Raw genomic sequence first — 57671 nt, 5'->3', positions numbered from 1 at the left:
GTGCAGCAGCAGCTCGTTTTTGTATGTCTTTAGTTAAAGGTATTCAAGGCGAAGACGTTGTAGATTATGCATACGTTGAAGGTAATGGCGAAGATGCACAATACTTTGCTCAACCTGTACGTTTAGGTCCTAACGGTGTTGTTGAATTATTACCTTACGGTGAGTTAAGTGCATTTGAGCAAAAAGCTAAAGAAGATATGCTTGATACACTTAAGAGTGACATTAAAGAAGGTATTGATTTTATTAACGGTTAATTTATCGACTAATAATCAGACCTAAAAAAAACCGCTCATTGAGCGGTTTTTTATTTTGTAGGGTAAATTTTTCGCTAATTATAATGATTAAGTGGTTCTATTCGCTGCTACATGAGCAAGTTCAATTAGTGCCTGCTTATACTGTGACTCAGGAATTAAGTTTAATGAATCTATCGCTTTATCTGCTTCTTCTTCAGCTTTTTCCTGTGTATATTTTAACGAGCCGGTTTCGTCCATCGCTTTAAGAATATCTTCTAGGTTATCCATTCCATTACCGTGCTCTATAGCGTCTTTAATTAGCTGCTTTTGGACTTCTGAACCATGTTGCATTGCATAGAGTAATGGTAGTGTAGGTTTGCCTTCCGATAAATCGTCACCTACATTTTTTCCCATTTCTTTCGCGTCAGCGGTATAGTCCATAATATCGTCAACAAGTTGAAAGGCTGTGCCTAAGTGCTTACCGTAATTAAGCATTGCAAGTTCAATTTCTTCAGGTTGCTCAGATACTACAGCAGCTAAACGAGTAGCGGCTTCAAATAATTTTGCAGTTTTACAATAAATAACTTCTAAGTAACTTTCTTCCGTTGTATCAGGATCGTTACAATTCATTAATTGTAACACTTCACCTTCAGCAACAATATTTGTAGCATCAGACAAAATATCCATAATTCTCATATTATTGAGTTTTGTCATCATTTGAAAAGAACGTGTATATAAAAAATCGCCTACAAGCACACTTGCGCTATTACCAAACAATGCATTGGCTGTTTCACGTCCTCTACGCATATTAGACTCATCTACTACATCATCATGCAATAGGGTAGCTGTATGTATAAACTCAATAATTGCAGCAATAGAAATATGCTCATTATTATTATAACCTAATGCTTTTGCAGCTAAAACGGTTAGCATTGGACGCATACGCTTACCGCCACCGTTGACAATATAAATACCTAATTGATTGATTAGCGCTACGTCTGATTGAAGCTGAGAGTAAATTAGGTCATTAACCAATGACATGTCGTCATGGGCAAGTTTTTGTATGTTTTTGAGATCCATAAAGCGTTGAGAGTAACCTATTTTTCGTGATAAAATTAATGCGAGATTATGGGTGAGTTTACACGATCTTACGATAGAATGAAGCGCACAATGTTGACTCTTTTACACCGAATAGAAAATAATTGAAAATGATCACTTTTATGCTTGCCCTTATAGGTTTCTTCGAGTAGAATTCGCGCCCTATATTTTAAAAATCAAGCGTCATACTAAATGATGGCGCAGTTCGGAGTAGCTATGTACGCGGTATTCCAAAGCGGTGGTAAGCAGCATCGTGTAACCGAAGGTCAAACCCTTCGTCTGGAAAAACTTGAACTTGAAGTTGGTTCTTCAGTTGAGTTTGAAAATGTTTTAATGATCGCCGATGGCGAAGCTATTAATGTAGGTGCGCCTTACATTGCTGGTGGTAAAGTTGTGGCTGAGATCGTATCTCAAGGTCGCGCTGATAAAGTTAAAATTGTTAAATTTAAACGTCGTAAACATTCACGTAAGCAAGCGGGCCATCGTCAATGGTTCACTGAAGTGAAAATTACTGGTATTAACGGCTAATAGGAGCACTATAAAATGGCACATAAAAAGGCTGCAGGTAGTACACGTAACGGTCGCGATTCAGAAGCTAAACGCTTAGGTGTTAAACGTTTCGGCGGTGAATCAATTTTGGCTGGTAACATTATTGTTCGTCAACGTGGTACTAAGTTTCACCCAGGCACTAACATGGGTATCGGTAAAGACCATACATTATTTGCTTTAACTGACGGTAAAGTTCAGTTTGAAGTTAAAGGTCCTAAGAGCCGTAAATTTGTAAGTATTGTTGCTGAGTAGTTTTATTTAATAACAATCAAAATTGTTCTAAAACCCGCAGCTAGCGGGTTTTTTTTTGTATAAAATATTGTAAGCAATGAAAATAGCTTATAATACTAAACGCATTAATGAATTGATCATTTAGACGAGTATAAATGATCAACTGGTTATTGCGATTGGTATAATGCACATTGAATGATTAGTCACTAAATAGTGAATTGATTATTTCAATGAGTATAATAGATATAACTAAGCATCACTTGGAGTGCCAAACTGAAATGAAATTCGTTGATGAAGTTGAAATTAGAGTTGAAGCTGGAGACGGCGGAAACGGCTGCGTTAGCTTTCGAAAAGAAAAATATATCGAATTTGGTGGCCCTAATGGCGGCGACGGCGGAGACGGCGGTGATGTTTATTTAGTAGCAGATGAAAATTTAAATACACTAATTGATTACCGCTTTGAACGTTTTCATAGAGCAAAACGTGGAGAAAATGGACGTAGTCGAGATTGTACCGGTAAGGGCTCACCAGCTTTAGAACTTAAGGTTCCCGTTGGAACTCGTACTATTGATATGGATACGGGCGAGCAAATTGGAGATTTAACCACTCATGGCCAAAAGTTATTAGTGGCTAAAGGTGGTTGGCATGGTTTAGGTAATACTCGATTTAAAAGTAGTACGAACAGAGCGCCTCGTCAGAAAACTGATGGAACGCCAGGTGAGATTCGAAATCTACAACTTGAGTTACTTTTATTAGCAGACGTTGGGTTATTAGGACTGCCTAATGCAGGTAAATCAACTTTAATTCGTAGTGTTTCAGCAGCAAAACCGAAAGTAGCTGATTACCCATTTACTACTTTAGTACCAAATTTAGGTGTTGTTCGATTAGATACTCAGCGCAGTTTTGTTATTGCAGATATTCCTGGATTAATTGAAGGTGCTGCAGAAGGTGCTGGTTTAGGAACGCAGTTCTTAAAACATTTAGAGCGTTGTCGTATATTACTCCATGTTATTGATGTACTACCTGCTGATGGTTCAGATCCTCTTGAGAATGCAAAAACTATTATTAGCGAGCTGGAACGTCATTCTCCAGAGTTAGCCAGTAAACCTAGATGGATAGTTTTTAATAAATTAGATTTATTATTAGAAGAAGAAGCTAAAGACGTTACTGATAGAATTCTTGAAGGTTTAGCATGGGAAGGTGATTTTCAGAGTATCTCAGCCTTTAACAAAACTGGAACTGAAAAGCTTTGTTATAATGTAATGGACTTTATTGATGCATTACCAAAAGAAGTTGAAGAAGAAGTTATTGATGGTAAATCGGTAGAGTTTAAATGGGACACATATCATGAAGATGCAATGTCTGATTTAGATGACGATTTAGATGACGAAGACTGGGATGAAGATGAATACGATGTTGAAGTCGAATACCGTAAGTAGTCGCTTTTAATTCATCACTTAAATAAGGTGCTAAAGTATTTATACTTGCACCTTTTTTACTTTTTACATAACTCATTTTAAAAGATTTAAAATATGACCATACTTTCTATGATAGTTGCAACAGCTAATAATCGTATTATTGGTAAAGATAATGATATGCCTTGGCACCTACCTGCTGACCTTGCTTATTTTAAAAAAACTACATTAGGAAAGCCTGTGATTATGGGACGTAAAACTTATGAATCAATAGGGCGTCCTTTACCAGGTAGACGTAATATCGTTATCTCTCGTGATATTAATTATAAAGCTGAAGGGGTAGATACAGTAACTACTGTTGATGCTGCATTAAGCTTAGTAGAGGAGGTTGATGAGGTAATGGTCATAGGTGGTGGTGCAATATACCAACATTGTTTACCTGCAGCCAATCGTTTGTATATCACTCATATAGATGCTGATATAGAAGGGGACACTCAGTTTCCATTTTATGATAAAGATATTTGGAAAAAAGTGAGTAGCGAAAAACGTGTAGCTGATGAAAAAAATCAATATGATTTAGATTTCTGTGTATATGAAAAAAGCTAATATCAATCTTTCATCATAAGATAATAAAAAACCGCTAAATTAGCGGCTTTTTATTATCTGAAGTTTTATAGTTTAAGCTTTTTAAATATTATAACTTAAACTCTTGTACTGATTGTTGTAATTCTTCAGCGAGCTTAGCAACTTCATTCGTTGAATCCGCTGTTTGTTTTGATCCTGCTGTTGTTTGCTCTGCAATGGCTACGATAGACTCTAAATTACTGCTTATTTCATGCGCTACCGTGCTTTGTTCTCCGGCAGCTGTCGCTATTTGAGATGAGCGGTCGTAAGCTTCATGTACTGCATGTGTAATAGTTTCTAACGCTTTTTCTGCTTCTTCACTTTGCTCTACACAATTAGACGCTTGCATTTTACCCGTATCCATAACTGATACTGCTTTTTCTGCCCCTGTTTGAAGAGCGGTGATCATAGTTTGAATTTCTTGAGTGGACTCTTGTGTTCTACTTGCAAGTGTACGAACTTCATCAGCAACAACAGCAAAGCCTCGACCATGCTCACCTGCGCGTGCGGCTTCAATGGCAGCATTTAATGCTAATAGGTTGGTTTGGTCTGCTATGCCTCTGATTACGTCAAGAATACCACCTATTGAAGCGCTATCTTGTTGTAATTGATTAATTACTTGAGAAGCATCTTCTACTTCACTTGCTAATGTTTCAATTGTATGTCGATTTCTCTCTGAAATAACTTTTACGCGTTCAGCTTCATCATCTGCCTGTTTTATTTCATTTAAAGCATCATTAGCGCTTGTTAATACACTTTGTGAAGTACTACTCATTTCTGTTGTTGCTGAGGCTGCCTGTTCAACTTGAGCTCTTTGTTCTTCAATCGCGGCACTACCTTGCGCTGTAACTGCTGAAGTTTGTTCAGCAGCAGTCGCTAATTGTGTTGAACGGCTTACTATACTTTGAATAAGGTTGCGTAAGCTATCTATAAGCAAGTTACAATTTTTAGCAAGTAAAGCAAACTCATCATGCCCAGATTCATCAAGTTTTTTAGATAAGTCACCTGAAGCAACAACATTAAGCATTTCGTTCACTCGGCTTAATGGTCTCGTTATACTCATTAAAGTTGCCCAAGCGATACCTAGTGCAGAAATAATAGAAATAATCATGATAACAGTGGTTTGGGTAGTACCATCTGAAACAGCTTGATCGACAGACTGACCCGCTTTATAAGTGGTTTCATCTGCAAGTTTTACCTGAGTTGTTAAAATACTATTAACCGTATCAATTTCGTTTTCTGCTGAAGCTAAGTTTTGTGTTGCATTAGTAAGAGATTGTATTTGTAGTTTTTTGTTATTAAAAATACTGTCACTACCAGAAAGAAGCGCATAAATATCAACAAGAGATGTTGATAATTCATCAGCGATATCGGTTAAACCAAGTTTATTAAGTTCGTTTTGAATTTCAGTAATAGAGGTGTTTATTTCTGTAAGGTTACTCAGTATTTCTTTTTCTATAATACCGATAGTTGTTAAATTAGTGGTGTCTCTATATTCGAAAGAAGAGCTCACAATACCATTGAAACGTGTTTCAATTAGCTCTCCTAAACTTACTGCTCGTGCCAATTTAGTATCGGCAAGATCATGATCCGCTAGGTCAAGTAACATGGTAACAGAGTCGTCTGCCTTTTCTTCTAAAGCATCTACTCTTTCAGTCAAAAGAGCTTTTTGTTCAATGGATATTTTCCGGTTAGCATATACACCATTTACGTCTTTGAGCAGTGCATCATAAAGCTCGTCCACTTTTTCTAAATTACTCAAAAGCTCTTGTTTCGAGCTTACTACATTTTTAAGATCTGTTAGTTCTTTAGTAAACTCTGTTTGAGTTGTATTAAGTTTTACTAACTCATCAGCTAATGGTGTTAAGTCGGTTAAATAATATCCTTTAAGTGTAAAGTTACCAATTTTAGATAATTTATTAGCAAGTTGATTACTGCCTTTTAATGTTGGAATAGCAACTTGATTCTGTTCGGTTGTGGATGTGTGAATGGTATCTAGGTTATTTAAAGAGATAAGACTTGTTGCTATTAAGAAAATAGAAATAATGGTAAAGCCACCAATTATTTTTATCGCGACGGTTAAATTCATATATATCACCTGATAAAGTTACATCTAAATATTATTATTATCGACTCGAACTAATAAACAATTAGTACTTTAGACTAATTTTTATTTTATAACCATTTACTCTACCGTATTCACGAGTGAATTCAACTAATATGTATAATACTAAAGGGAAAATTTAAACCGTATTATTTTTTAGGAAAGTTTTTTTTGTATAAAAGTTTTCTTATCGTGCCAGCGGAGTAGTGTTAAATGACTTCCCCAAACACAACCGGTATCTAATGCATAGGCATTAGGATTTGAACATTGCCCCATTAGCGCAGCCCAATGGCCAAAAATCCATTGCACATCATTATTCAATTCTTTCGATAAAGTAAACCAAGGTTTTAAATGTTCAGGTGCGCTATTAGGTGTATTTTTACAGTCAAAATCTAATGAGCCATCTTCATGACAAAAGCGCATACGGGTTAATGCGTTTATAGTGTAGCGAAATTTCTCTACATCTGTTTTGGCTTTCTTCCAGTTATTAGGAAGCTCACCATACATTTTGCTTAGCCATTCAACACGGTTTTTAGATTTGATAAGTTTATGTGCTTTTTTGGCTTGTTTTAAAGCAACTTCGGTTGACCATTGTGGCGAGAGGCCAGCATGAGACATATAAACGTTTTCATTCGGTAATTTTTGTATAAGTGGCTGATTAGCCAACCAGTCCATTATATTTTCAACATCGGGGGCGTGTAGAATATCTGTTAAATGATCTTTTTCTTTTACTTTTTTAAGTTTGTGAAAAGTTGCCAATAAATGTAGATCATGATTGCCTAATACAATTTTTGCAGAAGAGCCAAGCGATATCAGAAACCTGACTGTTTCGAGTGATTGTGTACCACGTGCAACCATGTCTCCAGCGACCCATAGTTCATCTTTTTTTTTATTAAATTTTGCTTGTTTAAGTAAAAGAGATAATTCAGTAAAGCATCCTTGAATATCTCCAACAAAATAAATAGCCATATTAATGAATGATATTAGGTAAAGCTAATTGAAATACAGGAATGTCGATAATGCTTGTTTTTTGTTGATCATCAATAATTTGATAATAGCCCTGCATTGTTCCTAATGGAGTTTTTAATAAACAACCGCTCGTATAGGTATAACTCGTACCAGGAATAATATGAGGCTTTTCACCAACTATACCTTCCCCTTCAACAGTTGTTGTTTCGCCATTTGCATCTGTAATTAACCAATAGCGGCTTAATACCTGAAAGGCTTTATCAGTATTGTTGGTAATTGTAATTGTATAACTAAATATAAAACGTAAGTCTTCTGGATCTGATTGGTCGGGTATAAATTGTGTTTGTACCGTTATCGTTTCAAGCGCATTTTTCATGTTAGTCATAGATTATTTTATTTCAACTGGATTATCATAAAGGTAGTTAGCTAATTTTATAAAATCATCAACAGCTAAGTTCTCAGGCCTTAAAGTGGGATCAATGTGCAATTCTTGCAAAATTTCTACAGGTATTAATTTTTTGAAACTGTTACGAACGGTTTTTCTACGTTGGTTAAAAGCTGTTAAACAAACGGTATTCAAAAGCTTAATGTCTTTTACTGGATTTTTAATGACTTTATGTGGCACTAATCTAACAATAGCTGAATCAACTTTTGGTGCGGGGGTAAAGTGCTCAGGGCCAATTTCCATTACAGGTATTACTTGACATTGATATTGTGTCATTATCGATAATCGTCCAAAAGACTTACTATTTTCGCCTGACGCCATACGTTCTACCACTTCTTTTTGAAGCATAAAATGCATGTCTTGAACGTTATCTTTAAATGTTAATAAATGAAAGATAAGTGGTGTAGAAATATTATAAGGTAAGTTACCAAATATTCTTAAAGGTTGACCTTCTTTTATTAAACTTGAAAAATCAAACTTAAGGGCATCTTCTTCATAAATGGTTAACTTAGGAGCTAAAAAAGGGTGATGTCTTAGACGATGAGCAAGATCTCTATCTAATTCAACAACAGATAAGTTTCCAGCACGCTCCACAACGGGTTCTGTTAAAGCGCCTAAACCGGGTCCTATTTCAACTAAATTCTGATTAGGTTCAGGATTAATAGCATCAACAATCTTTTCAATAACCATTTCATTATTAAGAAAATTTTGACCGAACCTTTTTTTTGCCTGGTGGCCTAAATGTGTACTTGAATTCATTATTGATTATTCGCTAATTCGATGGCTGTTTTTAATGCTTCTATCATACTTCCTGCATCGGCTAAATTTTTACCGGCTAAATCTGTTGCTGTTCCGTGATCGACAGAGGTGCGAATAAAAGGTAAGCCTAATGTTATATTTACAGATGAGCCAAAGCCTTTATATTTTAGTACGGGTAGGCCTTGGTCATGGTACATGGTTAATATAGCATCGGCTTCTTTCAAATATTTTTCTTGGAAAATAGTATCAGCAGGTAATGGACCAATTACATTGATACCTTCGTCTCTTAAGGTGTCTAATGTAGGGTTCATTACTTCAATTTCTTCTTTACCTAGATGGCCACCTTCGCCGGCATGAGGATTGATACCACACACGTATATGGTTGGGTTTTCAATGCCAAATTTGTTGACTAAGTCTTGATGTAAAATGGTAGTAACACGATGAAGCCTTTCACTTGTAATAGCTTTTGACACATACGCTAAAGGTATATGAGTAGTAACTAGTGCTACTCGTAAGCCTTCTGTGGCCAACATCATGACCACATCAGAACAATTTGCTTGGTGCGCAAAGTATTCAGTATGACCACTAAATGCAATTCCTGATTGATTGATTAGACCTTTATGTACAGGCCCAGTAACAACAGCATCAAATTCACCTTTCATGTTTTTTTCGCAGGCAACTCTTAATGTTTCAACAACATAAGCGCCATTGGCTTGGTTAAGCTCTCCTGCAATACATGGTTCAGCTAATTCAACAGGCAATATAGATAAAGTACCTGGCTTGGATGGTTGCGCCGGTTGCTCTGGATCATAGGCTGTTAGTGTTAAAGGTAAGTTTAATAGGGCCGCACGCTCTTGTAAAAGTTCTGGTGAGGCTACAACAACTAATTCAACTGGCCAAGATTTTTGAGCTATAACTATGGCTAAATCTGGGCCAACTCCCGCAGGTTCACCCGGGGTAATCGCGATGCGACGTACCATTATTGATTTCCTCTATCAAGAATTTCTATATAAGCTTCGTCACGTGTTTCTTTCATCCAACGAGCGCTTTCCATTCCAAATTTTCGATTATAAATAATATTATGGGCTTTACGTGTGTTCATCTCATCAGTGGCGTCTTGTGTTCTACGGCCTGTTAGTTGCGCAATATGCCAACCGAATGATGAGCGAAATGGTTTACTGTATTCATCTATTTTAAGTGCAGCTAAAGCGTCGCTAAAAGCAGGATCATAATTTTTAGGATCTGCCCAACCTAAGTCACCACCACGAACAGATGTAGGACCTTCTGAATACTCTTTAGCAAGTTCTGCGAAGTCTGCTTCACCAGCTGCAATTTTATCTAAAAGACCTTGTAGTGTAGCTTCTGCTTTGGCCTCACTCATGATCACTGAAGGTTTAATAAGTATATGTCTTGCTTTAACTTCTTCCACTTCAACTACTTCTCTACCGCGTATATCTAATATTTTTACGATACTAAAACCTAATCCGGTACGAATAGGCCCTAAAACAGTACCTTTTTCTTTACCATCAACGAGTTCTGAAAATAATGTTGGCATTTCGTTAATGCCTTTCCAGCCCATATCACCCCCGTCTAAAGCGGTTGAATCACCTGATGATGCAATCGCTATTTTGGTGAAGTCACTACCACTGTTAAGTAGTTCAATGACTTTTTCAGCACGTTTTTTTTCTGACGTAATTTGTGCTTGATCTGGTTCACCTTGAAAAGCAATCAATATATGACCTAGGTGATATTCTATATTGTTATTGGTTTGCTCCTTCATTAAGCCAATTAGGTTGTTAATTTCTTGTGGTGATACGTAAATTCTACGTCCAACACCTGCACGTTTTACTTCACCTGTAATGATCTCATTTCTGATGTTTTCACGATAAACTTCATAATCTAAACCACTGTCGATGATTGTTTTACGAAATTGTTCTAACGTTAACTTATTTTCTTTAGCCATATTCGTTAATGTTTGATCAAGCTCAGCATCACTAATTTGTAGGCCCATGCGTTCACCTACCTGTAAAATTAATTCAGTATTGATTAACTTATCAATGACTTGTGTGCGTAGGGCTTTATCTGAAGGTAAGCTTTGGTTGTTTTTAGCTGACTGAGATTTAATGTTTTCTATTAAACTTTTTACATCTGACTCTAAAACCACGCCTTTATTAACGACTGCAGCTACTCGATCAAGTTCTACTTCCTTGGCATTAGCATGAAATGTACTGCTTAATAAACAGGTAGTAATTAAGGTTAATGCTGATAATGTATTTTTCATATTCAGTTGAATTCTTTTAATTATTGAGAAAGTAAGGGCGTTTATAGCCAAATATACTTGAGTTAAACATGTCCGATATACCATCTGATGCTTGTTTATCGCCCACGCCATTATATACAAATTTAAACTTAAATCCGCTATCAAATGCATCACGGTTGTCGTTGTTGTTGACTAGGTTACTCTGTTCTTCATCAATAGTTGTGTTGATATTTCGATGAAAAGAGAATTGGATCCCCCAGCAGCAGCTTGTGTATTGCATGCCTAAATAGCTTTCTAAACTACGTTTGTCTTGAATATCTTGAGTTACACGGCCTACTAATTGCCAGTTAGAACCTAAATTTACATTACTTAATAATGATAATGTCTCAAGTCTATTACCTGAGACATTACGAGTATAGCGATGGTTCAATTGAATTGTTTGATTTTTACTAAATTGGTAATCTATTTTACTTTGGCTTTTATTGGTTGTGCTAGTTTCAGTGTTGTATTGGATATCGCTGGTAAATTGCCAAACATCATTAATTCTTAAATATATTTCTGTTGCTAACGCTGATTCAGGTACTGAAATGTTTTGAGATAAATTAAAATCGTCATTATCATTTTTGCTATTTAAATACATAATACGTCCAAGACTCACTCTTAAACGTTCTTGATTTCTGGGATCTAGAATTCGAGTTGTAACCCCTACCGAATATTGGTTTGCTTGTGCAATTCTATCTAAACCACTAAATCTTTTATCTCTAAATAATCCGTTGAAGTCATCTTGTAATGTGGTTGTATCATATAAACCAATACTGGTTTGATCTTTATTGGGTATATATAAATATTGTAATTGTGGCGTGAGTGTTTGCGTGTAGGTTTTATCTTTAAAAGTAATTAATTTATCAAAGTTCATTCCGCCGTGTATTCTCACTTTAGGTAAAGTGCGATTGACTTTTTCTTTGAGTAAGCTGCCTACAGGAATATTATCTTGTCGGTAAGTGGTCTGTAGTAATTTCAGTTCTGAATTAATAAACCAAGCAGGGCGCGATATAGGTAAAGTAAACCCTGCTTCAAAATGATAACGCTCAGCTGTAGGTAAATTTATTTCGTCAGTGGTGAATCGAGTCATTTCAGAATACATGTTAAACATTGCATTACCAAAAGGAAGTCGATGAGTTTTACTCAGTTCAATATGAGGCTCTGTTTGATAACTTGGTGTGTAATTACCTAAAATTTCAAAATCTTGTAGTTGAACTTTTGCGCTCCACGTATCACCAAAATAAGAAAGTTCACCTATTTGATATAGATAGGCATCATTCGAATTATACTGATCGCTATTTAAATCTACTAAATAGTTATCATCACTAATTGTAGTGTAGTCAACATATGCGCGAAAGCGGTCTGAAAATGTCCCCACATGTTGAATACGAGCTAAATAACGAGCATCATTATTTTGAGTTAAATCATGGTCTCTATTTAAATATTCGATATCAAGCTTGCCTGATTGCTGACCAAATAAATATCTGAATTCAGTATTTAATTGTGTTCCTCGCTCAGACATAAAGCGAGGTGTAAAGGTTGCATCCATATTTTCAGCTATGTTCAAGTAATAAGGGATCTCCATTTCAAATCCCGACTTACTTGATGATTTTATACTTGGAAATAAAACACCTGAATGGCGCTCAGTGCCAATAGGCATAGTAAAATAAGGGATATAAAATACAGGTACATCAAATACTTTAAATCGAGCGTGGTATGCTTCTAATTGTTTTTCTGCGGCATTAATTCTTAATTCACTTGCTTGAATATTCCAATCAGGTGTTTCTCCAAAACAGGTAGTAAAAGACGAGTCGATTAAAGAGAGTACTCCAAACTGGTTTACCGAAATCGATTTTGCAGAGCCATGCCCTGCATTAGATATTAATTGGTACGAGGTGTCACTTAAGGTTGTACTACCTAAAGCTTTGCTGGCATTAAGCTGAGAAGCAAATACATCAATACCGTTATTTTGAAAATGAATGTTACCCTGGGCATTTACTAATAGATCTTGTCTATTTAATTCTAATTCATCAGCAATAATAGTTTCAGAAGGTGTAAATAAAGTAACGCCACCAGTAAATTTAGCATATTGATTTTTTTCAATTTCAGCGTATTTAGACGTAATCGTTATTGAATTATCCGTACTGGTTATATCTTGTGTTGCGAGTTTTGCGTAACTAGGAATAGGGCATTCTTGATATGCAGTAAAGTTATCGTTTGCAGTAGCGTGTTTGGCACTGAATAAACTTAAAAAAAGCAATGTAATAGTTTTGGGAAAAGACATTTATATTCCGGAAATTAGCTTTAATTATAATTTGCTTTTAATTTTATAAGGAAGAAATTAAATTTTCGCGCATTTTAACGTTAAATATTACAATAATATAGGGCTTTTATGTATTTCCCTAATTTAAATCATAGTAAAATAAAATATTCTTTGTCAGTAAATTAAAGTGAGTAACAATATTGAACCCATCAAGATTAGTACAATTGAATACTTGGCTATGCAACAATTTTGATGTCAATTCAATAAAATTAGATTCGTTAACGGGCGACGCGGGTTTTCGAAAATATTATCGTTTTACGATGAATAACAAATCTTATATTGCTGTTGACGCTATTCCTGCAATGTCGAATAATCTTGCCTTTGTTGAAATTCAAAAGGTATTACAACAAGTTATTAATGTTCCCGAGATTATATTTTCAGATTTAGATCTAGGTTTTTTTTGTTTAAGTGATTTTGGTGATAAGCTCTTTAGTGATGTTTTAACGCTTGATAATATGGAATGCTCGTATCAAAAAGCTATCAATATTTTACCTCAAATAGCGCATGCACAATTACCACAAAATTATTCGTTACCTCAATACGATGCTAAGTTTGTTAATGTAGAGTGCCATATTTTTACTGAATGGTTATTAGGTGTTCATTTAAATATTACACTTAATGAGCAAGAAAAAGCGCAGCTGCAAAATTGTTTTAATATACTTGTAGATAATGCGCTAGAACAGCCACAAGTGATTATGCACAGAGATTACCATAGCCGTAACTTGATGCTAATAAACTCCGAACAAGAGCCTGCAGATACCACCGAAATTGAGATAGAGTTAGGTGTTATTGATTTTCAAGATGCGGTTATTGGCCCTATTACTTACGATATCGTGTCGCTACTTAGAGATTGTTATGTAAAATGGCCTAATGCAAAAGTAAAAGATCTCTTTTATTACTTCTATCAATTAATAGATGCTGATAATAAATACCCAGATGTTACACAAGAGCAATGGCTTCGTTGGTTCGACTTAATGGGAATGCAACGCCATGTAAAAGCTAGTGGTATTTTTGCTCGTTTGTATCATCGAGATCACAAAAATGGTTACTTAAAAGATATTCCGTTAACTTTATCTTATATTATTGATGTGAGTGCTCAGTATTCAGAGTTAAGTTTCTTACATGATTTGGTTTTACATAAAGTAATGCCACTGTTAGACAATAAAGTAAAACATAAGGACAATCATTAATGAAAGCGATGATATTAGCCGCAGGACGTGGTGAGCGAATGCGCCCGTTAACAGATGATTGCCCTAAACCCTTATTGAAAGTAGCAGGCATACCATTAATTGAGCATCATATTGTTAAGCTTGCGCAAGCGGGTATTACCGATATTGTTATTAATCATGCTTGGTTAGGTTATAAAATTGAAGAGTACTTGCAAGACGGTAGCCAATGGGGAGTTTCAATACGTTATAGCCGAGAAACACAAGGGGCTTTAGAAACCGCCGGCGGTATTATCAAAGCCTTACCGTTATTAGTCGAAAAAGATGAACCTAATGCTCCCTTTTTAGTCGTAAATGGAGATGTGTATACCGACTTTGATTTTACTCATATTCCTTTATTACCATCAGATTGTTTAGCCAATATTTGGCTAGTGGCTAATCCTGAGCATAATCTAAAAGGGGATTTTTTATTGGCGGAAGAGGCTTCTACACTAAACAAAAGTAATAAAGTATATAATCTTACAAGCAAAGAAAATCAGCCCCTACAGCATCAAGCTTACACTTTTAGTGGTATCGCTTTATATAAGCCTGAATTTTTTACTGCACATAGTCATGACGCTGCGATCTTACCGCTTGGGCCATTACTTAGAGAAACCGCGGAAAATCTTGAACTTTCTGGTACTATATTAAAAGGTCAATGGACTGATGTTGGTACACCAGAACGATTAAACGAACTTAACAAAATAATACCTTGTTAAGCATAAACACATAATTAGAGTAGTAAAAGTAACATGAAAGTTTGGGGAAAAATTTTAGGCGGTTTATTTGGCTTTATGCTGAGTAAAAATATTTTTGGTGCTTTGCTAGGCGTTTGGATCGGTCATAGTTTTGATAAAGGGCGTGGGTTTAATTTTAATAACTTGGCAGGTCAAAGTTTTACAGATGCAGAGCGGCAACAAGCTTTTTTCTCTACAACTTTTTCTGTTATGGGATATGTTGCTAAAGCTAATGGTAGAGTTACTCCTCAAGAAATTGCTTTTGCTAGTGCCTACATGGATAAACTGGGCTTAACAGGGGATATTAGGCAACAAGCTCAAGACGCCTTTAGAGACGGAAAAGTTGCCGGTTTTCCCTTAAAAGAACGATTGAATGACTTTACCCATAAATGCGGTAAACGTCATGATTTGCTGTTAATGTTTTTAGAAATTCAAATTCAAGTGGCTTTTGCTGATGGCACGTTAGATCAGGAAGAGCGTGAAGCTCTGCATCAAATAGCTAAAATTTTAGGATTTTCTACCCGAGATTTAGATCGCCTGCTGGAAATGATTATTGCGGGTGACCAATTTAATCAACAAGGAAATAGCTCTCCACAATCATCAAAGGTACAACTGAGTAATGCTTATAAAGTACTTGGATGTACGCCTGAAATGAGCGAACAAGAAATTAAAAAAGCTTACCGTAAACTCATGTCTCAACATCATCCTGATAAGTTAATGGCAAAAGGTTTACCGCCTGAAATGATGGAAATGGCGAAGCAAAAAACACAAGATATTCAATCAGCATATGAAGCGGTGACTAAGGCAAGAGGGTAGAGTGAAATATTTTTATTCTGAATGAATTACCAACCGATTGTTTTTAACCAGCCATTAATTTCAGTTAATAATGTTTGTTCTGGGTAATAGCCTGGAACCATATTGTGTAGCGACTTTTGGCGATAATCCGCTTTTAATTCTTTGTTAACATACTTTTTTCTTAACATCGCATTTTCAATTACTGTGTTACGGTCTTTTTTTAGTATCAAATCTAAAACGGGTAATTCAGACATTGCTATATTTTTAGCTAAACTATCGTTTTCTACCTCAGAGTACATACCCGCGCTTAACGTAATCAGTGCAGCAGGTAATAAACTTTGATTGCTTGTATAAAGATCTATAAGCATTGCCGCCTGGCTTCCTTCGGTAATAACCAAAAAAATCCCCGGATAATTGTTAGCTTTTTCCATGACTGCGGTCACTAAGCTTTTTAATTCATTTTGATAGGGCATAAGCGCCGTTTTATTTTGTTCTATTCTCTCTTCTTTTGTAGATGCTGCTGAAGGGTAGTTCATCGGTTTATTCGGTGACTGCACACTAATAGTAGACCAGCCAGCATCGGGAAGATTTTTTCGTAAAAAATTGATAGCTTTTGGATTTGCTACGCCTTGTTGCCAATCAGGTATTAAAATCGCTACACCTTTATTGTTTTGTGTTGAACTAGTTTCTTCAATAATAATATATTCGTTATCACCTGCTTTAATTGATTGAGTTTTACTACCGGATAAATAATGGGTGAGATCTTGTTTTTGTTGTTCGAATGAACTGACGGGGTTTACTATTTTTATATCACTACGTTGAATGCTTTTTGAGGGCTGCTTTTTATCTTCATCAACCTTTTCTGTTTCAGCGGCTTCCTCTTCCTCGGCAAAATAGAAATATGCTTGTGCGTGGTTATACCCAAGTATATTAGGTATTAAATAGAAAAGGGCAGTAATAAATAAAATACGTAACAACATGAATTCCTAAAGTGAAGGCGCTTGCTTGTGCCACTTTTATTAATGAATTGAACAGCTATAAGGATAGTATCGACCTACTTAGATGATTGTTTAATAAAAAATAATATTTGTATGAATATAAAACTCTAGCTTAGAGAATAAAAAGAGGGCTACTTAAACGGGCAATCAGCTAAAAAAGTCATTTCTTCATGCGTTACAGGATGAGAAATACTTAGCATTTGAGCGTGTAAATTTAGTCGGTTAGCCATCGCGAGTGCTTCAGCGTGAGCATAAAGTCGGTCTCCCAAAATAGGGTGACCTATTGAAAGCATATGCACTCTTAATTGATGCGAACGACCCGTAATAGGTGTTAGTTCAACTAAAGTTGAATTGTCGCCATAGCTAAGTACTTTGTAATGAGTTAAAGAAGGTTTGCCTCTTTCGTGATCAATCATTTGTTTAGGACGGTTAGGCCAATCGCAAATAAGCGGCTGGTCGACAGAGCCTTGGGCTTCTTTTACGTGACCAAATACTCTAGCGATATATTTTTTCTTGGTTTTACGTTTTTCAAATTGTTGGCTAATAGCGACATGGGTAGGTTTGTTTAGCGCCATGATAATGATGCCTGACGTTGCCATGTCTAACCTATGCACAACAGTAGCGCTAGGTAATACCCGCGCTACTCTGTTTTCTAAACAGTCTTTGTGTTCAGGTAATCGCCCTGGAACCGTTAACAACCCGCTACCTTTGTTTAAAACAATAAGGTCGTTATCCCTATAAACTATATGTAAATAGGGATCGAGTGGCGGTTGATAGACAAAGTCAGGGTTAGCACTCATTAATGAGTTACAACAATCAGTCTTATCGCTTCAAACTTCAACTGTGCTTTGTTGATATAGCTTTCAAGCTCAGATTTTTGTAGCTGAATAAAATCTACTTCTTCTTGTCGAACACTCGGATTGATTTTCGCTAACGCAGCTAATCGAGCATGTTCTTTATCTAGTTTGTTTCGCATGGTATCAAGCGCATTTTGTTGAATATCAGCAATGCTGGTTTCGGCATGTGCTTCCGCTTTAGTCACCAGTGGTGAAATTTGCTGTTTTAACGCTTTAACTAACTGAAGAGCTACTTGTTTTTTGGTTGGGCTAAGTTGTTGATCAAGCACTTCTTCACCCACTTTATCAGCAAGATTGTTACCATTTTTATCCACTAATACACGTATTGGTGTGGTGGGTAAGTAACGGCCTAACTGTAAGTTGCTTGGCGCTGTTGCTTCAACGGTAAATAAACACTCAACAAAGAAAGTCCCTACAGGTAAGGCTGGATTTTTTAATAAACCAATACACGAATTACCAATTTCGTCAGAAAGCACTAAGTCCATAGCACCACGTACCATAGGATGATCCCAAGTCAGTAGTTGATAATTTTCAGAAACTAATGCCGTGTCGCGGTTAAAGGTAATCGTTGTTCCATCTTCAGGTAAACAAGGGAAGTTGCTGTTTAACATATGTTCAGACGGTTGCAATGCGATAGAGTTATCGGCTTTATCGTCTTGCTGAATACCAAACACATCAAGTACTTGAAACATAAATTGAGGTAATTCAATTTGTTCATCTAGCTTTTCTATTTTCTTCACTAATTCAAGGGCTTTACCTTGGCCTGAAGAATGAAGTTCAAGTAGTTTATCTCTACCGCTTTCTAATTCTTTTTTAATGATGAAATGTTTTTGTTGGCTTGCTTCAATAAGCTGAGCAGACTCGTCTGATTGCCATTGAGCAGATAAAGCTAAGTTTTGTAATTTAGCACCAAACTCTTTAAATATTGCATGGCCAGTAACACAAGTATGTTCAAAAGCATTAAGACCTTGGTGATACCAATTAAATAATAAACTTTGTGGCGAATCTTCAAAGTAAGGTACGTGAATGCGTATTGTTTGGTTTTGACCTATACGATCTAAACGTCCGATACGTTGTTCAAGTAAATCAGGGTTATTCGGTAAATCGAATAACACCATGTGATGAGCAAATTGGAAGTTACGACCTTCACTACCAATTTCAGAACATAATAATAATTGTGCGCTGTCTTCGTCTTGTGCAAAGTAAGCTGCGGCTTTATCACGTTCAAATATACTTAAACCTTCATGGAATACTGCGGCACGTATACCTTCTTTAACACGAAGTGCGGTTTCTAAATCGATAGCCGTTTGCGCATGCGCACAAATAACAAGTAGTTTTTCTTTACCTAAGCTGTCTAATAAATTGATTAAGTAATCAACTCTTGGATCAACGTCATACCAATTATCATGTTGCTCTAAACCAAACAGTATTTCTGGGGTGAATACGAATTTACTTTGTGAAAGCTCACGTAAATTGTCAACACTATCGCTTAATAACAAATCATTAATAATGGTTTGGTATTGCTCTGGCATTGCTAAAGGTGTTGGTAATAACTGTCGTTCAGGGAAACCTTTAATGGTATTACGCGAGTTTCTAAATAAAATACGGCCTGTGCCGTGGCGGTCTAATAATTGCGCGAGCACTTGCTGACGGGCTTCGTCGGCTTCGCTGTCGTCTTCATTAATAATCGCTAATTGCGAGCTAATGTCTGACTCTTTTAATAAGTCAGTCAGTGTGTCTAATTGAGCTTGAGTTAGTCGCTCACCTGCTACAAGTGTATTCGCAGCATCTGCTACTTGAGTGTAGTTTTCTTCTTCAGCAATAAATTTTTGATAATCAAAGAAACGATCAGGATCGAGTAAGCGTAAACGAGCAAAGTGACTTTCATGGCCTAATTGATCTGGTGTTGCTGTAAGTAATAATACACCGGGTATTACTTGTGCTAATTGTTCAATACATTGGTATTCAATACTTGGAGCGTCTTGTGTCCAATTTAAATGATGAGCTTCATCAACTACCATTAAATCCCAGTCTTCGGCAATAAGTGCTTCATACCATTTGGGATTTTCAGTAATAAAGTTTAAGTTTACTAATACTAATTGTTCAGAGCTAAATGGGTTTGCGCCATCTTCTGAGTTTGAGCTTTCTACACAGCGTTCATTATCAAAAATACTAAACGGTAAATTAAAGCGACGTAGCATTTCAACCAACCATTGATGCATGAGTGATTCAGGCACAATAATAAGAATGCGTTGTGCGCGACCACTCACCAGTTGTTGATGAATAATTAAACCCGCTTCAATGGTTTTACCTAAACCAACTTCATCAGCCAATAAAACACGTGGGGCAAATCGACTCCCCACTTCTTCAGCTATATATAACTGATGAGGAATTAAACTCACGCGGCCACCACTTAGGCCCATAAGTTCAGATTGTTGCTGAGTATGCTGATGTTTTAGGCTGTCTTTACGAAGTTGGAACCAATCTAAACGATCTACTTGACCATTTAATAAACGGTCATGAGGTTTATTGAATTTTAAAAAGTGATCGATCATCACTTCTTTGATCGAGGCTTTTTCACCCGTATCTTGTCGAGTGCCGTGATACGTAATTAAATGATTAATATCTTCAAGCGATTCAACAACCAGCGTCCAACCCTCATGGCTAGGAATAGTGTCGCCTTCATTAAATATAACGCGTGTAAGCGGAGCGTTCGCTATTGCGTATTGTCTTGACTCTCCAGTGGCGGTAAAAACAATACTTACAAATCTGTGTTCAACTGTAGTAACGGTACCAAGTCCTTGATTTGACTCACCATCACTTATCCAACGTTGACCAGGGTGAAACGACATAACAACTCCAACTTTTAAAATTTAGCTTTATAAGGTAATAGGTCTTGAAAAACGGGCGCTATAGTAACGTTTTTCGTAAAATGGGTCATTAAAAAAGTGCTAAAAATGTAAATAATTTAGTTTGTCTTGTATTTGTTATATAAATGTTTATACAAGGTGATAGATATGTATATAAAATTTATTGTATAAAATATATTTAAATAGCCTCTTGTTATTGGTGTTTAAAGTATAGGTAGTTTTTGATTTTTAAGGAAAAAAATAATTGTATCTCTATTTGAAAGATTGTATATGTAGACTATATTTACATTATTGAAAACTTAAAAAGAGACATTGAATGAAATCTATCTTTACTTTATTAGTATCTACAGGATTACTTTTAGCAAGTAATCAAGCGTTTTCCGCTGATGCACATCACTTACCAGGTGTTTTTCTAGGTTACACTCATGCAGAGCATGAAACAGAGCTTACTTATGGTATTGAATATGAATACAAATTTAATTCAGACTGGGGGGTTGGTGCAGTATATGAAAAAACTGACAGTGCTCATCATGACGATGGTGTTACCGTTAAATTAGCTCAAGTATATTATCATACACCGCAACATATTCGTTTAGGTGTTGGTTTTGGTGAAGAAAAAATAGGTGGCGATCACCCTCATACTGAAGACTTATATCGCGTAAGTGCAAGTTATGAATATCATTTAGGTGATTTTGCTATTGAGCCGACCATAGCGATTGACTTTATTGACAGTGAAAAAGCTTACGTATTTGGCGTAGCATTTGTACGACCTTTTTAAAAAACACTATATATTTCCTTCTATTTTAAAAACGTAAACTAAGGTTTAGTTTACGTTTTTTACCTAGCTTGAATAATGCAAATAACAACATATGTAAAACGCTAAATGAACTCATTTGTGTGAGTTATTCTAGTAGATGTTTTAATTGTGATTTTTTAGTAAAAATGCTTGTACAACATTGTAAGAACAAAAAAATAGTATTAACCACATAACGGTATAGGAACGTTTATTCAAGTTTTAGAAGGTGAGGCCGATATTGATGGAATTCGTCATGATAAACGACATTCACACGTTAATATTTTAAATGAGACAGAAATTTCAACTCTAAATTTTGCACAATGTGTCATGAAATTTAAAAACTTAGAAAACAGCCCTGCAAAAAATTTAAAAGGATATTCAGATTTTCTTGACCGAATAGAGGGAGCAACATATTTAGCTGAAAATCCTAGCTTTGAAGTCGAGTTATTAGCGTACTCCATAGCTAACAATCAATTGAACCTAGTACAAAGGTAGTTATATGCTTAAAAATATTAAAATAGCTCACAAAATTTATATCCTTGGCTTTACACAGTTATTTCTTATGCTAATCATGGGGGGGATCGCCTTAACTCAAATGTCTAAAATTGGAGTAGAGTTAGTCGATATCGCAGAGAAAGATATTCCATTAACTAATTCTATAAGTAAACTTACGGAGCATCAGTTAGAGCAAAGCGTATTAGTAGAACGCGCGCTGTTTAATATCGCTTTAACAAAGCCTAGTTTATCTCAAAGTAACGATCACTTTACGGAGTTGAAATCTCATATTAATGAATTATCTATAACTATTGAAAATGAAATTAATAGCATTGAAACATTCACTAGGAACTCAATTACATCATTACACAGCATAGAAGCGAAAGAAGAATATAACAATGCGTTAGAACAAATAGCACAAATAAAGCAACACGCATCTGATTTTGCTAAAGAGGTAGAAGAATTATTAGCCTTTGTTGAAGTAGCGCCTATCTCTGAAATTACTGAAAAAGCTTACCATATGGAAGAAAAGGGAGATGAATTACAGCACGAGGTTATAGCTTTATTAACAGAAATTCAAAACTTTACACTCAAAGCTACCTTACAAGCAGAACATGATGAAAAAGCAGGTATAACATGGATTATGGTGGCTTTTGCTGTGGCGTTTGTTACTGGTTTGATACTCCCATTTATTATTGGCCGTGCTATTACAAAACCCATTAATGAATTAGTAGTACGCTTAGAGCAAGTCGCGCAAGGTGATGGTGATTTAACGATAACATTAAGTGAAAAAGCAAAAGATGAAACGGGTGATGTTGCTCGCGCATTTAATGCTTTTCTATCTATGTTAAGAGCGCTTATTGGAAAAACTAATGTTCAAGCTGATGATTTAGATGACGCCTCAGAAATTGCAATGAAAGCGATGAGTGAAACAGTTATTAACGTTGACAAGCAACGCTCTGAAACTGAAATGGTGGCGACAGCGGTAAATGAAATGAGTGCAACAAGTTATGATGTGGCTCAAAATGCAGCAAGTGCTGCTGAGGTAACTGAAACGGTTAAGGATAAAGTAATTAGTGGGCAGCATGATGCACTTGAAACTCAAACAATTATTAAACAATTATCTCAAGAAGTAGCAGATGCATCTTCAGTTATTCAAAGTCTAGTTCAAGAAACGAACAATATTGGCAATGTTCTTGAGTCCATTCAAGGAATTGCTTCACAAACTAACTTACTTGCGTTAAATGCTGCAATTGAAGCTGCTAGAGCGGGAGAAACAGGTCGAGGTTTTGCTGTTGTTGCTGACGAAGTACGTACTTTAGCTCAACGGACACAAACGTCAACGGTCGATATACAAGAGTTATTATTACGCCTTAAATCTGAAGCAAATAATGCTGTGATTAGTATGGATAAAGGGACTGAAAGTGCCAACCTATGTTTAACCAAAAGTGCGCAAACTAGCCGAATGTTTGAAGAAGCTGCAGAAGCCGTAATAACTATTTCTGATTTAAATATACAAATTGCAACAGCAGCTGAGCAGCAGTCAGTGGTCGCAGAAGAAGTGAACAAAAATTTAGTTAATATAAGTAATTTGGCTGATATAACGGCTGAAGGGGCAAGAGTTACCTCTGAAGCTAATACAGTTATAGCTAAACGAGTAGTTGATTTACATGCTAACCTTAATGCATTTGTTGTTTAGTTGTATGGCTGTTTAATCAGCTAGTTTTTAAAAGTGAGTTATGAAAGTAACTCACTTTTTATGTTACATAACCTGTCTATTTTATCTTATTTTAAATTTGTAATAGTTTGTCACCAATTCCTGCTGAATTTTTTGGTTGAATAAAATATATACGCACAAATTTAAATAAATAACTATTTATAAAACAAAATCCTAAGATCTTAATTTATCAACGATAAAGCTCGCATTATGGTCTATATTGATATTATAAGAGTTAAAAAAATATGAAGCGGTATACTCAAGATTACTTCATATAACCGTAATAAAGCTTAGATACTCTTATGATTCGATGTAGTATTCATTAACGTAGAGGATTATTTTATTAAAAAATATCGATACATAGCTTGGCAAAGCATTTGAGTGAAATCGTATTTATGTTTTCCTCCTCAATTAAATACCTACCTAGTGCCTAAACTAAGGATGCCTATATGAATGAACATAAAATTATTTATATCTTAGATACCAATATATTACTCCACGAACCTCTCGCTTTTTTATCTTTCAAAGAACACGACGTTATTGTCCCTATGACGGTATTAGAAGAACTTGATTCAATAAAAGATCGAAAGAGAGATGTGAGCAGAGATGCACGAGTTGCCATAAGAGCGCTAGAAGATTCCTTAGTTGATGCATCGCCTGAAGAAGTGCTTTCAGGTGTGAAATTACCTGAAAATGATCCTGAACATCCTAGTGGTCATTTATCTATTTTTAATGATTACACCTTAAAACAAACCGCAGGTACGTTGTCGTTTAATGAAAATGATAATCGTATTATTAATGCGGCTTTACATATTCAGAAAGAAAATCCAAAGAAAAAAGTTGTACTGGTAACAAAAGACATCAACATGCGGCTTAAAGCTAAAGGAGCCGGATTAGCGCACGTTGAAGATTATAGAACCGATCAGCTTATTGATGATATTCAATTTTTATCAAAAGGTTATCACAAGTTTGAAGGGGATTTTTGGCAACATATTGATGAATGCGATAGCGAAACTGAGGGGCGAAATACCACTCATTACGTCAACAGAGATGTTTTACCTAATAGCTACATGAACGAATATATCTTAGATGATAGCCAACACTTTGCAGGTAAAATAACAGGCTGGGATGAAGAAAGACTCGCTATTGCTGATTTGTCGTACGAACGTTTAATGGCAAAACAAGCGTGGGGAATTAATCCTAAAAATATCTATCAAGGTATGGCAATGGACGCTTTGTTAGATCCCACCATCGATTTAGTTATTTTAACAGGCGCAGCAGGGAGTGGTAAGACACTGTTAGCCTTAGCTTCGGCATTAGAACAAGTGGTTGAAAGAGGTTTATACGATAAAATTATTGTTACCCGAAGTACGCCAGAGATAGCTGAATCTATCGGCTTTTTACCCGGTACAGAAGAAGAAAAAATGGCTCCGTGGTTATCAGCTATTACAGACTCCTTAGAGGTACTGCATAAGAGTGATGAGAACATGAATGGCAGCTTAAATTACATTATGGAAAAAGCCAATATTCAATTTAAATCAGTTAACTTTATGCGCGGTCGCAGTATTCAAAATGCCATAGTATTACTTGATGAATGTCAGAACTTAACAGCCTCTCAGCTAAAAACCATTATTACCCGTTGTGGTGAGGGAACTAAGTTAGTGTGCTCGGGTAATTTAGCGCAAATAGACAGTAATTATTTAACCGCAGTAACATCAGGTTTAACTTACATTGTTGAACGTTTTAAAAACTTTCCGGGTAGTACAACGGTGCATTTAAATGGGGTTGTTCGTAGTCGCTTAGCATCGTTTGCTGAAGAAAACTTATAACATTTGTAAACGTGTAAGCTTTTCATCTTTTATAAATTTAAGTAACTAAGCAGTGTTTAATATCATTATGCGCTGCTTTAATTTATGTCATAACAACAAGCATTGTTACTTTATTTATATCTATATTATTACGAACTTATAGTGTTGTTATTTAACTTAACTGGCTGTTTTAAATGTTTATTTTATGAATTCGTTATGCGCTTAAAACACATTCTACTTTTTCAATTACCTTTACTTTCTTACCTATAATAGGTATTTTAAAAGAGTATATTAACTTGAGAATGTTCTATTGAAATCATTTGCAAACATATTAGTTATTACGACTATGTTGCTGACCTTTATTGGTCAAGCGCTGGCGTATACGGCTATGCCATGCAATATGATGGATTGTGATCATAATAAATCAATGATGATGGATCACTCTTCAATGGACGATATGAGTAATATGGACCATAGCATGATGGGTGAACAATCGAGTGATACTAGCGATTGTTGTGATATTGATTGTGATTGCCCAACTCAAGCATGTTCATCGGTTTCAGTTTTTCATTCAGAATATTCTTTATTTAAAATTGAAGAATCTTCAGAAGCGATTAACTTTTTCAATTCTGTAACCCCCATTTCTTATAGTAAATCCCTTTACCGCCCTCCAATTATTACCTAATACAGGATCAGTGCATCTAAAATTTGACTGCACATATACCGCTAATAATCATATTGATTAACTAAGCGTATAACTCAATTCTTTATTAATCGTTTTAGTGTTGTTCACACGTACTAAAGCTTATTCCAGATATTCTGGAGGGTAAAATGTTTGTAAATAAATCTCGCTTCTCTTTTAAATTAGTAGCTGTAAATTCGTTTGGTTATACATCAAAAATAACCACGGTTTTACTTGGTGTGTTATTAAACTTATCAGTATCAAGCGTAAATGCTGAACAAGTGATTTCATTGAATGATGCTATTGAAAAGGCTCAAAATAACGATCCTTGGTTCCATGGAAACAAGTTAAAACAATCGGCTATTCAACTTAAAAGTATTGCCGCGGGAACACTCCCTGATCCTCAAGTGTCATTAAGTTTGTTGAATACTCCAACAGATACTTGGGATCTTGATCAAGAAGCTATGACTCAGCTGAAAGTGGGCGTTAGTCAAATGTTTCCACGAGGAGATTCTTTAGCGATCAAGCAATCAAAATTGAAGGTTGAGTCGCATAAATTTCCGTTGTTACGAGAAGACAGAAAAGCTAAGTTGAAAGCCCAAGTTTCGCAACTATGGCTAGATGCTTACCTTGCTCAAAAAACCATTGAATTAATTAATAACGACAAAGGGCTATTTGAACAAATGGCTGATGTGGTTAAAGCCAGTTATTCAACAGGGGTTGGCAAAACAAGACAGCAAGATGTTATTCGCGCACAACTTGAGTTAATACAACTTGAAGATCGTTTAAGCGTGCAATATCAAAAGTTTGAATCGTCAATCTCCCAGCTAAACGAATGGTTATATAGTTACGATGAGAGCGATTCAAATTATGCCATTAATTTTGACGAACAAACCGCAACATTTAAAGTTTCAAATACATTACCTGTTATTCGTTTAAATAACGCTGCTTTACTTAAAGAACTGCCATTTTCCCGAAATAATTTAGCTCAAGCGTTAGTTAATCACCCTTCTTTGTTGGTTATTAACCTATCACAGCAAGCGGCTAAAAAAGACGTTGATTTAGCTAACCAACAATACAAACCTCAATGGGGAGTTAATGCGAGTTACGCCTACCGAGACGATATGCCGTCAGGTATTAATCGAGCTGATTTATTCTCTGTTGGAGTAACTTTTGACGTGCCATTGTTTACTGAAAACCGTCAAGATAAAGAAGTTGCAGCGTCTATTGCTCAATCTGAAGCCATTAAAACAGACAAACTACTGCTCACTAAAATGATGATCAGCAATATCGAAAAAGAAGTGAGACAACTAAAACGTTTGTCAGAACGTCAAGCTCTTTATTCAACTCAACTAATAACCCAAACACACGAACAAGCTGAAGCCGCGCTTAGTGCCTATACCAACGATGATGGCGATTTTTCAGAAGTGGTTCGCGCAAGAATCACCGAGCTTAATACAAAAATTTCCGCACTTAATATTGATATTGACGCGTTAAAAACGGTTACGCGCATTAATTACTTTTTTACTCAATCAGACATTGCTTCTGAAACAGTTAACAACTCAACGTCTGGAGAATAACCATGTCGTCACATACTAAAACCTTTATAACCTTAATCGTTGGTGTTGCTTTAGGAGCTGGTGCACTTAGTTTTTTTCAACCATCAATGTCTCCTGAAAATAACAGTGAAGCCATGCAGTCAGCAGAAAAAGAACCTCTTTATTGGGTTGCTCCTATGGACGCTAATTACCGCAGAGACAAGCCGGGAAAATCAGCTATGGGAATGGATCTTGTTCCTGTCTATGCAGAAGATGAGTCTTCAGACGATTTTGGCCCCGGTGCGGTAAAAGTAGCTCCGCACGTAATTAACAACCTTGGAGTAAGAACCGCTCCCGTTGAAGTTAAGCGAATGCATACCGAAATATCAACAGTCGGTTATGTTAAATACAATGAAGATAGCTTGGTGCATATAAACCCACGTGTTGATGGTTGGGTTGAAAAACTTTTTGTTAAAGCTGTAGGGAGCACCGTAGAAAAAGGGCAGCCCTTGTATACCTTGTATTCGCCACAATTGGTAAACGCCCAAGAAGAATTTTTGATTGCCTTAAAGCGAAATAACACAGCCTTAATCAAAGCGGCAAAAGCGAGATTAGAAACATTACAGATTTCACCTAACCTTATTAATTCATTAGAGAAAAAGCGAACGGTAACAAAAAATATTACTTTTTATGCTCCACAATCAGGTGTACTTCAAGCATTAAACATAAGAGAAGGTGCTTATGTTAATCCCGCAAAAACCTTAATGAGTATTGCTCAGCTTAATCAAGTGTGGGTTGAAGCTGAAGTGTTTGAAAGAGATACGGCTTTAATCAAAGCAGGTTTAACGGTTTCGATGACCTTAGATTATTTACCCGGTAAAGAATGGATGGGAGAAATTGATTACGTTTATCCCACATTAAATGCGAAAAGTCGTACGCTGCGAGTTCGTTTAAGGTTTGATAATAAAAACCTTGAGCTAAAACCTAATATGTTTGCTCAAGTGGTTATACATGCCAATGGTGTTGAAAATACACTTTTAGTTCCTAAAGAAGCGGTTATACGTACAGGTAAACAAAACCGTGTGGTACTTGCATTAGGCGACGGTCAGTTTAAATCTATTGAAGTGATGATTGGGCGAGTTGATCAAGAAAGCATTGAAATACTCAACGGGCTTAATGACGATGATGTGGTAGTAACATCAGCACAATTTTTAATTGATTCAGAGTCGAGTAAAAATTCAGATTTTAAACGTATGACTCATGAAGAAATGCCAACTTCGGTTTGGATACAGGGTGAAGTCAATAGTGTGATGAAAGACGCACGTATGATTAATATAACTCACAGACCTGTAGAAGCTTGGAACTGGCCCGAAATGACAATGAACTTTGATCTTGCGGATAGCATAAACGTAGATACGCTACAGGCAGGACAATCATTACATTTTGAGGTGAGAAAAACAGATGAAGGTGGCAATGAAATAACCGTTATTCATATTATGGATCAAGCTGAAAGTGAGTCTGAACCAGACCATTCAAGTCATTAAGATAGGGATAAATTAACATGATTGAAGCTATTATTAGATGGTCTATCGGCAATCGTTTTCTTGTTATTTTAGCAACGCTGATATTAATTGGTGGAGGCTTATATTCACTTAAAAACACGCCAGTTGATGCTTTACCTGATTTGTCTGACGTGCAAGTTATTATAAAAACAAGCTATGCAGGGCAGTCACCACAGGTGGTTCAAGACCAAGTCACGTATCCATTAACTACGGCTATGTTATCAGTACCCGGAGCAGTAACTGTGCGTGGTTTTTCCTTTTTTGGTGATTCCTTTGTTTACGTTATTTTCGATGAAGCTACAGACTTATATTGGGCGCGAAGCCGAGTATTGGAATATTTAAGCCAAGTGGCTCCGTCTTTACCTGAAAGTGCTCGTCCGCAATTAGGACCAGATGCTACCGGTGTGGGTTGGGTGTATCTTTATTCACTTATCGATAAAACCGGTAATTTAGATATTAGCGAATTGCGTAGCCTGCAAGATTGGTTTTTAAAGTATGAATTACAAACAGTCGCTGGTGTGTCTGAAGTGGCCGCTATTGGTGGCATGGTAAAGCAATACCAAGTTCAGGTAGATCCTAATAAATTAAGAGCCTATAACATTCCGTTAAGCCACGTTCAAATGGCGTTAAAAAGGGGGAACCAAGAAACAGGCGCATCAGTTGTCGAAATGGCAGAAGCCGAATACATGGTAACCACAACAGGCTACATTAAAAGTATTGAAGATATTGAAGCTATACCGCTAGGGCTTACCGAGCAAGGTACACCGTTAAGTATAAAAGACGTTGCTCAAGTAGGAACAGGGCCACAAATGCGCCGAGGCATTGCAGAACTTAATGGTGAAGGTGAAGTGGTGGGCGGTATTGTTGTTATGCGATACGGCGAAAATGCTCAAAAAACCATTGATGGTGTTAAAGCTAAGCTTACATTATTGCAAAAAGGTTTACCTGACGGCGTTGAAATAGTGACGGTTTACGATCGCTCTAAACTCATAGGTGAAGCTGTAAGTAATCTTTGGCATAAATTGTTAGAAGAATTTATTGTTGTCGCGCTAGTTTGTATCGTATTTCTGTTTCATGTTCGTTCATCGTTAGTGGCTATTATTAGTTTACCTGTAGGCATACTTACCGCATTTATTGTTATGCATATACAAGGGATTAACGCCAATATCATGTCCCTTGGTGGTATTGCTATTGCCATAGGCGCCATGATCGATGGCGCAATAGTCATGATTGAAAACATGCACAAACACATGGAAAAAACACCGCTTACTAAAGAAAACCGATGGCATGTTGTAGCTGAGTCAGCCAGCGAAGTGGGGCCCGCATTGTTTTTCTCACTCTTAATTATTACCGTATCTTTTGTGCCAGTATTTACGTTAGAAGCGCAAGAAGGGCGCATGTTTTCTCCTTTAGCTTTTACTAAAACTTATGCCATGGCGGCTTCAGCGGCTTTAGCAATTACTTTAGTGCCTGTACTTATGGGGTATTTCATTCGAGGTAAGGTATTAGCTGAGCATAAAAATCCGGTGAATAAATTATTAACAACGATATATTTACCCGCGTTAAATTTAGTACTCAAATTCCCTAAATTTACAATTGTTATTGCGCTTTTAGTGACTCTTGTTGGTTTTTGGCCTGTAAACAAAATAGGCAGTGAGTTTATTCCGCCACTTGATGAAGGCGACTTAATGTACATGCCAACCACTTATCCCGGTATTTCTATTGGTAAAGCCAGAGAGTTACTACAACAAACCGATAGGCTGATTAAAACAGTGCCTGAGGTTGATACGGTATTTGGCAAAATAGGCCGAGCAGAAACAGCAACAGATCCAGCGCCATTAACCATGATTGAAACCATTATTCAATTTAAGCCTAAATCTGAATGGCGCGCAGGTGTAACAACGCAAAGTTTAAGAAAAGAGCTTGATGGTTTAGTGAAGCTTCCAGGTGTAACTAATGCTTGGGTAATGCCGATTAAAACCCGAATTGATATGCTAGCAACCGGCATTAAAACCCCTGTAGGTATAAAAGTAGCAGGTGCTGATCTTGAGGTAATTCAAGATATAGGAAAACAACTTGAAAAAATATTAATGAATGTAAGTGGCACCGCTTCTGTTTATTCTGAGCGTGTTGCTGGCGGTCGATATATAAAAGTAGATATTCAACGAGAAAAAGCTGCGAGGTATGGGCTAAATATTGCTGACGTACAACAAATTGTTTCATCAGCTATTGGTGGCATGAACGTAACACAAACGGTTGAAGGGCAAGAACGTTATCCGGTGAATTTACGTTATCCACAAGACTACCGTAATTCACCTGAAGCGTTGTCGCGCTTACCTATTGTTGCGCCAAATGGCATGAATATTTTATTAGCAGACGTTGCCAATATTATTATTGAAGATGGACCTCCCGGTATTAAAAGTGAAAATGCGCGTATTAATGGCTGGGTACTTGTAGATATTGAAGGTGTTGATGTAGGCTCTTATGTGGTTGACGCGCAAAAAATTGTGGCCGACCAACTTGTTCTGCCAGTAGGATATTCTATTGCTTGGGCGGGTCAGTATGAGTACATGTTACGCGCCAAAGAAAAACTCACTTACGTTGTGCCATTAACGCTTGCCATTATTATTGTGCTGCTTTACTTAAATTTTAGAAACTTTACTGAAGTTGCCATTATTATGGGAACCTTACCTTTAGCCATGGTTGGCAGTATTTGGTTAATGTACCTACAAGGTTTTAATTTCTCTGTCGCGGTAGGTGTTGGCTTTATAGCACTAGCCGGTGTTGCCGTTGAAATAGGTGTGATCATGTTGGTTTATTTAAATCAATCACTTAAAGCAATGAAAGAACACTGTATAGCTGAAGGTAGAGAACCTAACGAGTCGGATTTAGCCAAAGCGGTATTAGACGGTGCAGGTATGCGTGTTCGACCCGTAATTATGACGGCAGTAGCAATCATTGTTGGCTTATTACCTATCTTATATGGCACAGGTACAGGTTCAGAAGTTATGAGCCGAATTGCCGCGCCTATGGTAGGTGGTATGGCAAGCGCCGTAGTACTTACTTTACTTGTACTACCTGCTGTTTATTATTTAACCAAGGTTTCAGCTTTTAGAGCAAACGCCAATAGCTAGAGAAGTGCTAATAGCGTTAATCATATTTTTAATGAAGGGGTGGGGAATGGCTATAGGCAGACCCACCCAATGACTTCTAGCATCAGCAGTTAATTGTATTAGTGATGTCGTAAAAATATTTGTAGGATAGTTGAGGTTGCCGATAAAACGAGGGGGAGAACATTTCCCGTTTTAGCGTGTTGTTGTGATGCTTTAATTAGGCATACCCCAAGCTCCTTCAATAACTTGAAAAAGATCGAAAGGCTGCTTTAAAAAACAAATCTTATTTAAATCTGATTTAATATTAGAAGGTAATTTGTCAAATTCAATTTGAGGAGAAATACTAGTTTTAGAAAAGACTAGCTTTCTAATAAGAAAAATTTGCTCTTCAATCTCTTTAGATTTATCTACCAAATTTTGCTCTTGTAGTAATAGTAATGAACTAGCCAAATTAAATATTTCAGGTTGTGCGCATTGAGTAAGTGCATCATCAAGCAATTTAGCTAATCCAGCTCCAGCTTCTTTAGGCAGAGCTTGTACTTTTATTTTATCACTATCAGATAGAACAAAACTCTTCATTTTATTGTGGCAAGCCTCACTCTTAGACTGATATTTTGCTAGGTTAACTTGAACTTGAAATGAAGCATATTTGGCATTTTCTGAAACTTCAGCGATAGCGTTCAGTGAAACCATAAAAGTAAGTGAAACAAATATTTTATTTAGCATTAATTTTACATCCAAAATAAATAGACTTCCAAAACTTATATTCTTTAGGTGACGATTGATGTGAGCTAGCTTCTCTAAACGCAATTTTTTCAATTGATTCTAGGGCTATTTTATCGAAAGCATTAAAAGACTCGTGGAACTCTACAGACTCAATGCATAATTAAAAGGCTAAAACCGATCGAGGCGAGTGAGCCCACAGTATTAGTCCTTGCTCAATTGTTTGTTCGCACCACTGTTTTTTTCAGTTTCAAGTTGTAATATTTTAGTTTTAAGACAATCTAGCTTCTTTGATAAAATATAAAAACCTACTTGAGAGCAGATAATTGCCAAATAGAATAAGTTATCTTTATGTTGTTCAGGGGCGTCATTCCAAAGATAAATCGCAAAAATAGAAACGGCTACATAATATAGAATGTTAATCATTATTTATATAACTCTGATGTTAATACTACACTTCTATTTTTTAGCTCTTTATTAACTTTATTTAGCTCCGACTTATTAAAAGCTACAGCGCCAAATATCACAAGTAAAACTAAGCCAGCACGGCCCAACTTCTTATTTTTTCTAAATGCTTCATATATATCCTTAACCCCCATAAAAGAAGCACTTATTCCTATATAGCTTGCTAAGTTATCTAAAAGCTGATGGAATTCTTGATCTGACTCGAGCTCTTTATTTGTTAGAGACCAAATCCCCCATTGTGGATTTACAAATGTTGTTAATAATACATTTTCTATTAACTTTCCCTGTAACGGTCTGTTATTCACTGAGCGAATAAGTTGCATAGCATAGTTTCTTTGGGCTTGCGGAAGGTGCCTGTAGAGAATAGTAGCGCAAATTGCATCTATTTCTTTTTGCCCTGCGTTAATCAGTAATTCTTTTCGAATTCCAATGATATTTGCTAAAAATACTAGCTGAGAAATTTTATTGCTTTGAATATTATATGGTAATTTTTCAATAGATATATTTGATGACATAACGATCCTTATTATTTATGTAGATATTAATTTGATAAACTACGCAGCCTGCGCTAGTGCTAACAATTTAGTCTTTATGCTACACACCGTTTGTGTTGCATAATCACTTATTGGATTGAGGCGCTACCTGCTAGCTTTGGTGCTATGGAAAATTGTTTTTTGTAACGTAAGTTACATCAAGTCAATTTAGTGGGAGTGTCTATCATTTTTAAACTATCCCTGCATCACTCAGCGTTTATTATTCTTTATTACACCTAATTTTCACGTAATAAGCAATCATCTTTTTTAAACACACAACGACTATTAGTCAAGGCGATTAACCAGGTTAACTCTTTGATTTTAAATAGTTGTAACTCGTTTTTGCTGTTTTGTTTATATCAATCTCTGGATTTATCTCACATATAAACCGCAGTATGCTAACTTTACATAACTGACAAGGGCAATGTGGTATGAGTGGCTTTTTTTTTAACCATCTGTATATCAAGGGGCAGCTAACTTGATTTTAGGTGGATGATGTTCAAGTTGCAGAGCTATTACTTATACATCTCAATAATAATCCGCTGATGAGATTGAGACTGCTTTTTATCTTACCTAACCCAAATTCAGATTACCTACACTTTTGCATTTACTGTGTGCTTAATGGTGAAATGATAAATAGCCGCGAGAAGTAAACAAATAACAGCGGGAAATAACAGCGCAGAAAACTCAAAATAAGCGAATAAATAAGTCCCTAAGGTTCCACCTAAAACAAACCCTAAAATAATAAAAATAAATAGTTTTGCTTTACCTTTGTCGAATGGTTTTCCTTTCAGGGCTGAACCTAACATAAGTCCTAAATCTGTAAAAATACCGGTTAAATGCGTTGAGCGTATAATGGCTCCGCTGTAACTTGTGGCAAGGGCGTTTTGAACGCCACATGCTGCTGTGGCGGCAAATAGTCCGTAAAATGAATGATTGGTTAATAAGAAGTATGCGATAAATATCAATATAGATTCTGCAACTAAGCAAACATCATAATTGCGTCCTATTTTAAGGGTGCTTGAATGCACAATAAAACCAGACAAACTCGCACCTAAAAGAAACGATATTAATATACCTAATAATTGTAGTGAGGCGTGTGTTGAGCCATTAACCCAAGTGGTTCCTACCAGTGTAACGGTACCTGAAACATGAGATACCGATTGGTGTTCAAAACCTAATAAACCTATCGCATTTATGCACCCTGCAACGAGGGCTAAAATAAATGCGCTGTGTTTTATCCACTGGGGTAACTTATTTATCAATGCTTTACCTGAGATTAATTAAAAAAGTAATTAGCCAATAGTATCGTTAATACATAACCTAAAGTATAGGCGGCAAGTAATGCTGGAATGTAGCGCATGTAAGACATAAACGTAATTTCTTTCATTTTGCTCATGGCAATAATACCCGCGGCAGATCCTATAACCAGTAACGAACCACCTACACCCACAGCATAAGTTAATGCTAACCATTGTGGAGTATTAAGTACAGGTGTTGCTTTTAATAAGGCTGCTGTTAAAGGTACGTTGTCTAATAATGCTGAACCAATACCTGCAAAATAGCTTGATATATTAGGATCGAAGTTGGCATATATTTGAGCAACAAGGGTTAATATTCCAATTTCTTTTAACATACCAACAAGTAATAAAATTCCTAAGAAAAACAATAAAGTGTCGTATTCTATTTTACGTATGTATTCTAATATTTGGGTTTCTTCGGCATCGTTTCTATAAATTCTGCCGATTAAAAACATCAGCGATAAGCCTGTTAAAAAGGTAAGTACAGGTGGAATGCCATACAGAACATTCATTAGCATGGTCATTACTATGGTACCAAAAAATATAACAGCGATATAAATATCAACGCGTTCGTAGTTATTAGGAATAGATTCAGTAACTACTTTTCCTCTGGCTCCTTTTGATAGTAAAGCGGCTAAAAACATGACACTGGCTAAAGAAGGTAAAAGTAAGAGAAATAATTGTGACATTTTTACATGGCCATCTAAAAATATCATCAGTGTAGTAACGTCACCTGTTATAAGTGCTACACCGCCTGAGTTAACCGCGAACACAATTAAAATGGCCATTCTAAGCTTAGTTTTTTTAGGTAAGTTAAAAGATTCTAATAATGTTAATGAGACTAAGGTCGCGGTTACGTTGTCGCAAATTGCAGAAAGAACTAAAGAAAATATAGCCACAAGAAACATTAAGGCTTTAGCGGAAATTTCAGCGGGAAATAAACGCTGAACAGCCATTTGTATAATACCTTTGGCATTTAAATAGGCGACAAAGGTCATGGTAGACATAAGAAACAGCCATAGTACGGCTATTTCTAAAAGGTTTTCGTTGAGCTGGTGAGTGATAAGTTTATCGTGACCCGGTGCGGCATTCATAAATAAAATAAGCCATGAAATACAGCCTAAAAAAAGTGTGGTAGTTGCTTTGTTGATATGAGTAACTTCTTCAAAAACAATACTTAACAGTGCAAGTAATGCAATGAAAATTAGAATGTATTCTAGCATCGGGGTTCCAGTAGTTTTTACAATAGTTTTGGTTAATCAAAATAGTGCGGTATATAACAAAAGAGGTGCTAATATTATTGGCACCTCTTCTTGGTTGTTAACGGATATACGTTAAAAATAAAGTGTATTAAATAGCCGCTTGAACCTTTTCAAAGATACGACTAAAAGAAGTTGCGGTATTAATTTCAATAGGTAGTTGTAGCTTGCGTGCTATATCACTTGATGAGATTACACCTCTAATATGATGATTTTCTTTATCTATTACTAAACAATGACGTAACCCGTAATTTTTTAGCGTATTGATTACATTATTAATATTCGATTTTTTAATGTCGCTATAAGAAAATGCATGTAAATCATCACGAGGTATCATCATATCTTCAACGGTGATTTCTTCTCTTATTGCTCCGTTGAATACTTTTTGCATTATGTGGCGCTCTGTTAACTCTTTAGTACTTATTACGCCTAAAAATTTTGAATTTTCAGATACCACAATTTCCATTTGTACATGAGATTTTTGCATTAACTTTAATGCGTCAGTGGCTAAAGTATTTGCTTCAATCACTAATGCTTTATGTTTTTTAAAGTCAGTAAAAAAATCAGTCGCGGGTGAAAGTAATGTCATTTCGATAAATTGATCGGGAGATATAATTTCGTCAACTAACTCTAGGGTATGTAATGTTAATTTTTTCATGAGTTTTCCTTAATAATCTTTTAAAAGTCAGCAATCGATAAACAGATACGCTGTATCGAAATCGCTTTTTTATTTATTTAAACAACAGCTTATTAGCTAAATATTTGTAATTTTTTAGGTGAAATTATAAAAATTATTGTTGAGATGATTAACATCACTTAATTACATTATTTGTGGTTAAAACAAATAATTTTTAAACGTATTAATAAGTCTAATTTTTATAAAACAAAGATTTAGGAATATAGAGGAGGAGCGCGTTGTTGTTTAAAAGATAAAATATAATTAAGGGGGAGGGAGTTACTCTGTGTAGAAACTGATTTTTCGTTAGTTTTAGGTAATGTTTGTAAACCTAAATAGAATAAAGGCGGTTTAGCTTTTATATCTAATTCATGTTCGTCTTCTGGAGGCGTGTCTAAATTAAACGGAACATTAATATTGCTTGCATTATTTAGGTCAACATCAATTCGCTCATTAGATAACGAGAGACTTGAGATGATTAATAGTGATAGCGAATATAAAAGTTTTAACATTTTATGCTTTTATTGTTGAATTACTCTTTATTATATAGGGGGTGTTCGGTGCCTTTCCAATAAAATTTATTATTTATTTTCAGTTGTTGGTAAGTATTTGTGTATTTTCAAATTTATACCATTGGTTTTTATATGCTAAACACCCCCATAATACATGGGCTAAAGCTATTTCGGCGAGTTCAGCGTTGTCTTTTGTGCTAGTGAGTTTTTTACTCGCAGCATCGTATAAAAAACTCATGGGGCTTTTTTGTGGTTGTAAAATAGTAACGTTATTACCTTCCATATAGGCAAAATTATCGGCGTATTGCATCATAGCTCTTCCTGATGCTTCTTTTTGGTTAAGATCATGGCCTAACATAGGCGATGTATTTTTAATGCCGATTAACGAAAGTAGCGTTGGCGCTAAATCTATTTGGCTTACCACTCTTTCGTCCATTCTTGCGTCTTTACCTGAGTTGAGTATAACGCCAGGGATATGAAAGTTTTTAATGGGCACTAAATCATTACCTAATGCTCTCGCGTCATGATCTGCCACAATTAAAAAAACCGTGTCTTTCCAATAAGCTTGTGTTTTGGCTTTGGCTATAAATTTTCCTAAGGCATAGTCAGCATATTGAATCGCTTTATGGCGAGATAATTCTTTTGAGTCGTAATGTGCTTTTTGATCTTCAGCATATTTTATCGGGGTAACAATATTGTCTGGTATTTCAAAAGGGTCGTGATTACTTGATGAAAAGATAAAACTAAAAAAGGGCTTATTTGATTGATGTAATTTATTCAATTCAATGTCGGCTTGGTTAAATAAGTCTTCATCACTTGCTCCCCACGAACCAACAAATTTAGGTTTTTCTATATCATTAAAATCAACTATATCGGTAAAACCATTACCTAAGAAGAAGCTTTTCATATTATCAAAATGGCTTTCACCCCCATAAATAAATTGTGTAGTGTAATTGTTAGCTTTCAATAAATTGGCAATGGTAAAAAAGTTATGTTGAGAATTATCTAATTTTACAACGGCTCTAGCAGGGGTTGGAGTAAATCCGGTAATAACCGCTTCAATGCCTCTAACCGAGCGAGTACCTGTGGCATACAAGTTTTTAAAGGCCCAAGCATTATTGCTTAATTTATCTAACTCTGGCGTAAGTGGCAGCCCACCTAAAGAAGAGACAAATTGTGCGCCTAAGCTTTCTTCAAGAATAATAACAAGGTTTTTGGGTTTGCCTTGATAAACCGGCAAACGGGTATTTAATGAGGGTTGGTCGGAAGATTTAAAGGTATTAGTTGCTAGCCCGGTTTCATGTCTAATTATTTCTATAGCTTTAGATTGCTCCATTTTTCCATACATTTTAGCTGCATTTTTCTCGTCTCCAAGCTGTTTAAAAGCATGAGCTACGCTATATATTGAATTAAGTGTTAAGGAGTTAATTAAAGGATCTGTTGAGAAATAAACAAAAGAAGGGTTTATAGGTCTATGACCAAAAGTGCCACGAGCAAATGAAAATAATACTAATAATAAAACAACAAACGAAATAGCTGATGAGGTGATGTTATTTTGCGTAGGATTATTTTTTTGAGCAAGAATATTGGTAAATACTTTTAAACAAATTTTGCAAGGCAGTATAAGTAATACCACAACAACAATCAGCGTTACTAAATGCCCATTAACGAGCATTTTTATTACTTCGTTAGGGTATGCTAAGTACTCTATAAACAAGCGATTAGGGCGAAAACCGTACTCAATAATAAAGGCTGGTGTAGCCAATTCAAAAAATAAAATACTAATGAATATTGCAAAAAATATCACATTCAGTGTTGCTAACCAGACCTTGTTTTTTTTGAAAAAAAGCATAACCCAAGGGTGAATGATGGCTGGAATAATTAATAAATACCCTATAGTACTTAAATCGATTCTGATACCACTTAATAAAAGCGTGATAAAAGATTGAATGGTGTCAAAACGATCAAACTGCCAGAGTCCTAATCCCAGTCTAGAAACAAACAAGGTAAAAACCAGTAACAAGGTAAACAGTATAAAAGGACGTATTAAGTAAAAAGCAGTAGTAAGCATTGTATTGAATATCTTTAAATAAAACACAATGCTTACTTTAAATAACGAAACTTAAGGTTAACTTAACTTAAACTGATATTTAGCTTGGAAAAAAGAGCAGAAACCTCAAGATTAAGAACTTATAGCAATATCACCGCCCAAGTGCTTGCCGCGATTATCATACTAATAAAAACTGCCGCAGATCCTAAGTCTTTCGCTAATCCTGATAGGTGATGTATTTCTAATCCAATTCGGTCTACAACTGCTTCAATCGCTGTATTTATGATCTCAGTAAAAATAATAAAGAGGATAGATAAAATCAAAATAACTTGTTCTTTATAGCTAATATTAAACAAAAAGGTGGCGGGTATAGCCGCAATCAGCAGGAGAATTTCTTGCTTAAAAGCTGATTCGTTTTGATACAACCATTTAAATGCTCTAAAAGAATTTAACGAGGCAAGGTATATACGTTTTAGGCCTGTTGGCTTGTTTTTATTATCAAACACTAGTTTATTCTCTCTTGATTTAACTCGTTAGTGACAGTAGTTCGTGCAATAGCTACTTGCGACTTACAATGTATAAAAGGATCGTTGTTAGGGCGATAGGTTTTAGTTCGAACAGACATCATGCTCAATACTGTATCGAAAATATTATCGTGATTAAGCGCCTGTTGAGATATTCCATCTAGGCAATTTAGATTGAAGTCTGTTTGTTTGTCATCATTCCAGTAAATCATAGGAACATGGGTTTGTTCATCAGGTGCAAATGCGTAGGGTAGACCATGTAAATAAGCGCCTTTTTCTCCTAACGATTCACCATGGTCAGAAACGTATAACATAGAGGTTTCAACATTATGGGTTACTGCTAAGTTATCTATTTCAGCTATCACCTGTGAAAGCACATAGTCGGTATAAGCAATCGTATTATCGTAAGAATTGATGAGTTGTTCATGTGTACAATTTTGAATGTCGCTTCGCTGGCAGTCTGGAGTGAATATACGCTTACTCTCGGGGTATCTTTTGAAATAAGTAGGGCCATGAGAGCCAATCATGTGTAGTACAATTAAGGTGTTTTCATTGGTTAGGTTATTCAGCTTTTCTTTTAAAGGTTTAAGTAAAACCTCGTCGTAACAATATTCGCCATCACATAAAGGGTTGCTCTTGTCAGTCACTATTTTTTTAGATGGCACTCGAGTACAAACCCCTTTGCAGCTGCCATTATTGTTGCTTATCCATAGTACGTCAGCTCCGGCTAATCGTACAATATCAACCACATTTTGTTGCGATATAGCTCTGCGTTTATCGTAGTTGTTTTTATTGAGTCTTGAAAACATACAAGGTACTGAAACAGCAGTAGCTGTACCGCAAGATGTCACGTTAGAAAACGACACAACCCCCAGTTTGTTCGTGTATTTATTGGTTTCTTTTTCATAACCGTTTAATGAAAAGCTTGTTGAACGAGCGGTTTCTCCTAACACTAAAACGGTGACATGTTTTTTATGATTGGTTCGTTCAATGGATGGTTTTGTATCTAACACCTGAAATTTTAAAGGAGGGTAAAAATACCTATCTCTAACGAACTTGAATGAGGCATCGAACATTTTATAAGGTGTTATGTAGCTAATAAGATCTTTGTTATTGCGACCTACAGAGGCATAGTTAGAAGAGAATATAGAACCAATAATTACAACAACCATTAGGCTTACACTGAGTAGCTTTATACGAGTGAGTAACTCTTTTACAAAGGGTTTATACGTTAATTTAACGGTGTAAATTAACCAAGCTGGGATAACGGCGAATATAAGAAAAAAAACAATGGCGTAAATATTTATATAAGAAAGTGCCTCGGCTGTATCTGTTTCAACCGTGTTTTGCACCATGCCATAATCAAAAACAATACCATAGGTAACCGTTGCATAAAAAATTAAAGCAGCACATATAACCGTTAATATTAATACAAATTTAGTTATCCACCGAAAGGCCAATAACCCTTGTATTACGAGTGATAAACACAGTAAAAAAATAGGTAGTGATAATAAAAACCAAATATTGTAATTACTTAATGAGGTGATAGCCGTTGATATTTTAAGTAAAAATGGCAGGTTTAATATCAATGCAATATAGCTACAGGTTAGTAGTAACAATTGATTAGTGGTTAATTGGATCTGTTTAAAATAACGAATAATGTTTGTCATTGTATAAGTCTTAAAATGAATGTTTAGTGGTAATACGAAATTCAACGCTGTTTACATTGCTGTCTGACGTTACAGGTTTAATTAAATCAAGGTGAATAACGCGAGCTTCACTTGAATGGGTAGAATAAAAACGAGCACCCAAGCCAACAGAAGTCAGCCATGAAGACTCTTGGTTCTGAGAAAACTCTGATTGACCAAATACTTTGCCAGTATCTATAAACGCCGCGCCGCCGAGCTCGATAAGTTTGTAAATGTTGATGTGCGGATAATAGCGAGCTTCAAAAGTGAACTTTGAGCTACTATCACCATGTTTATATTGTAGAGGGAAGCCTCTAACACCGGTTTCCCCTCCTAATACTATGGGAGAATCTAAGAATTGATTTTTACTGACTTGGTTAGTGTTTTGAAAAAAAGCTCGCCAATTGTTATTAATTTTATAAAGATATTGCGTATCAAACTTGAGGTTAAAACGATTTTTTTGAGTTGAGTCGTTGTAGTACTCACCTTCAAATTCAGCATTAAAAAACAAAAGAGAGTTGTCAGAAATATCAATACCTTTTGATAAGTTTGACTGCCAAATAGCTGTTGGCGAACCTTCATTGTTGGAAAAGTCGCTGCCGATAAAACCTGTTAAATTCCAACCTAAGTTAAAATCTTCTATGTGATTAATTAAGTTAATGTTTTGCAGTTTTCTATAATCTTTTTGAACATAATTAATGGACACGAAGGGATAATTAAATTCACGATCTTTAGGTAAAGCAGAGGTTTGTGTATCGGTAATATCAAACGCATTTAAAAAAGTATGTTTTTCAGCCGTAAAGCCAATACCAAAGCGTAGTGTATTTTCAGCTGAATTATTATGGAGCCATTGCCAACTGGCAGAGGTTGAATGTTTTTGATGTTGATAACGGTTAGATTCGATACCGTTTTCGAATTGAGTATCGCTTTGAACAAAATTATCAAAACCTACCTTGTAAGCATTTTCAGTATCAAAACTCACAAATTTTTTCTGAAAAAATACAGCTTCAGAACTACCGTCATCATTATTTGTTAGTCGAATGCTGGCGTTGGTATTGTTGCCTAAATAAAGCGGGAATTGGGTATCAAATTTATAACCGCTTCGTTGGTCATTTTTAAAGTACTCAACTTCAGCATCTATGCCTAAACCAAATAAATTACGGTCTAATATGCCAATGGATATTTTGTTTTTTCCGCCTTTTCTTCCTGCTTCTAAAGTGGGTAATAACGACCAGTTATCCCACGTTTCAATATTCACTTTATTATCTGAATCGTAAGTAACCGAAGCATCTCTAATGTATTTTTTACTGCGGAGGTGTCTTTCTACTTCGTTAAGATCTTCTTCAGTAACTTGGCATTTATTTAAGAAAAATGCTGACTCATCTTTTAATGTAATAGGCTTGGTTTTTATATGAAGAAAGTTAGCCCAACGATGTAGAAATATAGTGTTTTCATCAGCTAAATTAAACGTATCGTTAATAATAAAATTTACATTTTCTTCTTGATCACATAATTGAGATTGATCTTCTGCTAAACAAGAGAAGACCATTGAGGCACACAATAGGTTGGTAGAAATAACATATAGTTTCAATTTCATAAAAACACCTTTTACTAAGTGTTTTTATCTTATTGAAGCAAACTTAAGATAGACTTAACCTAAACTGATAATTAGCCTAGATTGAGTTTATAGAGTGGTAGAAATGTGAGATATTAATAAAAATTAAATTTGTAGGACTATATTTCCGTTCAGTCCTAATAATAAGTGTTAAGTATCAGGAAGTCATTTGCAAAAGTCAGATCAAGTATCATTATATTTTTTGGATGCTCTAGAGAAAATTCGTTTTTTTGTGAACATATCAGATCGCCATATGAAAGAGGAATTTACTAAATACACTGAAACAGATATTGAAACAGATGAAACTACTTATTGGGATAGATACCAGTACCGCAATGATCTTAGCATGCATTTTAAAAAGACTTTTCCACAATATCAAAAGCAATCACACTTACTAATGTTGGTTTCTTTTTTCGAAGATTACCTTAATCAATTATGCCATAGTATCCATTTCGAACAGGACTTGAATATAACCGTTAAAGATCTAAGTGGTTCTGGAATTGAACGGGCAAAGAATTACTTGAAAAAAGTTGTCAATATTCAAATTCCCACTAATACAAACTGCTGGAAGAAGATTATTGAAGCTCGTGATATTAGGAATATAGTTGCCCATAATGCAGGTTATCTAGATAAAAAATCACATCAAAAACATTTTCAAATAGTTAAGCGTAATTCTCACTTAGATTCAGAAGAGTTTGCTAGAGTGCACCTTAATATCAAGCAAGAGTTTTTATTAGAAGTTATATCCGCAATGGAAAACGTTGTGAATGCTATTTGGAAAAATACAAAATAAAAGGTCAAAGTACTTGGTTGTATAGTCTCTGCTATTTTTAGTTACTATTATACACTCACCGTAAATTGTATTTTATTTTCAAGTTCTAATTTCACGTTAAGCGACGCATCGAGTTTTTCGCAATAAGATTTCACTATCGCTAGGCCTAAACCATATCGTTGTGACGAGGTTCTTGATGCATCTTTTTGCCAAAGTGGCTCGCAAAAATGTTCAAGGTCAGACTCTGAATAGACAAAGGCGCTGGTATTTAAAATGCTAATTTCAATCTTTTTCTTACCTGTATGTTGGGCGACTGTTATTGAAATATCGGTATGGGCAGGGCTGTAAAATAGGGCGTTGCTGATGAGGTTGGTTAGTATGGTGTCGATTGCAAATTCGTTAGTAAATAGTGTTTCTCCATTGTTAATCGTTAAGGTTATTTTTCGGTCTTCTTTATTTTCACGTAATAAAATAGCAGTAATAATTTCATTTATGTTTAAGGTTTGTTTGGGTAATTCTGTGGCGCTTGAGCTTTTTTGAAGCAAAAGAATGCCATTAACAATACTTTTTAAACGTTGTGAAATGCTTAGCACTTCGGTGGTGTAATTATCGACTATGTGTTTTTCATGAGGAAATTTAAGTGCTACATCACTCAAGTTTAATAGTTCTGCAATAGGTGTTTTTAGTTCGTGAGCAATGTCGGACGCTATTCTTTTTTCTCTGGAATATAAGGCTTTATTTTCACTAAGAAAATGATTAATACCATTAGCTATGGGGATTAATTCTTCAGGTAAGTTATTTGTTGATATTGAGTGTAAATCAGAGTTTAGGTTAATTTCTTTAATTTTACTGTTGAGTTCGTCTAGCGGCATTAGGCCTTTATCTACCACTTTTGAAACAATTATTCTCACTACCATTACGGCTGAAATAGAAGAGATAATAAATATAATATCAACAAACCACAGTATTTGATTTAATTCTTCATTACTTACGGCGTAGGCGAGCTCCATAGGTTGTTGTGTTTTAGAAAATTCTTTTATAGAAATACCAAATTCTTCCCTTATGTCGCTGTCTACTTGTGGTATAAATTTAGTGACGATCATTCTGCCTGAACGGCCATCAGGGAGTATAATGTTTACTATTTTAGAGGTGTGTAGTGGAACATTTATAATAGGTAATTCATTTACTTTAAATAAATCGAGTGTTTTAGAACGTTCAAATGTTTTACCTTTATGCCATAGTTGAAAGTACTCTGGGTCTTTTTTTCCAGAAAATTCAGGCATAAATTCGTCAGCAAAATCGAAATCGATTTCCTCAGCGTCTTCGCTAATTAACGTGGTTAATAAACTGGCTTTGTTGATCATTGCTCGGTCAAACTCTTTGCTGATCCATGTATCAACACTGAAATCTGTTGCGAGTAATATAGCAATTAAGAATATGGATACAGACAGTGAAAGGTAGCGGCTGAGGTTTTTTTTAATAGAGGTCATTATTTACTTTCAACGAAATAACCGAAGCCTCGTTTAGTTTTAATAGGCAAGTCGCAACCAAGCCCTCTAATTTTTTTACGCGCGGTCGATAAGTGCGCTTCAATAGAGTTTTTAGCAATAGCGTCGTATTGGCCTGCTAAGTATTCGCTGAGTTTTTCGGGTGAAACAACTTTACCTTGATTAGAGAATAAACATTCAACGAGCTTGTATTCATTTGGCGTTAAATTAGCGTCTATCCCATTACAATATAATTGTTTTAAATGAAGATCTAATGAAAATGGACCCACATTAATTTTACTATCGTTAATGTTTAGACTTCCGCGTCGCATTAAGCAAAGTAAGCGTACGTGGAGCTCGTCGAAAGAAAAGGGTTTGGTTAGGTAGTCGTCGGCACCATTGAGTAAGCCGTCAATTTTATCTTCTGTTAAGTCTCTGGCAGATAAAATAAGTACTCGTAGATCTTTATTGGCTTTTCTTATTGCTTTTAAAATAGAGGTGCCGTCTACCGAAGGAAGCATTAGGTCTAAAATAAGTAACGAGTAATCGCCAGACAACGCCATAGTTAATCCTTCAGAGCCATCGCCGGTGTCGTCAACGGTAAAACCAAGGTTAGACAAGCCAATTTTTAGGCTTCTTCTTAGAGATATAGAGTCTTCTATAATTAATATTTTCAACCGAATACTTACTGTGTCACGTTATTATGAGATAAAAGTAACAAATGAAACTTAAGATTAACTGAGGCTTTGCTTAATTATTTTTTAAATAGTGCTTTAAAAGGAGAGAAATAAACTTTAATAAGAGAGGAGTGATCGGGGTTGTGTTTACCTACACCATAAGACAAAACTTGTTCACCTTTCGCTGTAATATGAGAGCCAAATATTCTGTCCCATATGGCTAAAGCCGTACCAAAATTTTTATCAAAATGTTTAGGGTTAGTACTGTGATGAATTTGATGTTGAGCTGGGCTTATTATCCAATTTTCAATAGGGTTGCCAAAGCTAAGCCAAATGTGTGAATGACGTAAATTTGAACCTAAAAAGTTAAACAGAAAGATAAAAACATTAGCTCCTAAAATGTCTGCCATTTTTAATGTAGGACCAAAATAATAATAACAAATACCTACAACAACACCTTGAGTTAACGCCATTCTACATGCGTACAGATAGTTTTCTATGGGATGGGAGCGATAAATAGTAAAAGGCGTTAGTACTGTGGCTGAGTGATGCACTTTATGAAATTCCCATAAAAAGGGGATTTTGTGTAGCAAGTAATGAAGAAAGAAACGCGTAAAGTCGTCAACTAAAAAAAGTAATAGGGTAAAAATAGCAACGATCGTGGTGGAGGACCAAGGTAAAAAATTTCGAGTACCTAAAATACTTTCTAGTGTTGATGATAGTGATAACGCGATAGGCGCCATGGTAAAAATAATGAGCGGAAATAGCGCGGCTTTAACAAATTTATTAACAATAAGTAATTGATAGTCGATACGCGACGATTGAGCTAAATAGACTTTTTTAGGGAATAAAAAGGTAAAAAAATTGCTAGGTTTAGTATCTATTTCACTGGTGTTTTCAATAGAGATTTTGTCGTTATCGTTAGCACTATTGAGGACTTTTTGTTTTTTCGTTTGTAAATAATAAACAGGTATCGCGAGTACAATAGCAGACGCTAAATAAACCCAATAAAGGCGTTTATTTGCGTCATTAATGTATGAAGCAAGTTCTGCTAAGTTACTCGTAAAAAAATCAATAATAGTCATTTTCTAACACAGCTTAAAAACTGTATTGATAACCTATTTGTAATTGTTGAGGTTTGCTAGGGCGAGCTCCATAAGGGCGTCTGCTCACAATTTCTTGTTTATCAAATAAGTTGTCTAGTTTGAGATAAAGTTTACCGTATTGCTCAAGGCTGTAACTTGCTGATAAATCTGCAATGGTATAGCTTGAGGTTGTAACGCCAGATAATAAAACACCTTCGCCTGAAGCTTCTTTCATTTCATCTATATAACGAATAATCGCGTTAACTTCCCATTTATTGGCAATTAACCCAATGTTTGCGGTTAATTGGTTTTCAGGTAAATAGGGTAGCCCATCACCAGCGGTAATTTCGCCCCACATAGGAAAGTCTGAAGTAAAACTTGTTTTAAATTCTGACGAGGTATACGTGTAAATCAATGAAAGCGGTACTTCCCAACCATTATTTAATGACAGGTTATGACTTGTTGATAATTCAACACCGTATACTTCAACTTTACCGCCATTAAACTCAGCATCTAAGCTATCGCTACAACTTGAAGCGGTTGAGAAGGTGCAACCTTCTTTTAAGTTTTTAATGTCGTTATAAAAAGCGACTAATTCAAATTTAGTATTGCCATTGTTATATCTACCGCCTAATTCGTAATTAACACTATTTTCTATTTCTATCGCTGGGCTTTCTTGCGGGCTTGTAGGTACAAATCCTTCATGAATACCAAATAGAAATCCTAAGTTGTCGTTAATCGTATAAAAACCGCTGATACTTGGTAACCAAATATGTGAGCTTTTTTCTAACCAATCTTTTTCTTGATTAGGGGCTTTGTTTTGATATAAAGAATCAAAGTATTCACCACGCAAACCAAAGGTTAAATCAAGTTGATTCAAACTAATAGTATCTTGCATAAATACAGCTAGTGCGTCGGTTTCTTCAATATTTGTTGTTGTTTTTAGCGTATCGGAACCATCGCTAACAAGCTGTTGAGAACGCATGAAAAATGCATCTTCAGTATGATTTCGTTCAATTTGATCTTGATGAAATCTAACACCAGCAGTGAACTTATGTTTTAAATTAAATAACATGAAAGAAGTATTAAGTTCAGATTGAATACCTTGAGAATAATATTTACGGGCATTATCGCCTAAAATTATTTTTTCTGATTCACGCTGTGTGTCACGTACGCCTGTTAGTACTTGATATAATGTGTCGTAGTTTCCAGGTTCGGCTAAAACTGTTTGTAAATCTTGGCTTGTTGCTCCTGTTTTAAACCCGTTAATTTTATTCCATGAACGTTCAAAATCATTACGATATAAGCGAGTAGTTACATCAAAATTATCATTAGAAAATAAATGCGTCAGTTGTATTTGCTGATGATCCCAGTCCATTAAATCATTTTGGCTGGCGACATAACGTCTATTCGGATTTTTAGCAAAATCTGCATCGGTTAAACCTAAATACGTTTCGTTCGATTTTTCGTTAGCTGTTGCTAGCTTTAATTGAATCAGCTGTAAGTTATTATCTGAACTTAAATCGTATTGAAGCTTTAACATGGCGTCGTTTTTCTTAAAGCCCGTATCTTTACTTTTGCCATCAGCACTATCAAGTTCTTTAAAACCGTCTGCTTGTAAGTGGTTTAGCTCAAGTAAGTAACCAAAGTTACCGTTGGTGTTGCCATAATAACCAGACGCTTTTTTAAAACCGTCGCTACCCGCAGCAATATTAATACTCCCTTCGCTAGCTTCAGGAACAGCGCGGGTTGTCATGTTTAAAGCACCAGCAACCGTGTTAGGGCCGTATTTGATTGCCGCAGGACCTTTAAAGACTTCTAATGAGGTCATTTTACTCATCATAGGGAAATAATAAGCAGCGGGGGCAGAGTAGGGGGCTGGGCCGATTAAAACACCATCTTCCATGACCGTGATTTTTTTACTACGTTCAGGTGTTGCGCCTCTAAAACCAATGTTAGGGCGTAAGCCATAACCATCTTCTTCTCTAATATTTACGCCTGGTACGCTATACAAAATGCGGTTGATATCGGTAAATTTGAACTTTTCTAATTCTACTTCGCCAATTAAAGTTGCTGAACCGGCTTCCTTACGTAATTTATCGCTGTGGCCGATAATTTGTAGTTTTTCGATTAATTCGGTAGCGGCATTTTTTGCTGCTATTTGCGTATTAGTTTCTTCTGCAAAGGCTGCCGAGGTAACTGAAAGTGATAGCGCAATTGATAAGGCTACTTTAGTAAATGAGTTCGTATTTGACGTTTTATTTGAAATCATGTTTATAGACTTATCTTGATATTGATTAAGAGAAAATGTCATTAGTCGTTATCTCCCGCTGATGTTGCAGGGAGCTCTAAGGCTAAGCTGGTGATGAAATCTGTTTTTAACTGATCGGTAATATCTTTCACATCAGTATGAATTTGTTCAACTTGCTCTGGGCTATTATCTAAAGTGTTTGATAGCGTTGTTGTTAATTGCTCTATGGCGGTTAATGCTTTGGTAATGTTAGCTTGCATTTCTGTTGCGGTAGTTGTGCTGCCTACATCAATTAAGTAGTCGTTAAAACCTATACCTTGGTTACCAGTAAAGAGTTTTTCAAACGCTAATATATTATTTTTAATGTTGGTAAGTGAATGCATGCTGTATGGTGATTCTACGTCATTAGAACAGGCTGATGAACCACAACTATTTGCTAATAGCCCTACAGGAATTGCAATTTTTTCGTCTTTAGTGAATGAATCTAAATAAAACAATGCATCGCTTAGTCGATTTACCGCGTCATGATCTGTCGCAAAAACACTGCCACTTGTTCCCGCTTGCTTTAATTTGTTTGCGTAACCGTTTTCGTTGTTCCATTGCGACAATAAGCTGTCGGCATTGGTTACAATATCTTGTGCTACTTCTACTGCATATTCACAACGAGATGTTTTACGTTGTGTGTCTGTGAGGTTATCCCAGCCAGTTGGTGCAGCAGTAATTGTGCAGCTGTGATTTAAGTTTTCATTAAAAAGTAAATATTCTAGTGCATCTAAACCTTTGCGTGACGCGGTACGTAAAGTGATGTTGTATGGCTGACCGTTTACAGTACCTTCCTTAAAGAACATAACATCGTAATCAACTCCGCAGGTATTTACATTTGGCCAAGAGTAGATTTTATTTCTGAGTATATTGTCATCTGTTAATAGTGGACCTAACTGCATAAGCTCTGCTTGTTGCCATATATCCATAGTAGCTCGCCATTGTAATTGAGCTGCTATTTTAGTTTCATTTAATGTCGTTTGGTCCGTTGTGCTATTGGCAAAGCTATGCTCGTTATTACAATAGGCTGTAATAGCGTCCGTTTGTTTTTGAGCTTCTGATTTGAAGTTTTCAAATGTAGGAGAAATAACATTATCAGTTAGGCTGGTAATAAGGGCTAATTGATTAAAATCTGTATTGGTGTTACCTCCACCACTGCCATCATTAAAGCCTTCACCTTGTGAACTACTAACGTCTTGATTACAAGCTGTTAAAAGTAATGTTGTACTGATAACAACAGAGAGTAATTTTGCTTTTGTATATAACACTTATTTAAACCCTTAAATACGAATAAAGCTCAAGCTATTTCTAGCTTAAGCTCCATGCTTAATAATATATGGGCTGTTGATCTTTTGAGATTGTTTTTGCAGCTATATTCAACCTCGAAAGGTCAACAGACCCTAATAATCCTATAAATTTATGCCTTTATCTAGACACAAATTAAAGTGGCATTAGATTACCAGTTTTCAACATTATCCGCATTAAATGACAATGCGTTAGTAAGTATGTCACGTGCTTGTAATAACTCAGCTTGATATGCTGCAACTTGCGCACTGTCTAATTCAGGCGCGTCTCCAATTAACGCGTGTAACTCTTCAAATTGCACGTCAGTGATTGGTGAATGAGGATTAAACTGTAAACCTAGTGCAAACCCTTTTAATTCTGAAAAGTGTTTAGCTGTATCTGCAAAATTAAAATCATCTGTACCTAATTTAGCTAAGTCTGCATGTGTATCATTAATGTAATGAATAACTGTTGCAGCAATTGAGCGTTCCCAGCCATCAACAATAATGTCACGTTGTGCGATTAATGCATCAAATTGCTCTGTAGATAAAGCCATACCTGCATTGTCGTTTAATATTTTACGACCTTCAATAAAGGCTTCCATTACTTGTTTAGTGTAGTTTGTAGGCATAGCGTTGCCTGCAGTACCACGATCGCGTTTAGCTGCATTTACTGAGTTACCAAAGTTAACTTCAGACGTTAAGTCGAACTCACCGTCGCCATCAGTGTCGTGATGATTATTCCAATCAGCTCTATCGCCTTCGCCTGCTTTACCTGATAATTCGTTATCGTTGTAAGCTAAGTATTCACGTGAAGCGCCAAAATAACCAAAACCTTCATCAAATTGGTGTTCAAGTGTAGAGTAAGCTTTTGTGCCATCTTGAGTAAATTTGGACAGTAAACCTTTATCGTCAACATCTGCATCTAGGTAATCATCCGTACCTTGCGAGTAGGCAACGGCCATTAGTAAGAACTTTTGGATTAATTGCTTAAGATCTGTGCCGTCGGTATTCAAGTAAATATCAGAAATATCGCTACCCGTTGCAGATTGACGAACAATACCATTTAGATGATCATCAGCATTATCTGCTAATTGGCCAAAATAAATATCGATTAACTCGTCTGGTGTGATAGAACCTTTAGTCCCCCAGCCAGCAAACTCTGTACTCCAATCTTTATGTTGACCTGTTTCATCGTTACCAGCAATTTTGTCTACTAAATTTTTAGGGCTACTCGAAATATTTGTAATAAACTTTTGCTTAGTATCATCCATAAACGTAATAGGGAAGTTGTCGTATTGCTCTTCAGTTGTTTTGTAAAAACTGTTTAGTTTAGCTAAAACAGCAGTACGAGTTAATAAAGTACCGTCATCTAAGTCAGATTTTAATTGATTGCCAATGTAGTGATTTAATTCTGCTATTAATGCGTGGCGAGCTATTTGTCCTGTGTAAGATACTGCAGAGTCACCATCGATAAATTTACTGTCAAATGTGTAAGTATCTAAAACATCGGTTACTTCAATTGTAATTGTTTTAGTAAATGTTGCTGATTTTGAATCAGTTACGGTTACGTCTATATCAATTGAGGTTTCTGTTTCAAAATCTAGCATCACACCTTCAGCAAGTAATAATTGGTTACCTGAAACAGCAAATCTTTCATCTGAAACTGAAAAGGTAAAAGTATCACCCGTGTTAGCATCTACTGCAGATAAATTACCAAGTGCGGCGGCCATGCTATTTTCGGCAACAGACGCATTACTTAACGTTATATTTGTAGGTGCTACATTATCTTCGACTGTTGGTGTCGAACTATCATTGTTTGAACCACCACAAGCTGTTAATAGAAACGAAGAGATAACGGCTAAGCTAAGTGCACTTTTTTTAATATTCATAATTCACCAAAATAAATTTTAATAACTACATCAATTGAAAATGAATGAATAAGTTAGAGTTTAATAATATTCATCGTTTCAATTAGTTTGTATTGTTTAATTGCAGGTATTCTATACAAAAAATAAAGGGAATACAAATAAGAATTAATATCATTAAGGTTGTTTTTTGTGAAGTGGAAGTTGCACCAAATGATTGAAAGGTAGGATTGTGTTTATAGGGGGATTTAATACGGTAAGTAAGGTCTGGTGTATTTACATCTATTTAAATAACAATGGTGTAAATAACGACAACGTTTTTAGGTAGTTTTGTGCCTTGCGGAACATAAGTGATAGCTGTTGGCGTTGTTGAGATATAATGTAATAAAGCATCAGTGGTTGGTAATTCTTTTGGTGGCCTAGCTCTACCTGAAAAACGCATTTGTGCGTAAAAAGATTGTATTCTTGATTCATTAAGACCAATAATTTTTGTATTAAAAATAATACGAGTAATTGTTTCAACAGGAGGAATAACAGGTTCAAACATAAGGGTGTTTCTCCCTAAAAACACATTACGCAACTGATTTTTGGTAATGGAGTTGATGGGATTTTCAATATTTTTAACAACAATAACCTCTGTGCTATTTTTATTTGCGAGGGCAAATTGAGAAAATAGCAATAGGCTAAAGCTGATTAAAAATACCGGCCACTTAATCATTAAAATAACCAATCAATACTGAATAGATATAAAGTAGAATAGTTGTTAAAGCTGGTTTCGTCTATTCGACTAAAAGTGGAACGTTGGCCGCTTTTACCTTTAATCATATCTACTTCAGCTTTAAATGCTAAATTAGATTTTATGTCCCATCTAATACCAACCGTTGCAATATCTACATCTTCGTGGAGCCTACCTTCTATTAATTTATCTACGATGTTATTTAATAATGTTAATTCCGGAGTTACTCCTATAGGCACTTCATTTGTTATTTCTGGGTTTGTTGTTCTTAATTTTGAAGCAGAAGTGTAATAGGTAAAGTCGTTGTGAAATAAACCTAAGGTTAGATTATAGCTTTCTATATTTGGAACAAGTTTTGAATCACCTTTTATTAACGTTGCTTCAGTTAATGCGAAGTAATCTAGAGTTTCATAAGCTGCACTGAACTGATAAATATCTATACCGCCTTTAATTTCAATTTCGTTAGCCGTGTTATTAAAGTTGTACGATTTTAGAATATTTTGCAATTCACTTAAGTCATTAATTTCAATCTCAAAGTCACCAGTTACATAACTTATTCTTGCTCTAAAGTTATCGGTATTCATTCGTAAATTAATACCGGTAAGTAGGTCACTCTCAACTGTAGTGCTATTTTCTACATTAAAAATATTACTGTTAAACTGACCACCAAAAGCACTTAAAGAAAAGTTAAATTTATCAATATTAAATAAATAGGTTGCTCTAGCACCATCAATAGAAGCAAATAAGGCATTTACATAGGTTGTTTGTGGAGGAATAACCCAAGGGTAAGCAAAGCCTACATTGATGACTTCGCTGTATTCAAAGAAAGGGGTGCGATAGCGGCCAAAATCAAATTGCCAATCTGTAGAAGGTTTATAAGACATATACAGCCAGTCAAAGCCAGACTTACGTAAACTACTGTTAGTAAATATTCCTTGTGCCACAAAAGATAGTTGTTCGTTGTGCCTGTATTCACCTTTTATTCCAAGTAAGCTGTCAGGAGAAAAAGTTAAGCTATTATCATAGGCTTGATACTCCGCAGAGCTTTCATCTAGATACCCACCAACTAAACGAGCAAAGCCTGATACATCAAACTTATCAGTTGTTGCATATGTTTTGTAAGGCGTTATTAAAACGATAATGAGCCAAATATATTTGAGTTGAGGTGTAATACTAAATAAAGGCACGAAGGTATTCTTTTAACTTTGTTTAATGTGTAAATAGTCTAACAAAAAAAATACTATTTTTGTGAGTATTAATTCAACTTTTGCAGATAATTTTTGCTAGTATATGAATGATTTTACGGCATATTTACGCTAGAACTTAGTAATACTGATATTTAGTAAAGTTAGTGTGATTTTGTGTTGTGTATATTATGTACAGTTTGAGCAGAGAACATTTCGATGGAATGAAATATTCTAGAAAGTTAGCTTTATTTTTAGTAATTAAAGAGGAGTGTAATAAACCCTTCTTATGAGTAGGAAAAAATGATTTTTCAAAGTGTAAAATCAACATTAGCTACGTTAACAATATCTATTATTATTATTGTAAGTTTTAGCGTGCTTGTTGTGTCAATATTTGAACATGAAAATCTTTATCAAAAATTTGTAAAAAGTGACCTTGATGGTTTATCTGAAAATATTACGAATGATTTAGTTCCTTTAATAGGTGACACCCGAGATGTTTTTTATATTACAACGGTTTTATTACGTTTAGATCATTATGAAAATGTTAAATTTGCCGCGGTGCTAACCCCTGAATTCAAGCCTATTGAAACTTATATTGGCAAAGCTAATATTCCTTCTGAAGATATAGACTATTATTTTGCTAAATATGATTTAAATAAAACTCCATTTGGGATCTCGACGAATAAAGAAGAATTGATATCGTTTAAATATATTGGTGATAAGCATTTACCTATAGGCTATTTATTAATTATTAATGATTACCAAGGACCTTTAGATCGCAGCAAATTGAGTTTATTAAAACAGGCGCTTCCAATTATATTGGTGGTATTGGCTATTATGATTTTATTTTCATTATGGCTCCATAATAAATTACTTTCCCCTCTTACTCGTTTGTCTTTACTCGCAAAAAAAATAGAAAATACAAAAGATTATTCCTTAAGAGTTAACGTAGAAGGAAAAACTGAGGTTGCTAGTTTAAGTCATAATGTTAACTCTATGATGCAGGCGATAAATAAAGAAACACAAATTAATGCTGAATATACGCTGCAATTAAAAGAGCAACGGCTTGAAATGGAAAAACTAGCCAATTATGACAGTTTAACGGGCTTGTCTAATCGACAACATTTTATGCAAAAAGTAAAAAAAGAATTAGAAGATGCAGAGCGAGAAGGCAATAATCTTTTCTTAATTTACATCGATCTCGATGGTTTTAAGGCGGTCAATGATACTTATGGCCATGATGCAGGTGATAAATTATTAATCGAGGTCAAAAATAGATTACAAAAAATAATAGCTAAAGAAAGCTTTATTTCTAGACTGTCTGGTGATGAGTTTTTGGTACTTATGGACAGGCAAACAAGCTATTTAAGTGTTGAAAAAGTGGCTGGTGAAATTGTTAAAGAACTAAACGCAGCCTTTTTAATTGATGGTTGGAAAGTTCATATTGGTGCCAGTTGTGGTATAGCAAGTGCCGTAGATGCAGAGTTTGATTTAGGTGATTTTGTTCATCATGCTGACATCGCCATGTATTCTTCTAAGGAGCTTGGAAGGGGGCGCTATACCTTTTTTACTCAAGAAATGAAGGATAATAATAAACGCGAATTATTGATTGCTAATTCTATTATGTCAGCCATTAATAACAACGAATTTGAATTGTATTATCAGTGTAAAATGTCTCCAGATGAAAAAATTGTGGGCTTTGAAGCTTTAATTCGTTGGCATAAAGGTGTGTTAGGGACGGTTCCTCCTGATGAGTTTATTTCTATTGCAGAGCAGAGCGGTAAAATAATACCCATTACTCACTGGGTGTTAGAGCAGCTTTGTAAAGATTTACCTAAAATATATCAATTGTTTGATATGAATACCGTAGTATCTGTGAACCTTTCGGCACATGATATTAGAAGCGATGGTTTACTCGAGTTTATTCAACAATTATTTATTCAATATAATGTTTTACCCAGATGTATTGAGTTTGAAGTGACAGAATCGGCTTACTTAGAAAACTTTGCACAAGCGAATGCTTTTTTTACTCAAATAACGAATATGGGGGCATCTGTAGCATTAGATGATTTTGGTACGGGATATTCGTCATTAAGCTACTTAACTAAAATACCTATTAATACATTAAAGATTGATAAGCAGTTTATCGATGATGTGGGTGTTTCGGATGACGCAACAACAATAACTAAAACGATTATTGAAATGGCTAAGCAGCTTAATTTAAGGGTTTGTTGTGAAGGCGTTGAAACTCAATTACAGGCTGATTTTCTTATTGAGCAGGGGTGTTATCAATTACAAGGATATTTGTATAGTAAACCCTTGAGCTTAGACAAGTTAGGTGATCTTTTATCATTAGAGTGTAACCGCTTAGAAAAGGTTTAAAGTTTTAGAGTTTTTTTATTTTTGGTTAAATAGGAATAATAACTGGGGTCATGTTTAGAAAGGTTTATTAAATTTTAATATTTTTTGAACTTATCTCTCATCCAAGGTTCATACTTTATGTAAGGTTTACTCCCCTTAGTATTTCATGTTTATTTATAGCGCATCTACTTTTGTAAATGCGCTTTTTTTTGCTTAAATTTTATCGTGTAAGATGGGCGTATGAATAAGGAATTAGAAAAAGATAAATATTTATTAAACATTTTTGAACTTATTTAATATTTGATGCTCTTACTTAATAGAGACTTTAATTCCCTTAGTGTTTCATGTTTA

Annotated in this window: 47 protein-coding genes (1 of these 47 running past the window's edge); 18 read left to right on the top strand and 29 right to left on the bottom strand. The window is 35.5% G+C overall.

Annotation, left to right across the window (positions count from 1 at the left end):
• Nucleotides 1-254, top strand: the 3' portion of a protein-coding gene (gene mdh / locus B0X80_RS13075) for a malate dehydrogenase (RefSeq protein WP_077340939.1). 682 nt of this gene lie to the left of the window's left edge; only the last 254 of its 936 coding nucleotides appear in the window; its start codon lies off the left edge, out of view; its stop codon occupies nt 252-254.
• Nucleotides 255-341: 87 nt separating this feature from the next.
• Here the strand turns inward: mdh and ispB are convergent, their stop codons facing one another.
• Complete coding sequence (gene ispB, locus B0X80_RS13070; RefSeq protein WP_077340937.1) at nt 342-1313, bottom strand: octaprenyl diphosphate synthase; 972 nt, start codon at nt 1311-1313, stop codon at nt 342-344.
• A gap of 234 nt (nt 1314-1547) precedes the next feature.
• Between ispB and rplU the strand changes: the two genes are divergently transcribed.
• The 4 genes from rplU (at nt 1548) to folA (ending at nt 4132) form a co-directional block, all read left to right on the top strand.
• Entirely contained in the window at nt 1548-1859 is a 312-nt protein-coding gene (gene rplU / locus B0X80_RS13065; protein WP_076417121.1) for a 50S ribosomal protein L21, read from the top strand.
• 15 nt (nt 1860-1874) lie between these two features.
• Nucleotides 1875-2132: a 50S ribosomal protein L27 gene (rpmA, locus tag B0X80_RS13060; RefSeq protein ID WP_076417120.1), complete on the top strand. Its 258-nt coding sequence runs from the start codon at nt 1875-1877 to the stop codon at nt 2130-2132.
• Between the two features lie 257 nt (nt 2133-2389).
• Nucleotides 2390-3550, top strand: coding sequence for an Obg family GTPase CgtA (cgtA, locus tag B0X80_RS13055; protein ID WP_077340935.1), 1161 nt, complete (start codon nt 2390-2392; stop codon nt 3548-3550).
• Nucleotides 3551-3643: 93 nt separating this feature from the next.
• Nucleotides 3644-4132: a type 3 dihydrofolate reductase gene (gene folA, locus B0X80_RS13050; RefSeq protein WP_077340933.1), complete on the top strand. Its 489-nt coding sequence runs from the start codon at nt 3644-3646 to the stop codon at nt 4130-4132.
• Between the two features lie 88 nt (nt 4133-4220).
• On the opposite strand, the gene B0X80_RS13045 is transcribed toward folA, so the two are convergent.
• The 7 genes from B0X80_RS13045 to lptD all read right to left on the bottom strand — a co-directional run bounded on the left by B0X80_RS13045 (nt 4221) and on the right by lptD (nt 13013).
• On the bottom strand, nt 4221-6239 hold the full coding sequence (locus tag B0X80_RS13045) for a methyl-accepting chemotaxis protein (protein ID WP_077340932.1): 2019 nt from the start codon (nt 6237-6239) through the stop codon (nt 4221-4223).
• Nucleotides 6240-6410: 171 nt separating this feature from the next.
• Nucleotides 6411-7223: a symmetrical bis(5'-nucleosyl)-tetraphosphatase gene (locus B0X80_RS13040; protein ID WP_077340930.1), complete on the bottom strand. Its 813-nt coding sequence runs from the start codon at nt 7221-7223 to the stop codon at nt 6411-6413.
• 1 nt (nt 7224) lies between these two features.
• Nucleotides 7225-7608 (bottom strand): Co2+/Mg2+ efflux protein ApaG, encoded by a 384-nt coding sequence (apaG, locus tag B0X80_RS13035; RefSeq protein ID WP_217697151.1) that lies wholly within the window; start codon nt 7606-7608, stop codon nt 7225-7227.
• Nucleotides 7609-7611: 3 nt separating this feature from the next.
• Nucleotides 7612-8427: a 16S rRNA (adenine(1518)-N(6)/adenine(1519)-N(6))-dimethyltransferase RsmA gene (gene rsmA / locus B0X80_RS13030; protein WP_076417114.1), complete on the bottom strand. Its 816-nt coding sequence runs from the start codon at nt 8425-8427 to the stop codon at nt 7612-7614.
• A complete protein-coding gene (pdxA, locus tag B0X80_RS13025; RefSeq protein ID WP_077340926.1) occupies nt 8427-9407 on the bottom strand; it encodes a 4-hydroxythreonine-4-phosphate dehydrogenase PdxA in 981 nt (326 codons plus the stop codon). Before pdxA ends, rsmA begins: the two co-directional genes overlap by 1 nt.
• Nucleotides 9407-10708 carry a peptidylprolyl isomerase SurA gene (gene surA / locus B0X80_RS13020; protein ID WP_076417112.1) on the bottom strand — a complete coding sequence of 434 codons (1302 nt, stop codon included), beginning with the start codon at nt 10706-10708 and terminating at the stop codon, nt 9407-9409. Before surA ends, pdxA begins: the two co-directional genes overlap by 1 nt.
• Before the next feature lie 16 nt (nt 10709-10724).
• On the bottom strand, nt 10725-13013 hold the full coding sequence (lptD, locus tag B0X80_RS13015) for an LPS assembly protein LptD (RefSeq protein ID WP_077340924.1): 2289 nt from the start codon (nt 13011-13013) through the stop codon (nt 10725-10727).
• Nucleotides 13014-13216: 203 nt separating this feature from the next.
• On the opposite strand from lptD, the gene B0X80_RS13010 reads away from it, so the two are divergent.
• From B0X80_RS13010 to djlA, 3 genes are read left to right on the top strand one after another with little or no spacing between them, the layout of a single operon-like run.
• Entirely contained in the window at nt 13217-14242 is a 1026-nt protein-coding gene (locus tag B0X80_RS13010) for an aminoglycoside phosphotransferase family protein (RefSeq protein WP_175623942.1), read from the top strand.
• On the top strand, nt 14242-14976 hold the full coding sequence (murU, locus tag B0X80_RS13005; RefSeq protein ID WP_077340921.1) for an N-acetylmuramate alpha-1-phosphate uridylyltransferase MurU: 735 nt from the start codon (nt 14242-14244) through the stop codon (nt 14974-14976). The genes B0X80_RS13010 and murU overlap by 1 nt, the downstream gene beginning before the upstream one ends.
• Before the next feature lie 33 nt (nt 14977-15009).
• Nucleotides 15010-15810 carry a co-chaperone DjlA gene (djlA, locus tag B0X80_RS13000; RefSeq protein WP_077340919.1) on the top strand — a complete coding sequence of 267 codons (801 nt, stop codon included), beginning with the start codon at nt 15010-15012 and terminating at the stop codon, nt 15808-15810.
• A gap of 26 nt (nt 15811-15836) precedes the next feature.
• On the opposite strand, the gene B0X80_RS12995 is transcribed toward djlA, so the two are convergent.
• The 3 genes from B0X80_RS12995 to rapA all read right to left on the bottom strand — a co-directional run bounded on the left by B0X80_RS12995 (nt 15837) and on the right by rapA (nt 20496).
• Entirely contained in the window at nt 15837-16769 is a 933-nt protein-coding gene (locus B0X80_RS12995; RefSeq protein ID WP_077340917.1) for a DUF3530 family protein, read from the bottom strand.
• Between the two features lie 149 nt (nt 16770-16918).
• Entirely contained in the window at nt 16919-17587 is a 669-nt protein-coding gene (gene rluA, locus B0X80_RS12990; protein ID WP_077340915.1) for a bifunctional tRNA pseudouridine(32) synthase/23S rRNA pseudouridine(746) synthase RluA, read from the bottom strand.
• Nucleotides 17587-20496, bottom strand: coding sequence for an RNA polymerase-associated protein RapA (gene rapA / locus B0X80_RS12985; RefSeq protein ID WP_077340913.1), 2910 nt, complete (start codon nt 20494-20496; stop codon nt 17587-17589). Before rapA ends, rluA begins: the two co-directional genes overlap by 1 nt.
• Before the next feature lie 334 nt (nt 20497-20830).
• Between rapA and B0X80_RS12980 the strand changes: the two genes are divergently transcribed.
• The 8 genes from B0X80_RS12980 to B0X80_RS12950 all read left to right on the top strand — a co-directional run bounded on the left by B0X80_RS12980 (nt 20831) and on the right by B0X80_RS12950 (nt 32246).
• Nucleotides 20831-21292: a hypothetical protein gene (locus B0X80_RS12980; RefSeq protein WP_077340911.1), complete on the top strand. Its 462-nt coding sequence runs from the start codon at nt 20831-20833 to the stop codon at nt 21290-21292.
• Nucleotides 21293-21508: 216 nt separating this feature from the next.
• Nucleotides 21509-21805, top strand: a complete 297-nt coding sequence (locus tag B0X80_RS20725; protein WP_139345324.1) for a BLUF domain-containing protein — start codon at nt 21509-21511, stop codon at nt 21803-21805.
• 4 nt (nt 21806-21809) lie between these two features.
• The gene (locus B0X80_RS12975) at nt 21810-23504 is read left to right on the top strand and encodes a methyl-accepting chemotaxis protein (RefSeq protein ID WP_077340909.1); all 1695 of its coding nucleotides are present in this window, start codon (nt 21810-21812) and stop codon (nt 23502-23504) included.
• A 467-nt stretch (nt 23505-23971) separates the two neighbouring features.
• Complete coding sequence (locus tag B0X80_RS12970; RefSeq protein ID WP_077340907.1) at nt 23972-25351, top strand: PhoH family protein; 1380 nt, start codon at nt 23972-23974, stop codon at nt 25349-25351.
• Nucleotides 25352-25640: 289 nt separating this feature from the next.
• A complete protein-coding gene (locus tag B0X80_RS20365) occupies nt 25641-26015 on the top strand; it encodes a hypothetical protein (protein ID WP_139345320.1) in 375 nt (124 codons plus the stop codon).
• Nucleotides 26016-26161: 146 nt separating this feature from the next.
• Entirely contained in the window at nt 26162-27592 is a 1431-nt protein-coding gene (locus B0X80_RS12960; RefSeq protein WP_077340903.1) for a TolC family protein, read from the top strand.
• A 2-nt stretch (nt 27593-27594) separates the two neighbouring features.
• Entirely contained in the window at nt 27595-29094 is a 1500-nt protein-coding gene (locus B0X80_RS12955) for an efflux RND transporter periplasmic adaptor subunit (RefSeq protein ID WP_077340901.1), read from the top strand.
• 17 nt (nt 29095-29111) lie between these two features.
• On the top strand, nt 29112-32246 hold the full coding sequence (locus tag B0X80_RS12950; RefSeq protein WP_077340899.1) for an efflux RND transporter permease subunit: 3135 nt from the start codon (nt 29112-29114) through the stop codon (nt 32244-32246).
• A gap of 192 nt (nt 32247-32438) precedes the next feature.
• Here the strand turns inward: B0X80_RS12950 and B0X80_RS12945 are convergent, their stop codons facing one another.
• The 10 genes from B0X80_RS12945 to B0X80_RS12895 all read right to left on the bottom strand — a co-directional run bounded on the left by B0X80_RS12945 (nt 32439) and on the right by B0X80_RS12895 (nt 43553).
• A complete protein-coding gene (locus tag B0X80_RS12945; RefSeq protein WP_175623941.1) occupies nt 32439-33044 on the bottom strand; it encodes a hypothetical protein in 606 nt (201 codons plus the stop codon).
• A gap of 329 nt (nt 33045-33373) precedes the next feature.
• Complete coding sequence (locus B0X80_RS12935) at nt 33374-33928, bottom strand: hypothetical protein (protein ID WP_077340893.1); 555 nt, start codon at nt 33926-33928, stop codon at nt 33374-33376.
• Between the two features lie 611 nt (nt 33929-34539).
• A complete protein-coding gene (locus B0X80_RS12930) occupies nt 34540-35211 on the bottom strand; it encodes a YoaK family protein (protein ID WP_077340891.1) in 672 nt (223 codons plus the stop codon).
• Between the two features lie 14 nt (nt 35212-35225).
• Nucleotides 35226-36470, bottom strand: coding sequence for a sodium:proton antiporter NhaD (gene nhaD / locus B0X80_RS12925; RefSeq protein WP_077340889.1), 1245 nt, complete (start codon nt 36468-36470; stop codon nt 35226-35228).
• A gap of 127 nt (nt 36471-36597) precedes the next feature.
• The gene (locus B0X80_RS12920; protein ID WP_076417093.1) at nt 36598-37164 is read right to left on the bottom strand and encodes a CBS domain-containing protein; all 567 of its coding nucleotides are present in this window, start codon (nt 37162-37164) and stop codon (nt 36598-36600) included.
• A gap of 233 nt (nt 37165-37397) precedes the next feature.
• Nucleotides 37398-37694: a hypothetical protein gene (locus B0X80_RS12915; RefSeq protein ID WP_077340887.1), complete on the bottom strand. Its 297-nt coding sequence runs from the start codon at nt 37692-37694 to the stop codon at nt 37398-37400.
• 79 nt (nt 37695-37773) lie between these two features.
• Nucleotides 37774-39765 carry an LTA synthase family protein gene (locus B0X80_RS12910; protein ID WP_175623940.1) on the bottom strand — a complete coding sequence of 664 codons (1992 nt, stop codon included), beginning with the start codon at nt 39763-39765 and terminating at the stop codon, nt 37774-37776.
• A gap of 119 nt (nt 39766-39884) precedes the next feature.
• The gene (locus tag B0X80_RS12905) at nt 39885-40250 is read right to left on the bottom strand and encodes a diacylglycerol kinase (protein ID WP_077340885.1); all 366 of its coding nucleotides are present in this window, start codon (nt 40248-40250) and stop codon (nt 39885-39887) included.
• Nucleotides 40250-41938 (bottom strand): phosphoethanolamine transferase, encoded by a 1689-nt coding sequence (locus B0X80_RS12900; RefSeq protein ID WP_077340883.1) that lies wholly within the window; start codon nt 41936-41938, stop codon nt 40250-40252. Before B0X80_RS12900 ends, B0X80_RS12905 begins: the two co-directional genes overlap by 1 nt.
• Nucleotides 41939-41948: 10 nt before the next feature.
• The gene (locus B0X80_RS12895; protein WP_077340881.1) at nt 41949-43553 is read right to left on the bottom strand and encodes a ShlB/FhaC/HecB family protein; all 1605 of its coding nucleotides are present in this window, start codon (nt 43551-43553) and stop codon (nt 41949-41951) included.
• A gap of 187 nt (nt 43554-43740) precedes the next feature.
• Between B0X80_RS12895 and B0X80_RS12890 the strand changes: the two genes are divergently transcribed.
• Nucleotides 43741-44364, top strand: coding sequence for a hypothetical protein (locus B0X80_RS12890; protein ID WP_077340879.1), 624 nt, complete (start codon nt 43741-43743; stop codon nt 44362-44364).
• A 47-nt stretch (nt 44365-44411) separates the two neighbouring features.
• On the opposite strand, the gene B0X80_RS12885 is transcribed toward B0X80_RS12890, so the two are convergent.
• The 8 genes from B0X80_RS12885 to B0X80_RS12850 form a co-directional block, all read right to left on the bottom strand.
• Nucleotides 44412-45833: a sensor histidine kinase gene (locus B0X80_RS12885; protein ID WP_077340877.1), complete on the bottom strand. Its 1422-nt coding sequence runs from the start codon at nt 45831-45833 to the stop codon at nt 44412-44414.
• On the bottom strand, nt 45833-46507 hold the full coding sequence (locus tag B0X80_RS12880) for a response regulator transcription factor (RefSeq protein WP_077340875.1): 675 nt from the start codon (nt 46505-46507) through the stop codon (nt 45833-45835). The genes B0X80_RS12885 and B0X80_RS12880 overlap by 1 nt, the downstream gene beginning before the upstream one ends.
• Before the next feature lie 77 nt (nt 46508-46584).
• Complete coding sequence (locus B0X80_RS12875) at nt 46585-47592, bottom strand: sterol desaturase family protein (RefSeq protein WP_089024880.1); 1008 nt, start codon at nt 47590-47592, stop codon at nt 46585-46587.
• A gap of 13 nt (nt 47593-47605) precedes the next feature.
• Complete coding sequence (locus tag B0X80_RS12870; RefSeq protein WP_245825462.1) at nt 47606-49906, bottom strand: TonB-dependent receptor family protein; 2301 nt, start codon at nt 49904-49906, stop codon at nt 47606-47608.
• The gene (locus tag B0X80_RS12865) at nt 49906-51153 is read right to left on the bottom strand and encodes an imelysin family protein (RefSeq protein WP_077340872.1); all 1248 of its coding nucleotides are present in this window, start codon (nt 51151-51153) and stop codon (nt 49906-49908) included. Before B0X80_RS12865 ends, B0X80_RS12870 begins: the two co-directional genes overlap by 1 nt.
• Nucleotides 51154-51341: 188 nt before the next feature.
• A complete protein-coding gene (locus B0X80_RS12860; protein WP_077340870.1) occupies nt 51342-53060 on the bottom strand; it encodes a DUF4856 domain-containing protein in 1719 nt (572 codons plus the stop codon).
• Between the two features lie 262 nt (nt 53061-53322).
• Nucleotides 53323-53754, bottom strand: a complete 432-nt coding sequence (locus B0X80_RS12855) for a hypothetical protein (RefSeq protein ID WP_077340868.1) — start codon at nt 53752-53754, stop codon at nt 53323-53325.
• The gene (locus tag B0X80_RS12850) at nt 53754-54959 is read right to left on the bottom strand and encodes a hypothetical protein (protein ID WP_077340867.1); all 1206 of its coding nucleotides are present in this window, start codon (nt 54957-54959) and stop codon (nt 53754-53756) included. The genes B0X80_RS12855 and B0X80_RS12850 overlap by 1 nt, the downstream gene beginning before the upstream one ends.
• A gap of 300 nt (nt 54960-55259) precedes the next feature.
• On the opposite strand from B0X80_RS12850, the gene B0X80_RS12845 reads away from it, so the two are divergent.
• Nucleotides 55260-57341, top strand: a complete 2082-nt coding sequence (locus B0X80_RS12845) for a putative bifunctional diguanylate cyclase/phosphodiesterase (protein WP_077340865.1) — start codon at nt 55260-55262, stop codon at nt 57339-57341.
• Nucleotides 57342-57671 lie beyond the last annotated feature (330 nt).

The organism is Pseudocolwellia agarivorans (genome assembly GCF_002000085.1).
Lineage (GTDB): Bacteria > Pseudomonadota > Gammaproteobacteria > Enterobacterales > Alteromonadaceae > Pseudocolwellia > Pseudocolwellia agarivorans.
This window is presented reverse-complemented; position numbering and strand designations above follow the sequence as displayed.

What these genes read in the sequence shown, in the direction of transcription:
- ispB (WP_077340937.1), bottom strand. Translation starts at nt 1,313, where the DNA reads ATGGATCTCAAAAACATACAAAAACTTGCCCATGACGACATGTCATTG.
- rplU (WP_076417121.1), top strand. Translation starts at nt 1,548, where the DNA reads ATGTACGCGGTATTCCAAAGCGGTGGTAAGCAGCATCGTGTAACCGAA.
- rpmA (WP_076417120.1), top strand. Translation starts at nt 1,875, where the DNA reads ATGGCACATAAAAAGGCTGCAGGTAGTACACGTAACGGTCGCGATTCA.
- cgtA (WP_077340935.1), top strand. Translation starts at nt 2,390, where the DNA reads ATGAAATTCGTTGATGAAGTTGAAATTAGAGTTGAAGCTGGAGACGGC.
- folA (WP_077340933.1), top strand. Translation starts at nt 3,644, where the DNA reads ATGACCATACTTTCTATGATAGTTGCAACAGCTAATAATCGTATTATT.
- B0X80_RS13045 (WP_077340932.1), bottom strand. Translation starts at nt 6,239, where the DNA reads ATGAATTTAACCGTCGCGATAAAAATAATTGGTGGCTTTACCATTATT.
- B0X80_RS13040 (WP_077340930.1), bottom strand. Translation starts at nt 7,223, where the DNA reads ATGGCTATTTATTTTGTTGGAGATATTCAAGGATGCTTTACTGAATTA.
- apaG (WP_217697151.1), bottom strand. Translation starts at nt 7,608, where the DNA reads ATGACTAACATGAAAAATGCGCTTGAAACGATAACGGTACAAACACAA.
- rsmA (WP_076417114.1), bottom strand. Translation starts at nt 8,427, where the DNA reads ATGAATTCAAGTACACATTTAGGCCACCAGGCAAAAAAAAGGTTCGGT.
- pdxA (WP_077340926.1), bottom strand. Translation starts at nt 9,407, where the DNA reads ATGGTACGTCGCATCGCGATTACCCCGGGTGAACCTGCGGGAGTTGGC.
- surA (WP_076417112.1), bottom strand. Translation starts at nt 10,708, where the DNA reads ATGAAAAATACATTATCAGCATTAACCTTAATTACTACCTGTTTATTA.
- lptD (WP_077340924.1), bottom strand. Translation starts at nt 13,013, where the DNA reads ATGTCTTTTCCCAAAACTATTACATTGCTTTTTTTAAGTTTATTCAGT.
- murU (WP_077340921.1), top strand. Translation starts at nt 14,242, where the DNA reads ATGAAAGCGATGATATTAGCCGCAGGACGTGGTGAGCGAATGCGCCCG.
- djlA (WP_077340919.1), top strand. Translation starts at nt 15,010, where the DNA reads ATGAAAGTTTGGGGAAAAATTTTAGGCGGTTTATTTGGCTTTATGCTG.
- B0X80_RS12995 (WP_077340917.1), bottom strand. Translation starts at nt 16,769, where the DNA reads ATGTTGTTACGTATTTTATTTATTACTGCCCTTTTCTATTTAATACCT.
- rluA (WP_077340915.1), bottom strand. Translation starts at nt 17,587, where the DNA reads ATGAGTGCTAACCCTGACTTTGTCTATCAACCGCCACTCGATCCCTAT.
- rapA (WP_077340913.1), bottom strand. Translation starts at nt 20,496, where the DNA reads ATGTCGTTTCACCCTGGTCAACGTTGGATAAGTGATGGTGAGTCAAAT.
- B0X80_RS12980 (WP_077340911.1), top strand. Translation starts at nt 20,831, where the DNA reads ATGAAATCTATCTTTACTTTATTAGTATCTACAGGATTACTTTTAGCA.
- B0X80_RS12975 (WP_077340909.1), top strand. Translation starts at nt 21,810, where the DNA reads ATGCTTAAAAATATTAAAATAGCTCACAAAATTTATATCCTTGGCTTT.
- B0X80_RS12970 (WP_077340907.1), top strand. Translation starts at nt 23,972, where the DNA reads ATGAATGAACATAAAATTATTTATATCTTAGATACCAATATATTACTC.
- B0X80_RS12960 (WP_077340903.1), top strand. Translation starts at nt 26,162, where the DNA reads ATGTTTGTAAATAAATCTCGCTTCTCTTTTAAATTAGTAGCTGTAAAT.
- B0X80_RS12955 (WP_077340901.1), top strand. Translation starts at nt 27,595, where the DNA reads ATGTCGTCACATACTAAAACCTTTATAACCTTAATCGTTGGTGTTGCT.
- B0X80_RS12950 (WP_077340899.1), top strand. Translation starts at nt 29,112, where the DNA reads ATGATTGAAGCTATTATTAGATGGTCTATCGGCAATCGTTTTCTTGTT.
- B0X80_RS12935 (WP_077340893.1), bottom strand. Translation starts at nt 33,928, where the DNA reads ATGTCATCAAATATATCTATTGAAAAATTACCATATAATATTCAAAGC.
- nhaD (WP_077340889.1), bottom strand. Translation starts at nt 36,470, where the DNA reads ATGCTAGAATACATTCTAATTTTCATTGCATTACTTGCACTGTTAAGT.
- B0X80_RS12920 (WP_076417093.1), bottom strand. Translation starts at nt 37,164, where the DNA reads ATGAAAAAATTAACATTACATACCCTAGAGTTAGTTGACGAAATTATA.
- B0X80_RS12915 (WP_077340887.1), bottom strand. Translation starts at nt 37,694, where the DNA reads ATGTTAAAACTTTTATATTCGCTATCACTATTAATCATCTCAAGTCTC.
- B0X80_RS12910 (WP_175623940.1), bottom strand. Translation starts at nt 39,765, where the DNA reads ATGCTTACTACTGCTTTTTACTTAATACGTCCTTTTATACTGTTTACC.
- B0X80_RS12900 (WP_077340883.1), bottom strand. Translation starts at nt 41,938, where the DNA reads ATGACAAACATTATTCGTTATTTTAAACAGATCCAATTAACCACTAAT.
- B0X80_RS12895 (WP_077340881.1), bottom strand. Translation starts at nt 43,553, where the DNA reads ATGAAATTGAAACTATATGTTATTTCTACCAACCTATTGTGTGCCTCA.
- B0X80_RS12885 (WP_077340877.1), bottom strand. Translation starts at nt 45,833, where the DNA reads ATGACCTCTATTAAAAAAAACCTCAGCCGCTACCTTTCACTGTCTGTA.
- B0X80_RS12875 (WP_089024880.1), bottom strand. Translation starts at nt 47,592, where the DNA reads ATGACTATTATTGATTTTTTTACGAGTAACTTAGCAGAACTTGCTTCA.
- B0X80_RS12870 (WP_245825462.1), bottom strand. Translation starts at nt 49,906, where the DNA reads ATGACATTTTCTCTTAATCAATATCAAGATAAGTCTATAAACATGATT.
- B0X80_RS12860 (WP_077340870.1), bottom strand. Translation starts at nt 53,060, where the DNA reads ATGAATATTAAAAAAAGTGCACTTAGCTTAGCCGTTATCTCTTCGTTT.
- B0X80_RS12855 (WP_077340868.1), bottom strand. Translation starts at nt 53,754, where the DNA reads ATGATTAAGTGGCCGGTATTTTTAATCAGCTTTAGCCTATTGCTATTT.
- B0X80_RS12845 (WP_077340865.1), top strand. Translation starts at nt 55,260, where the DNA reads ATGATTTTTCAAAGTGTAAAATCAACATTAGCTACGTTAACAATATCT.